Below are 50,094 nucleotides of genomic sequence, written 5' to 3'. Positions count from 1 at the left end.
GTGGATACTTCATATTACTATTTTTAGTAATGTGCTAAATTGGGCTGCAGCATGATCGGTTCCTATATTTCTGACTACGGAGAGTCAATATGTCTCTAGCTGGTTTTTTCGACTTTGACGTTATTGCTAAACGATTTCCAACAGCTTCAATTAAGGAATATGGCCTCAGCGAAATAGATGCCTTAATTGAGTGCAAGCCTAACGATATTTCGCAAATGGGAATGTCCGTCTGGCATCAGATCGTAACTAGGAGTTTATATAAGGTTGATCCACAAGAGATGGGGAGCCATATGGGGGATCCGCTGCTCTATAAAATGATTGAAAAAAAACTCAAACAGCCAATTCTGAAAGACATACTCGCTGTGTTGATAGATGTGAGCGATGAGAGTCTCGATGATACTGCCTGTGCACAGGTTATTGTCGCTTGGACGTATCCAAATGATTTAATTTTGCTTGATGTGAATTTTCAGGATCCGCACCAAGTTATACCTAAAAACAAGCGGAAGTATCAGCATCAAACACACAAAGGCTTGGGCCTAATTGATAGCTTTATGACTGCTTTGGAAGTTAAGGCGAAGGAACTTAATTGTGATCATATTCTTTTGGTTGCCGCCGATAAAGATCTAGTTCCTTTGTTTAAGCGGTACGGATTTGATTTGGATGGATCGCAAGCGTCGAAGATTGCTTATCAAATGGGGTTTAGCATTCCTATGTCAAAGTCTATTTAAGTGCGGCATCATTTTTGATAGCAAGTCATTCATTTGCCTATCTAGGGCAGTGCTGTATTGATTTGGCAGTTCTGGCTGCGGCAAGCGCTTCAAATTCGTCAGTACAGGCACTACTGCCGTTCAGGCGCATCCGACCTATTTACAGCTCTGCGGCGTCGGCGGACATGATGTGCAGGTACGGGGTGCGCTGGGCGCGGGTGATTAGCCAGGCGGAAACCGCCGGGCGCGCAAGCAGCTTGGCGACCAAGCGCCAAACAGGTTGACCACTGGGAGTCCTTGCCGGGCCATGCCCGGGCGATGGAGTGGGGAGAGATCAGCAACAGTTCAGCAATCAGCCAAACGGAGGTGGTGATGGACAATTACGTTTGTGTTATCTGTGGCGGGAAGGGCAAGGAAAGGTATTCGACGGGGGAGTTCAGAGATGTCGAGTGCTCCGACTGCGGCAAGTACCTGATCTCGCTAACGGTGCTGGACGACATGAGGAAGAGAGAACGCCGCTTCAACATCCCTGCCACCAGGGCTTGCATAAATGGCTTCATTGCCGCAGGTCTGCCTGCCGTAATTTCCAAAGCTGAAATCGCCTACCACCAGCTGTTTTCTACTTGACGTCTAATTGTTGCAGAAGGCGCATGCCGATCCAGCGAACCACGGTGACGGCCTTGCTGTTGCCGATCGCCTTGTAACGGGGCCCGTCCGGGCATTCGCTGGCTGGCTTGCCGCGCCATGGGATCAGGGTGTAGTCGTCTGCCATGCCCTGTAGGCGTTCGCACTCAACGGGAGTTGAGCGCCGTACTCTGGAGTCTGAGAGGATGTGTGGGGTGCCGCCCGGGTCTGGTGCGTGATCGCCCGCTTGGAGGGTGTGAGTGAGTTCACCAGTCAGCGAGCCGTTGCGAACATCGACGCCGTGTACGAAGAACGTCTCGCTTTCAATATCAAGTCGGCTGTTCTTGGCGGTGAGGGTGGCGGCCGACTCGATCGAGCCGGCCAGGCTGTGCCCGCCGAATGCCGGTATGCCACCGAACATATCGACCGCAGGCCCCTCGTCACCTTCGCAATCCGGACAGCCGTAAGGCCCTAAGGATTCAGCGAAGACGTGTCCGCATCCACACTGGAGCGCAGGACCGAAAGGAGCTGTTCCGGTAACGTCTTGCCCCTGGCCTCGGCGCGGCGCAGTATCCCGGCGCACGCCTTCGCGCTCAAAAAGTACCTCGGCGGGATCGAACTCGTCTCGAGCACTTGCGACAACGAACACACGACGGCGTCGTTGGGCCAGGCCGAAATATTGGGCGTCCAGGACCCGCCACGCGATTGTTCTTTTGGGTCCATACACACAACCAGCGTCCTGCCATTTCTTCCCTGGAGGCTGCAGCTCGCAGTCTTCCCCAGCAAGCGCGCCAAGAAAGCATCCGAAGGCGTTCCCTTTGTCGCTGAGGACGCCGGGGACGTTTTCCCAGACGATAACGCTGGCGGGCTTTCGCTGGCCGGCGCGAACATAGTCAACTGCATCTGCAAGCTCCACGTATTTGATGGTGAGGGCGCCGCGAGGGTCGGTGAGGCCTTCGCGCATACCGGCGACAGAGAAGGCCTGGCACGGGGTGCCGCCGACCAGCACATCCGGTGCCGGGATCTTGCCGGCCAGCACCAGGGCGGCCAGCTTCGTCATGTCGCCGTGGTTCGTCACGTCCGGGTAGTGGTGGGCCAGGACCGCCGAGGGGAACGGCTCGATCTCGGCGAACCAGGCGGCGCGCATGCCCAGCGGATGCCAGGCCTGGGTCGCAGCTTCGATGCCACTGCATACGCTTCCGTATGAGATCATGGGCAGACTCCTCGGTTAATGGATTAAAAAAATGGAAATTCTTTCTTCTGCCGCCAAGTACTACCCGGCCCTTACCTGCGTTTTTGCTTTTCTGTCCGCAATTGCGTGGACGAGGTCGGCCACAGTTCGGGTTCCCTTCAGCATGAGAAACTCGAAGGGGGAGCCCAGACACGACTTAGATATTGGCGAAGACAAAAAAGGCCGATTTCACCTACAAGAAACGCTGCACAAGCAGGCCTATTGGAATCGTGCGGCAGCAGGACTCGGCGCCGCAGCTGCTATGTTTCAGGCGATCCAAGTATTTGGTGTCTGAGCGTCGAGGTTGGCAGGGGCAATCTTTTTGGGGTATTACGGGTGACCGGCATGGAGCCAATTCAAGGAGCGAAGATGTTTGCGAAAATAGTTGTGGGGATACTGATCGGTTTTGTCGCAGGTTTCGTTGATTCTAAAGGACCATTTTGGGCAAAGAGAGCTGAGACTATTTTGCAGGTCCTGATTTTCCTAATTGGTCTAGCCTTCCTCGCTTACTCCTTTGCGGGTGGCGTGATGTACGGCGTGATGGCTATTGCCGAGATCGGTCTCGGCTTCTGCGCATACTGAATAGTATTTAGACCGACAAGTGTGTACTCCTAAGCCCTCTCAGGCAGGCGCCTCCCTCCGTTACCGGATGCAGCGAGTGGGGTGGTTCGTGGTGTGCATGCTGATCGCTTGCGGGCTGTGGTTCTTAGCCACGCTCACCGTGTGGCCCAGGCCCATCTCCAGGCCTGTACCGGCGCCGCCGCCATCACAGAAGAAGTCGACAACGATTTGATCGTCCTGAGGGTTGAAGCCGAGTTCGTATTGGGTTTTGAAATCGAAGGCGTGTTTCTTCTGTTGTGCGGACATAGGGGGTCCTCGCCGGCTGGCGTGATTCGTTGATATGGGGTATTACGGATATCCGACATGGACCGGATAGGGGAAAAAAATGGCCGTGGATTTCAATAGCGCTGTGGATAGGGCAGCAGCAAGCTTTGCAAAAATGAGCGATCAAGAAATCGATTCATGGAATGACATGAATGATGAAGAGCACTTAGCGCAGCACCAAAAGTTCATTGAGGGCTATCAAGTAGAGCACTGTTATCTTTGCAGCAAGGACTTCAAAACTATAAGCAAGGAAGAGCCGTGCGTTCATTGGCTGCTAAGGCGCGGCAAATTTAAAAATAAAGACATTGTTTTAATTGCTAACAAATTTGGTTATCGCAATATTTGTTCTTATCTTCGATGGTGTGCTAACGCCGAGCGTATGGCGGCAAACATTAACGATCTAAAAGATGAGGCGCCTGACGGAAAGGTTTTAAGCTCAACTATCAAATGGAAAAATATTGAGTGGTCTTTCGACTGCTCCCCCAATGATTTGGCAGGGCATGGTGGTTCCCATTCAAATTTTCCACACTACCACTTTCAAATGCGAATAGATGGCAGGCAGTTTATTAACTTCAACGACTACCACTTGCCATTCAGTGATACTGATCTTTTTGCGATGAGGCTCTCTGAAAGGCCCGGAATAAACTATGGTTATGGGGCTCGCGGTCTGGGCATGCAGGACGCGATGAGTATCGACCCTAATGAAATTATTAATCATACTTCGCCGACAGACAGTGAAGGAGAGGCGGTTTTCAATATTCAAACTATGATCGCTTCCCCCAATAAGCCAATGAAGGGGGAAGATATTTATGCAGCCTTTGAAGAGAGTAAGCGCACAGGTCGAACTATGGCCTCGATATTTAGGGAGAAATTTGAAGGGGATGACGTTTACATAGAAACTATTGTCAGCCCCTCTGAGACGGTCCCTAAAATAACACCGAGAACTGAGCAGAAGCCCCGTTGAGAAATTGCGGGGAAATATGGCTTCGGCAGACCGTCAGCCCCTAGCTAAGGGGCAGCGGTACCTTGTCCCCGCCGCCTTCAGACAGCGGCGCGCTTGAGCTGATCGGTGAGTTGGGTTGGCAGGTTGTGCAGGGTCAGCGTGCCGCCGGCCTCGTCGAACTCGATCTTATCGCCCAGCAGGTGCGCTTCGAAGCTGATCGACATGCCCTCGGCTCGGCCAGTGAAGCGCCGGAATTTGTTGAGGGTCTTCTTGTCCGGCGGGAGGCTTTCGGAAATCCCGTAGTCCTTCGCCTTGATGAAGTCGTAGAAGTTCTTCGGTCGGTCTTCGTCGATCAGACCCGACAGTTCGTCAAGGGTGATCGGCTCGCCCAGCTTAGCCTGTGCCATTGAGTAGTTGACCAGCGTGTGTGTCTTCTCACGCGCCGACTCTTCTGGCAGATCCTCACTTTCGACAAAGTCGCTGAACGCCTTCAGTAGCGTGCGCGTTTCGCTAGGCGCGTCGATCCCTTCCTGACAGCCGATGAAATCGCGGAAATAGTCGTTGAGTTTGCGGCCCTGCTTACCCTTCAGGTACGAGATGTACTGCTTCGACTGGCGGTTGGTCTGCCATTCGCTGATGTTGATGCGCGCGGCCAGGCGGATGTGATCCAGGTCCAGGCGCTTAACTGTCATCAGGGCCAGTTCTTCGGTCATGGTCACCGCTTCGGTTTCCTGCACCAAGGCGATCACCAGGTAATCGGTCATGCCTTGCTGATAGTGGCAGAAGAGGGCGTGCCCACCCGTGGTGAGGTTCGACTCTTCCATCAGCTTGGTCAGGTGCTCGACGGCGGTGGTGCTGAAGGCCAGGAAGTCGGTTACGCCGGCCAGGTACTTGCCGAGCCAGCCGCTGAATGGGTAAGCGCCTGACTCTTGATGGAAGAACCCCCAGCCCTTACCGGCAGTTGCGTTGTAGCTTTCGTTGAGCTGGCTCATCAGGTCGTCTCGGGCCTGGCTTTCCACCTGCTCGGAGGCGCCGAGGAACAGAACGGCCGGGCTGCCGTCGGGCTTCTTGTCGATCTTGTGGATGACGCTATGGCGTACAGGCATTTCGTTTGCTCCGGATAAGCGCCGCCCTCCGGTTACCGGATGCAGCGAGTAGGGTGGGAATTGTGGAAATTTGGGGTGGAATGGGTTTTGATGCTGTCATCAAAAAAGGAGCGTCAAATGGCAGTAGTTCCCGTGTGGGTATCTTTGATTACCGCAGTTCTGGGCGGAGGCATCGTTTCTGGAAGCATCACCTTCATGCTTGAGTCAAAACGCACAGAAAGAAACCTGCTCAGGTCGAAATTGGAAGAGCTACATACAGCCTTCGACAGAACCTCACGGAACTTGACGACGATCCATGAGCTGTTGAGCCAGTACGCGAAAGGCCAATCCGACCTTCAAAGCTTTCTCGATCAATCAATCACCTATGTTGATAAGCTTTCGGAGCCCACGGCGGAGCGGGTTTCATCTCTGTGTGCCATTTACTTTCCAGAGTTGGTAATCTGCTATAGATCGTTCGTTAGGGCGCGGGAGCGCTTTACTGAATTGATGACTGAGCAAAACAGGTTGGCTCTTCGACCTGAGGGCTTTGATTTGGCGGTAGCAGAATCTTATGCGTTCCTCAAAGAGATGGACGCAGCGATGCGTAAAGCGATTTACCGATCTGCGGCGAACATAAATCAGGCGTGGACATCTCGCCTCATTAAGAAAATTCGCTTTTTGGGTAAATGAACTCATCTCCAGGATCTTTTTGAAGATCTCGCATGCTCTGATCATGAAAGTCCCGCGCCACGATTTCGCTAATCACGATTTCGTGGCGCGGATACCGCAAGAACTCGATCAGATCGCCGTCGGCCATCAAGTCCATCTTCATGATGGCGATCTGCAGGACTTCGCTGATAATAGGGACCTGGCCGCGCAGCCGGATGCGTTCCATTGCCTGCTCGATACCCGGCCTGACCTTGTGGCGCAATTCCTTCTCGGCGACCGCCAGCCGCTTCTGCGCAGCCTTGGCCGACCGTTCCTGTACTGATTTGGCCATGGCCTACCTCTTATATTCCGCTGGCCGGCAGTGCGAGCCAGGTTGGCCGGCGTCTCGCGCTGACCTGTTTGTGGATTCGCCTCATGGGTGGCACACCTCCATCAGGTGAGTGCGCGCACCGGTATATGGCTTGGCCTGCAAGAACTGCCTGGGTAGTGAGTAAACTGCCCAGGGTTGCTTGCTGCATGCGGCCATCATCGCGGCGTATTTGATGACGCTGAGTGCGTCAGTCGATTCGCGGGCGTGCATGTCAGGCGCCGTTGAGATGGTGGTGAGGTGCGAACGGGATGTCGTCGTCGAAATCGTCCGGCGGGGCGCCTTGCTGACTCTGTTGCGGCGCTGCCTGCTGCGGCCGAGGCTGCTGGCGCGCTGCACTTGCCTGCGGGTGAGGGCGCTGCTGAGTTGAATCTGCGGGCTTCCCGCCGAGTAGCTGCATCGTGCCTTGCATGTCCACGACGATCTCGGTGGTGTAGCGCTTGATGCCGTCTTTCTCCCATTCGCGGGTCTGCAGCTTGCCCTCAATGTAGACCTGGGAGCCTTTGCGCAGGTATTCACCCGCGATTTCTGCGACCTTGCCGAATAGCGAGACTCGGTGCCATTCGGTCTTTTCAACCTTCTGGCCTGACTGCTTATCGGTCCATTGCTCGCTGGTGGCCAGGCTCAGGTTGGTTACCGCATTGCCATTTGGCAAATAGCGGACTTCTGGATCTTGGCCACAAGTGCCGACCAGGATGACTTTGTTTACGCCGCGTGCCATTTATGCCGCCTCCGTCAATTCAGCTTTTCGTTTGTCCTTGGCGGCATTGAGGCGAGCCAGGGGTTCAGGCATTTGTTCGGCAATGCGATACGCTGCCGAGTAAATGCTCTGCAGCTCCTGCATGGTTTCGGCGACGGGGATCTTTGAGATGGCCTCGTTTACAGCTTCGGCACCATGCTCATCCTGTTTCTTGCCGTCATTGAGCCAGGCGATCAGCCTGCGCCCGGTGTCTGCGCTGATGACCTCGGGCTGGTCGAAGATGCGCGTGCGGTCCTTGGTCGCGATTGCGACGTTCCCGTCATGCACAAGGTCCAGCACCACTGTGAACTCGTAGTCAGATCCTTCGCGCTGTTCTGACTTCATACCGAGCTTGATGATTTTCTTGCCTTCGCCCTGGACCGTCTCGGTCTTGCTGCGCATGGTGCAAATGATGTGCAGTGGGCTGGTGAGGATTCGGTCTACAAGCTTTCGGTGTCGCGGCGTCGTTTCGTTCCAGGCCGACCAGGTGTTGCCCTTGTACTTCTGCTTGGCGATTGCGTCGTTGATTTCCAGGCACCCGCCGGCGCCGATCCACTCATGCGAGTAGCTGTCGATTATGAGTACTGAATACCCCCCGGCCTCGGCCGATGAGATGGCATCGATATAGCGCTCGGGCGAGTAGGGCGCGCCCAGGCTCATCACATCAAAATCTGCGTATTCGGCATAAAGCGATGCGCTTTCATGCTCGGTATCGATTACCGCGATTTTTCCGCCGAGCCCGGTTGCGAGCAGAAGGGCGGAAAGGGTTTTCCCTGATCCAGAAGGGCCAGCAAGAGCGAGCCGTAGCCTCGCCTGCTTGCGTTCGGCTTTCTTGAACATTTGAGCTTCCTCAGCTTGGTTGGTTGTCCCACTGCCGCTGGATGCGGCGGGCTTCGTCTTCATACTCTTTGCGCTGCTCACCAGTGAATCGCTCCGGCGCGAAAGCGCCTACCTTCATCCAGTCAAGCTGGGCGGCAAGGCGTGGGTTCGTAATCATGAGAACCTCAAAAGTTGATCGTGATGTTCGGGACTTCGCCGCGGTAGATCTTCATGACCAGTGCTTTGGCCAGTTCCTCGGTCACGTTCATCGACATGATCGCCACCTTGGCCTCGCCCATGATTTTCGATTTGTGCGCGGTGTCTGCTGCCCGGGCTTCCTGCTGGCGAACGATCTCGGCTGCCGCAGCGTCGGCACGCTTCTGCTCTGCAATGCGAGCTTCCTCGACTGCTTTTTCCTGGCGCTCGGCCGCTTCTTTGCGCTCACGCTCGGCACGCTGATCAGATTCGATCTTCTCGCGCTTTGCCTGTTCGGCCTTTCGCTCCGACTCGGCTGCGGCCAACCGTAGGTCGTTCTCGCGCTTATCTGCTGCGACCTTCTCGTCAGCGACGCGCTTTGCCTCCGCGTCTCGCTCGCGCTGCGCTTTCTGCTCTGTTTCGATACGAGCCTTATCAGCGGCTTCCTGGGCGATACGTGTTTCGCGGTTTTTCTGCTCTTGTGCCTCTTTCTCAGCACGCAGCTTGATCAGCTCGGCCTGTTCCGCCTCAAACTTCTCCTGGTCTTGCATGGCCTGGCGCAGGATGACCAGTGATGCAGCTTTGGCCCGGTGCGCGTCAGCCTCGAACTCTTCCAGTTCCTGGTTGATCTCGCAGCTATCAAGGTCTTGGATCTTGGCGCCGATCAAGGCCGCGCTCATGCCGGCGGTGTCAGTGTTCTCGATGTGCTTGATGACTGCTTGATGCTGCGCCACCCGGGCATCCTCTGCGGCCTGCCATTCGTTGAGTGGCCGGCGGACCTCTTCTTGAAGCGCCTCCAGGGATTCACGCATCCGCTTGCGCTCGGCGTCGATCAGCTTCGGCGCTTCCTTTAGTTCGGCGACCAGCTTCTTACCGGCGTCATCGAGTGCCGTACGCGACTTAGCGACCTTGAAGGCTATCGATGCGATGGCTGCCCGACCTTTAGCGGTGCTGGTGTCAGGAACGAATGCCCGAACTTCGTCGCGAATTTTTTGCAGCCATGGCTCAAGGCCCTTTTCAGCGGAGAAGACTGCAAGAGCTGTCTCCTTAGGCGGCACGGCAGCAAGTTCAGTTTTTGTAAACATGACGATCCCTCGCCGCACACCAGTGCAGCCTTTGGTTTCAAATTAACAAGCGACGCTTCGATGGCTCAGGCCCATAAGCTGGGCTGCCTGGGCCATGGTCTGCGGTTGGATCACGCCGAGGTTGCTGGCTACTCGCTTGAGCACCACCAGGTCATCCAGCGTCCGCGCTTTGTCGATGTAGCCGGCCAGCGTGACCAGCTTCGACTGGCTGGCCGTCAATGCCATGCCGAGGTGCACAATGCTGAGTTGACGAATGTCGCGGCCCACTGCGGTGCTGACCGACTCGAAAACCTGCTCCAGCTTCTTCTTGGCGTAGTTCGCCTCGACCTGAGCGCGCTTGCGGTCATCGATGGCGGCGGCGAGTCGGGCTTCCAGGTCAAGCACCAACTCAGCCGACCCGCCAAGGCTGTCGATGCGTTCGCGTTCTGCCTGGCGGTGGGCAGCATCAAGCTCTTCGCGCTCGATCTTGGCAGTGGGCGCGGCGTGGGCAATCGTCCGCAGATCGGCAGCCGATAGAAGTGATTCACTTTCTTGAGACATAGAGCCTCCATCACAGCCACATGATGGCCGCGTTACTGGGCGTTGTTTGGGGGATGTCAGGCCAGAAGGCTGAGGACGAGCATTACCAAGATGGTGATCGTGAGTACCGGGAATGAGCCACGCCAAATTGCTAGGCGACGAGCACGCCGATAGGTACTCATGACACCCTCGCAATCAGCATGCCGCGCTGTGTTTGCTCGAGTCGGATTGGCTTTGGCAGATCGTTGACCAGAAGAAATCCCTGAGCGATCAGAGCATTGGCGATTGCTGGACGGTTGGTGGCGATGACCGCCGTAGGCGAGTTCTTCATGATGCTCTCCGAAGTTGCGTATCGCGGCGGCTGGTGTCGGCATCCTTGGCTTTGCGGTTGAGCCGAATGGACTGTATGCGGCTTATCATCAGGTCGAACTCTTGGCGGCGGATATCCCCGTTGCTCAACGCGTAGAGCGCCATTCCTTCGGCTCGCGCCATGTCCGTTTCTGCGTGATGGTTGCATGCTGGAGCCCAGTTTTTGGCAGACTCAAGCTCAATATCAAACATGTCTTTTGCTCCCTTATCGAACATGGCGATCTCCAGGGTGGCGTTATCGGTGGGCCCGATTAATTTCGGAGGCGCGCTGGCTGTCGCTCAACTGCGCCCAGCGGTCATGCTGGTGGTTGTGGTCGTCCAGCGCCGCCTGATTACTGGTGCAGCAGGCCTCGCAGTAGCCTTCGTGCAGTGCCTTTGTTTGGAAGCCACATTGCGGGCAGTCGAACTGTTTATCGCTCATGGCGACCTCCAGTGTTTGGGGTTAGGCGGAACGGGCGGCGAGCATGGCGTCGGCCAGTTCATAGGCTGCTTCGGCGGCATACTGCACGTCGCGGGTGCTCATCCCGGGGAATGCCGGGGCGAGCGCTCTGGCGGCGAAGTAGTCGCGCAGGCTCATCCCAGACAGATCACGCTTCGTTTCGGCGACTGTCTTCGGCTCAAAAACCATGTGGTCGTAATCCGCGACCGGGAAGGCTGGGCCTCCGTCTTGAATGCTCATGACTCTCTCCATTCGTTGGTTCACCTGTATTCGTCAACACTCATGCCTCCCGCTGGTTGCCGATGGGCGCGGGGGAGGAGTGCTGACGGGTAGAGGCGCGGAAGGGGAATGCCTGTTTTGGAAGGGGCAGGCTCCCTGTTTCCTCACTTTCCAAATTCGAGGGAAACTCATAAGCTTCCACTTCCACGATCGAGATAAGGAATATCGTTATGGCGTTGTATTTGGTGCGTGTTGAACTGTTTAACGCGAATGGAGATGACTACAACGAACTGCACGATCAGTTGGAAGCGCGGGGCCTATACAGGAAAATTCGCGCTGATGGTGGAGGTGTATACGACATGCCATCGGGAACCTATTTCGGTGAAAGTGAGCTCAGCACCATTAGCCTTCAAGAGTGGGTGAGTGGCGTTGCTGATCCGCACTCTCATCCTAAAGCTGCATCTGTTTTCGTTGCTCAAGTAGGGGATTGGCAGTCCTTTCTACATAGGAGCTGAGATAAGCTGTTGCAGGATTTCTTCCTGTGGATGGGAAATCTTTCGGCGCTAACTTCATTCAGTGCAGTTCTGAGCGGAGTCGCGGGGAGTGTGACAACTCGTCGACATGATGCCGTGTCGCTGGGTTTTTAATCTTATTCGGCAGCTTCGATCATCTTTGCTATGTCGGCGGCGGCCGGCTTCTTCCAATTCGTGATCTGGCCTGTCTCCAGGTCGATATTCAGGATCAGGTAGTCGCCGTAATGCTGACCGGGGAAGAAGTCCGGCACGTAGCCTTCATAGCTGCCGACTTCCTCGCCCTGGGCGTCTTTCAGGCCAGCGGCAAACCCGTCGCGGACCTTGATGCAGAGGTGTAGGTCAGTCACGTCGACCTGCACCGTTTTCTGCTGATTGATTTGCATGCTGCTGTGCCCTCGGTGATTTTCCCAATGCACCCGTCGTCAGGTGCATCAGTGAAAAGTCCCGTCATGCTTGCAGCGCATTCAGCTTCTGGCGGCAGTCGCGAACCTCCACCATGCAGCGAGCGGCTTCCGCCTTATCCCCGCCGCGCAGCGCTTGCTTGGCCCAATGCGTCCAGTCATCAATGAATCCCTGCAGGTCGGCGACCATTGCCGTGTTGGTGCTGACGAACTGACCTTTTTCGTTACGAATAGCCATGGTGAATTCCTTTTGGTTGTCATCCCAAGCAGCCCTCGCGAGAAGGCTGCTCAGTGATGCTTTCCGCCGTGACCCGCTACTGGCGTCGGTCACCGGCTTGAATCAAATGTCACTCCAGCCGCGGGCCTTTCGGCTTGTTCTCCCGCTGGATAACTGTTCTTGGCGCTTTACGCTGCACGCCCGGGTCAGTTGCCAACCCTCTGAACCGTTTAGGCCGGTTCATCGCTGCCTTTGAATCTGGGCCGGTGGTGATCCGGCAAGGGGTAAAACCAAAGAGCGGTGGGCGGAGGCCCTTCGCAGTGGCTGTGTGTCGCTGCGATGGATGAACAACAAGCTAATGCCTAATCATCTGTAAATAGGTAATGCCTAATTATTTTAAGAAAGTGCTCCCGGTCCTTTATTCCAATTTTGGAGATGACATTCGCGAAGGCGCTGATATAAGCTTTGCCTAAGCTGTATGGATATACAGCATTAACCTGGGAGGGGATGTCATGGCGAAGAAGCAGGCGGCACCGGCAGCACGACAGGAAATGAGCGGTATGGCTCGCCTGGGATTGCGCGTCTCATCGATGATCAATCACCCCGTGGCGCAGGCGCAGCGCTGGGTGACGATTCATCGCCTGGACACGGATGGGGATCGGGAGTGGGAAGAGGTTCTGAGCGTGATCGCTGATACCGACGAGCTCGAGCTGACGCTCAATGACGATGGCAGTGTGACGGCTAGGTGGGAGCAGCAGGAGGTTGAGGTAGCGGGGAGGGGAGAGGTTGAGTTGGACCTGGAAGAAGAGGCGTCGCCTTTCTGACATTCATGAAAAAGCCCGCGCACGGCGGGCTCTGGATTCAGGTCGGAGAGGGTGGCCTAGGCTTTATGCGTTGCAGTACAGGGTGTTCGCTTGCCGGTCACAACATAAAGCACGTCCACGCCAGCCTTGGCGATGTTTGCCAGGTAGATCGCATTCGGTACTCGAGCCCCTCGCTCGTAAATGCTCTGGGCGTTCACCTTAACTCCGCCAATGATCGCAAGCTCTTCCTGAGTGAGGCCGAGGCGCTTACGCTCTTCACGTAGACGCTGGGTAATCTCTTTCATTGGGCCCCTCCCGTAATTGAGCCCGCACTTTACCATTCGTGGCGTACAGCCACCATTGGGCGGTAATAAGGGATCATTCCGAACGCCTCGCCTCATGACTTGATCCATACTCCTCGATCTCACCATTAGGGGCCCTAAATGAGAGAGGCGCAGCGAAGATTGGCCATGACAGCCTGGCGCGACCTATTTGCAGTGGCTGACAATAAAATGGACGCAGAGGATAAGTACTTTGGGTTGTTGAGACGGGCTGACGCAATGGAGCTTGCCGAACTCATTACGAGCGACGAATGGGTTCTGCTTGTAAAGGAGGCGGGAACATTGCTTGCCAGCACCGCCGAGTGCATGGGCGGGAAAGGGTAGGGGAAGATGCAAGTAGCCCGGCTCTGGGCCGGGCTTTTGATTAGGAGCAGGTCCCGCCCTTATGGTGCGATCCTGTTCCACCTGTTGGGTGAGTGCCTTTTGGGCACGCCGAGGCGGAAAAGGAAGCAATCGAAAGCAGAGCCACCAGGCCAATTACAGCAAATTTCTTCATAAAGCCTCCATGCACTGCGGAATGCAGTATCAGGGCATCGGCGTGCCGAGATATTGCTTGAGTGAAGAAATCCGGTGAATTCAGAAGGACGATGCAATCGCCTGGGCCAGTTGCATGTCGCTCATCAAAGGCGAGCTGTAGGTCGCTCTGTAGTACCTGGAAGCCTGCTCAAACTCAGCGCCGCGAATCTCGCCATCTGAACCAACGAAAGCCAGGGCGTCGGTCTTGGCTGACTTGAAAATCTCAGGCGGCTCGGTCGTGAGAGACGTGGTAGCCCCAATTAAAAGGGTCGGCGCGCAAATTGTGAGAAATATCGCGGCGGCAATAGGGTTGGCCCCATCACCTGATACAGCCTGAGTACTGACTGACAACAGTAGGGCGGCCGCCATGGTCTTCCATGAGTCCATTCTTCGTTGCTTCCATTGCGTCCAGGGAGCGCCACAATAGCAGAGCAGGGCGCTTGCCAGAAACAAGAAGCCCGGCGCTGGGCCGGGCTCGATGATGGCTGCTTATGCTGCTACCGCCAGGGTAATAGCTCTCACAAGCACCAGGATCTTCACATGGCGGCCTTCAGAAGGACTTTGCATTCGGCGTCGTATTTTTCACGCAGCTTGGCAGTGCTAGCTGGCGTCATCCGCCCTGGTGTCTCTTTGTGCAATTCCACCATTTTTTGCGCAACTTCTTCCTGAGCCTCCGGGGTATAGCCAGCATGCACCAATAGTAGATAGGAGGCTCTTGAGGACTGACTGCGGCTTATATCTGGCTGGTCACCAGCTACTGAAAGCACTTCGTAGTAGGCCGCGCAGTGGAGATCTCTCTCTTTTGGGGTTTCTGCTTGGGCGGCGAAGGAAATGCAGGTGAAGATGGCGCAGAAGGCCAGTGGCATCGAGGATAGGCGCATGAAAACGAGTCCGTTCGAGAGGGTCGCAGATTTTATCAGCTCAGGGCATAGATACAAGAAGCCCGGCGCTGGGCCGGGCTTCTGCATCTAAAAACCTGATCAGGCGGCCTGTAGCGCTGCGTAGAGCTTCTCGCTATTTCCCTCGAAGACCACAATCGATGCGGTTTCGGCTAAAGCAACCATGGCTTGCTGAGTGGACTCATCTTCGCCACGCTCCAGGATAACGGTGCGCTTGGTATTGTCGCCAGAATTTTTCAGATCGCCCATCTTGCCGACGGCTCCATAGATACTTGCCCAGTTTGGTTTTCCAGCAGATCCGGCGGAGATAGTTTGGATGACCATCTGATTTGCGGTTCCTGGGTTTAGCACAAAAGGAAAGGAAAGCTGATGTCCGCTAGCCCCTGCCAAAATAAAATCTCGTCGTAAGCGGTCTTTATAAATGCGCGACAAGATGGATCCGACCTTCCGCTGGAATTTGGGCGTTTGAATTACGAGCAAATCGCTGCAGGCGTCACCGATTTTGGAGGCGGCCTCAATGAATCTAGCTATCTGAAAACCTGCCTCGCCCTCAGGGCAGACAGTGTGAAGCTCGCCATTATCAGATAAGGACATTCCACTCAGCTTGGCGATATCTCCGAATTTCTTGGAGCGCCTCTGGTCTGGGGCTATCCCATGAGTCATAGCAGTGAACAAAATGTCGGAATTATCACTTATCCGAACTAGTCCGCGCCCAATATCCTGAACGAACGCGCCTATAGCCATGCCGTCGAAGGAAAGCTTAAGAGGGGATTGAATGTAGGCCAGTCCATCGTTGATATGACGGCAACGAAAGCCAAGCTGCCTGCTGATGTCTGCACAGTTCATAGTAAGTCCATTTGCCCGCTTTCTGATTGCGGCTGTCGCGGCGGCAACGTAAAAGGTGGCGCCCCTGAAATATTGGCACGCTCTAGGAAGATACGCCATAACGCCTGAATGTCGGTCCGATCGATGGGCTCTGCGTATCCTGAAGATCCTTCAGGGACTGGCACGTGCACATGAGGATGGTCCGCATTTTTTCCATAATGCGGCATGCCCTTTCCGACAGTGTTGACGTGTTCGCTTGGACCATTTTCGTCAAGGGCCAGCAACCTGGCGCCACCAGCAACAAAGGTCATTGATACCTTATCCGGCACTCCGTCGAAGTCACTGTACTTATGGAAAATATCTAGGAAGTAGCCCTCTTGGACGACATCTTTAATCGATATAGGGATGCGACACTTGTGGGACGCTGGAAACCCTTTCCCGCCCTGGGACTTCCAGATAATGGTCTTGGCTCCAGCCCAGGATTTTGGGACGGAAATTGCCGCCATGGCATCTGTGTACGGAATCTTGCCGGCTTGCGCCATTCCCTGCTCCTATAATTCACGAGCCTCAAATGAGCGCGCTTCCTTTTTTTGGTTCAGTTGAAACCACTATGTCACCCGGCGGAGCGCACGAAGCCTACCTGGGCGTCGATCGCACAGTCCTTCCCGCCTGCACCTCATCCATGCACACCATAGAAGTGATTCAGCGCTACCAGCTCAACCACAGCCACGATGGCGCAGAGCACAACGAAGCCAGGGCTGAAGACTCGCTTGCGATTAGATGAACCATCACCCAGCCAGAACGCGCCGGTGCAGGCGATAAAAACGGCCATGAACGCCACCCAGGCCCAGACCCAGTACTTGCTCCAGAAGCTCTGCTCTCGCCATGCAGTCATTTGCGATCTTCCGTGTCCCGCTTGGTGCGCCAGTCTTCGCCCGTTTCGTGCTGACCGGGTGGCGATGCCTGCTGCTCGAGGAGTAGCCGTTCGGATTCCTCGTATTCCCGCTCCGTCATTGGCATATTGCCTTGGGGGAGGAGAGTGGGCGGTTGCTTATGGCTACTACACCCTGCAAGCGAGACCAGGGCAAAAAACGTAATTATGGTTTTCATTACCTATCCTTGGTGTCGAAATGGGCGCTCCCTCGCATCTGTTTCCGCCTGTCTACTCAGACTTAGCCCGCACAATCCTTCCCACCTTCACCTCGTCCGCATACCCGGCCAGTTTGTCCTCGGCCTCCTGAAACGAGAAGGCGATCTTCATCAGATCGTTGGCGCCTTGCTCATCGCCAGCGGCCAGCATTCGCTTCGCCACGCCGAACAAATCAACGCCGGCCCACTTGAGGGTTGCCGCAGCCTCTTTCAGGTCGCGGCGCAGTTGCTGGTTGGGTTTGGTCAGTGCCACATCTATTTCTCCAGCGCTTCTCTTAGGTGGGCAATAGCGCGTCTCAGCTGTTCCGCTTGCTCGAAAGTCGATACTGCCAAGGCTTCCAAGCCGCCCTCTCTAAATTTATCGGCCTGATCACAGAGGGTCTGCGCCACTTGCTCGAGCTGTTTAACATACAGATCGATTTGATAATCAGCGGAATGGCCCATTACAACCCTCCTTGAAACCCAGCATTTAGCTCCATATCAAAAAGTCGCGCTGCTTCCGATTGGGTTTGGTAAGGGCTGCGGTGTTACACCGGCTGCCCGTTCCACACGTAAAGTACCCGAGCCAGGATATGGGTGTCGTCCACACGGATGTCCTCGGGATCGTGGTGCTTGTTGTCCGAAATCATCTTGAAGCGATCCTTGCCTTTCTTCTGCAAGCGCTTCACGTACAGCATGTCGTCGTGGGAGAAGAGGTATATGCCATCCCCGGTGAACTCACGAACCGTGATGTCCACGAGCAGCGGGTCGCGATCTTTAATCGTCGGCGCCATCGACTGCCCCCACCCAGTGATCATCTTGAGATGGAAGTGCTCTTTGAAGGTGACGCCCAGGTCACGCAGGTGCTTAGGGCTGACCCTTATGTCCTGGAGCATTTCCGGGTATTCGTGCGGGATCTGACCGCCGCCCATCGCTGCTCGTACGTCGTAGTGCGCAATCCACACCTCGTCACCGACCTGGCCTGGGCGGGAGAAGTCGACGTGGATGACGTTTCCTGAATCGCTTTGTTCTGCGGCGGCCAGCAACCTGGCGCGAGCATCATCTGAAAGGCTTTTTCCTTTCGTCGCCAACATCTGTCGAACCATGTCAGCGGCAGACGACGTCAACGAGCGCCCATCATTGCTGCCTTGAATGGCAGATTCTTCGCTAGTTTCTTCGAGGTTTTCGTAGGAGAAGCCTGGGCGTAAGCCCCAGTGCTCAGGCCCAACGACATCAGAGAAGTAGGCGATCACGTCCATCAGCTTTGATTTGTCGATCCTGCCATTTTTCACCCAGCCCTGTATCGACGGAGGCTTCACGGAGAAGTCGTCTGCGAGGTTCTTTTTCGATACGCCCTTGGCGATCCGCGCGGCCTCGATGGCGGCGCCTAATTCTGGTCCGGTAAGCATTGCCTAATTAAGCCTATTGCGCTGACGGTTAGGCAATGACTTGCCCGTGATAAGGTAATGCCTTATATTCGACACAAATCTCCAGGAGAGAACTCATGAAATCAGCAGAAGCGGCCAAAGAAGCATCTCGCTTGCTGGGTAGTCAGGTGGAAATGGCGCGCCTGCTGCAGGTCACTGCACCCACAGTTAATCAGTGGTGCTCCGGCGAGCGCCCAGTACCAGCAAAGCGCGCAGTTCAAATCGAAGCGTTGACCGGTGGCGTCGTAAACCGCACCGACCTTTGCCCATCGTTTCCGTGGGGGCAGATCGCTCCGGCATCTGTTGAGGCTTCGCAGCAGTCCGCCGCCTGACATCCCTGTCCGCCGTTCCATTGAGTAAATGATCGCCTCTGCACCTGCAGGGCGCCACGTAAAGAATTTCGAGGTGTTACATGCAGGAATTGATGAAGGCGATCTATGACGTGGTTGACGACCACGGGGCAGGGCGGATTGCAGAGGGCGCCAGCTTCTCTTCGAAGACGCTGCTTTCTCAGAAGGCGAACCCGGACTACGACAGCCACAAGCTGAACGTCCAGGAGCTGCACCGGATTATGAAGTTCACCCTGGACTTCCGCCCGCTGAAAGCGTGGGCCGAGGCGTTTGGCTTCGACCTGGTGCCGAAGGAAAAGCCCGAGGGCATCAACCTTAACTCCGCGCTGCTGCGCTTGCACGCTGACCTGGCTGACGTTACGCGCCTTGCCTTCGACGCCCAGGCCGATGGCCGCGTATGCACCCGCGAGAAGTCGGAACTGCTCAAGGAGGCTGAAGAAGTGATCGTCAGCCTGGAAGTGTTCAAGCAGTCGGTGAAGGCAGCCTGAATTTCAGACACAAAAAAGCCGGGGCGCAATCCCGGCTTTTTCAACAGCAACACAACATGTGGAGCGAATCATGCACCAAGCCAACCAAACGATCAATAGTCCAAACCTTCCCGCGCCACGTTTTTCGCAATCGGAAAACGTGGCGCGGATTAAACCAGTGACACCTTTCGACTTCCACGGCTTTCCCGTCCGCGTAATTGACGACGGTCACGGGGAGCCATGGTTCATCGCCAAGGACATCGCCGAAGCCCTGGGGTACTCCAACACGTCGAAGGCGATCAATGTCCACTGCAAAGCGGTCAGTACCTGCCATACCGAAATGGGAGGTCAGGTCCGCGCAGTGCAAATCATCCCTGAACGCGATCTCTACCGGCTGGTGATGAAGTCCAAGCTTCCGGCTGCTGAGCAGTTCGAAGAGTGGGTGGTTGGCCAGGTCCTGCCGACCATTCGAAAGACCGGCTCTTACACCGGCCAGGAGACGAACAACTCCAAGGTCATCGGCGAACTCGCCATTCTGGAATGCTTCGATCGCCTGCTGAAGCCGGCGCCCTCCAGCAAAATGATGATGCTTGCGCAGATCGCCGCCAACAACGGCCTGGATGCCAAATTCCTCCCAGGCTATGCCGTTGACGCCGCCCCTGATGCCACTGGCGGCTCTTCGATGCCTACCAAGGCAATCACCGCCCTGATCAAAGATCACGCCATCGCCAGCACCGCCCGCGCTTTCAACCTTGCACTCAAGACTCACGGCTTCCTGACGCTGCTCCAGCGCAAAAACTCCAAGCAGGAAATGGTCGATTTCTGGTCCGTGACCGAGAAAGGCCTGGCCTACGGCAAGAACCTCACCAGCCCTCAATGCCCCCGCGAGACGCAGCCTCACTGGTACGTGGATCGCTTCCTTGAATTGGCCGGCCTTGTCGGCAAAGGAGCCAAGTAATGGCCGGAGATTGGATAAAAATGCGAATCGACCTTCAAACTCATCCGAAAGTTTTCCGCATGGTGTCCGCATTGAAGGCGGACAGGTTGCGGATCATCGGCGGACTGCACATCGCTTGGAGCATCTTCGACACCCATTGTGATGATGGTGTGCTGGTTGGCTACACCGTCGACGCGATGGATGCGGTGGTGGGGTGGCCAGGCTTTACCCAGGCCATGATTGACGTGGAATGGGCGGGCATTCAAGACGATGGAAGCCTCGTAATGCCTCGCTTTGAAGAGCATAACGGGGCCAGCGCCAAGCGCCGCGCCAACGATAATGAGCGCAAGCGCAACGATAGAAAGGCGAAGAATGTCCGCAATGTGTCCGCTAGTGATGCGGACAGTTTGCGGACCAGAGAAGAGAAGAGAAGAGAAGATAAAGAACAAAAGCCTTATGGCGATGATGAGGTCGATCACGCTGAGTTGTTCGCGCAGTTCTGGGGCCTGTATCCACGCAAGGTGGGAAAGGAGGCTGCACGCAAGGCGTGGGACAAGATCAAGCTGACCAACGAGCTTTTCGATTCTTTGGTTCAGGCCCTGGGCGCGCAGTGCCTCACGACAGACTGGCTCAAGGACGACGGCCGGTTCATCCCGCACCCATCGACGTGGATCAACGGCAAACGCTGGGAAGACGAAGTGCCTGATCCGTCGCCGGCCGGTAGCAACGTCCACCAGTTCACGCCGCGCCCTCAGTCCGGCGAGCCAGACTTTAACAGCAACGCGTGGGCCGATGGCCTTGTGGCTCGCCCATGAAGCCAGTCAACCAACTGATGGCGACCATGGACAACCTGCCCGCTGAAAGCCATGTCCAGCCGCTCGACATCACGCCGCAGACGGTCGAGGTGGTTAACGACTTGTTCCGCCGGCTGCGTGGGATCTTCCCTGCATGGCGCCAGGCTTGGCCGTCCACCGAAGCGCTCGATGCTGCCAAGGCCGAATGGATCAAGGAGTTCGCCGACGCGGGCATCCGCACCCTGGAGCAGATTGAGTTCGGTATCCAGAAGTGTCGCAAGCTCAAGAAGCCTTTCGCGCCGAGCGTCGGTGAGTTCATCGCCATGTGCGCGCCAGGCCCTGAAGACTTCGGCATGCCGGCTGTTGGTGACGCCTGGATCGAGGCGCTGATGACCACGTACAGCCACGAAGCGGTGAAGCTGGCCGCTGAGGCTACCGGGTTGTTTGACCTTCGCGGGGCCAAGCAGGAAGACAAGGGGCTTCGGGCCAGGTTCGACCGCAACTACGAAATCATCCTTCGCCGCGCCCAGGCCGGGCATCCGCTCGACGGCCGGATCGCAACCGGCATCGGCCACGACAGCCAGAAGACCGAGTTCGACCTCGCCAACGAACTGGCCGACCAGCAGACCCAAGCGCGAATCCTTCAGCAGGGTATCCCGGCCGACGGCAAATCAGCGCGTGCGCTGCTGCTGGCAAAAATGAATATCAAGCGCGAGCCGGTGTGCGGCGCGGAGAAACGGACATGACCGTAACCAGCATTCGATACAGCACCGCCCAGACAAAACCAAAACCGCAGGCCGGTGATGAGCGCTTCCTGAAAGGTCGTGGCGTCCAGCAAATCCGCCAGCAGCAGTACAGCAAGATGTACCGGGCCTACATGGTCAGCAACGGCCGCCCGGTGTGGGAGTGGGTCGACAAGGGCAGCGCTGAAGATCGCACGTCAGAAGCCTGGAGTGAGGCGCGCAAGTCGGAGCGCATGCCATTGATCGCAGAAGCAGCGGAGCAACGGACATGAGCAACCACACCAAAGAGCAATGGCTCGTAGACCGCCAGGACTATTGCGTCTGCGTCATGCGAGATGGAGAGCCGCTTGAGATCGCCACCATCGGTGCCATTGACCACAACGGCATCAAGTTCGTGATCGGCGACGAAAGCTGGGCGAATGCTTACCTCATGCGCACCGCTCCAGAACTGCTGAAGACCCTCGAAGCCATGATGGCCAAGGCCTACAAGCAGAACTGGAACGATAAGTACCCTGAGTTGCTGGAACAGGCCGAGAAGGTCATTGCGCTGGCGAAGGCTGGATCTGCGCCGGGTGATGGCGGTGAGTCACTGGAGGCTGACCTATGACCATCGACAAAGCGAAGTTGAAGGCGCTGGCAAATGCTGCGACTCCGGGGCGCGTTCATGATCGGCTCGACAGCTGCGGAGGTGGACTGAAATACGAGTGTTTTGGTGATGATGGCTCGTTGGTTCTCAAGGTCGACCACAAGAACGATGAGTGGGGTTTCGTCGGTGATAACGGCGCTGCCGACGAGGAATTCTTCCTTGCTTGCACGCCTGCCGTAGTCCTGGCCCTGATCGCCGATAACGAGAGGCTGTCGACCGCATGCACAAGGGCTGAGCAGGTTATCAACGCCGAGAGCAAAGCCGCAGCAATCGCAACTGGGCGGGCAAACCTTCTGCAAGCCGAGCGTGACCAGCTCAAGGCCGAGAACGAGGCGCTGCGCAAGGAGCGCGATGCCCGCCCCCCATTCAAGCCATTTCATGATCCCGCAATCGGCTTCACCGGCTGCGTGATTTGCGGCAAGTACACGAATCACTTCGGCCTGCCATGCCCGAAGACGCGAGCAACTGCTGACGCCGCTATGGGCAAAGGGGAGCAGTCATGAGCGATGTGATAGGGATCGCCTTTATCGTTTTGTGCCTATTGCTAATGTTCCAGGGGGGCCAGTCATGACTGACAAGATCAGCGTCAACTGCCGCTCCATGCTCACCGAGGCTATCACCCGCATGTCCAAGATGTTCGAGGACAAGCACTTCGTTGTGGTGAGCCTTCGCCCAGGCAAGGACCGCACGCTCGACCAGAACCGCCTCTGGTTCGCCATGTACAAACGCATCGCCGAGATGACCCAGATCGGTGACGCCGCCGACGCCCGCCAGTACTGCAAGTTGCACATCGGCGTGCAGATCCTGCTGAACGAGGATGCTGGCTTTCAGGCCGAGTGGTACCGGGTGATGCGCCACCTGCCGTACGAAACGAAGCTGGCCATGATGGGGGAGTGCAAGCTCTTCGGTCCTGACGGCTTCCCGGTGACCAGCCTATTCAATCGCGCCCAGGGCATCGCCTACACCGATCGCATCGTCGCGCGCTTTGCTCCGCAGGGCGTGTACTTCTCTGACCTGCTTAGCCAGGAGGCCGCATGAGCCATAACTTCAAGCCGGGCGACCTGGCGCTGATTGTTGGGACGCGAAAATATCCTGGGAATATTGGCAAGACGTGTGAGCTCGTCGAACTACTGAAGCCATCACAAATTAGCGCATGGCTGGACCCCGAGGATGGCCGCCCAGTTAGCAATGCGTCTGGGTTTGAGTGCTGGCTTGTGATCGGCGATGGATTGATATCTGGAATTCAAAATACGCGCGGAGCCTGCCTCGCACTCCCTTCTCACTTAATGCCACTTCGCCGCGACTTCTCTCCTGTACAGCAGAAAGCCAAGGAGGCTGTATGACCATCGAACGGAAGCCGGCCAAGCCGAAGAAATGCCGCGTTTCTACGTGCAGGGCCTCATTCGTCCCTTCGCGGATGGGGCAGGCGGTGTGCAGCCCGGCGTGCGCAATGATCGATGCGCCACGGAACGAGCCGAAGGCCCGCAAGGCGCTGGCCGAGATCGAGCGCAAGGACATCAAGGTCCGCAAGGAGAAGCTGAAGACCCGTGCTGACCACCTGCGCGAAGCCCAGGCCGCGGTGAACGAGTACGTGCGCCTGCGTGACGCTCACCTGCCATGCATCAGCTGCGACTCGACGCCGAACGACAACGACCTCATGACCGGTAGCCGGTGGGACGCTGGGCATTACCGATCCGTCGGGGCCTGCCCAGAACTGCGCTTCGAGCCGCTGAACATCCACCGCCAGTGCGTGAAGTGCAACCGCAACCTTTCCGGCAACGCCGTGGAGTACCGCATCCGCCTGGTGCAGCGCATCGGCGAAGAGAAGGTGTCCTGGCTTGAGGGGCTGCACGCGCCATGCAAGTACACCGTGGAAGAGATCAAGGCCATCAAGGCCAAGTACCGTGCAATGACCAGAGAACTCAAGAGGGCTGCAGCATGAACTACCAAAACGTCATTTCTGCAGTCGTCCGCGCTCTGGCAGCGGAAACCATCAACAGCGCCGGGGGTTGCAACGTCGAGCCGCGAGTGCAGACCAGTAAGCTGAAGGGAGAGATCACCGGCAAGGATGCGGCACTGCTCGCCGACTGCATCGTGCACAAGCTGCTGCACGCCCAGCTCAGTCCGCGTCACTGGAACGCGCTGGTGGCGAAGTACAGCACCCACCGCGGGCGCAAGATCGATTCCATTGGGCGGCTTGTAGCGGTTGTGCCTTCGCCTGCGCCACTGCGCTTCACTCAGCAGGCGGTTCTGGTCTGGGCTGTACCGCAACAGTCGAAAGGCGTCCAGCGCGCCGTGGTCGAGGTCAAATCTCCAAAGCATCGGGAAAACAAGGATGAGGGCCAGTGGGATTGGCGCAACAAAGCGGCCGACGCCGATGCTGCCCGCGCCAACAAGCACGCCAGGTCAGTGGCTGAAACGAAGCCGGGTGAGATGATCGTCCTCGCCGAGTCGAACTACGACATGACGAACTGGGATTCACAAGGCCTGACGGAGCGCACCTATCAGCGCTGGAATAAGACTATCAAGGGGGCGCTTGAGTCGATGGTGGACGAGGCTTTGGTCGATGCACAGCACATGCTTGAGGTCGTGGGAGTGCTGGAGTGCGAAGCGGCGTGAAATAGTCCCTCAAAAGGGCTTGCAATATCATGTCGCCATGTCGCATTATTCACCCATCCTGTCATTCCTGCGTGTGTAGGACTGACTAAATAGAACCCGGCCACCGCGCCGGGTTTTTTATTGCCCAAAGAAACCCACCGAAAGGAATGCCGAATGATGAAGCGAATGTCCGCTTACCTGGGCTTGGCGCTTGCCGCCTGCCTGTCCTGTTTCTCCCTGTCGGCATTCGCCGAGCCTGTTGCCTATGCTTATCGCTCCGTGGTGATGCTGGCCGAACTGCCAAGCGTCGGCGTGAAGCGCCTGGAGGTGACCCTGGCCATGTGGCGAACGGGTAGCCAGGCCACTGATGAAACGTTGGCTTCCAACCTGCGCGCATCCAGCAACCACTTCGTGATGGCCTCGGCCAAGCCTGATCCCGATGGTGCCGGCCTGACCCCCTGCTGAATACGCCTGGAAGCAATAGAAAAAGCCCGGACATATGCGCCGGGCTTTTTTGTACCTCCGAGGAAAGCCGCTACCAAGTGGATGCTTTCCCAGATGTACCCAGTTTTACCTGTAGCCAGGACAGCCCTCGGGAGGCCTGGACGTCGATAGCCGGTAGTGCGACGTACGGAATCAACACCGGCAGCCCGTGCATCCTGACCTCACTGTGCTTCCAGGGTGGCGCGAGACAAGACCGGCGAGATCGATGCATTGGGGCGTCGACGCTGGGACTGTCTTTGGCGGACAGCGCGGAAAGACGCGCACTTAGCTCAGCTCATCCCACGTCACATCCGCTAACCCTGATTTTTCTGCATGCGCACGTAACGCTTTATTGTCCGCTTGCGAGTTATGTGTCCCGTATAAAAGGTCCACGCGGGCATGTAGGCACGAGTAGTACCAAGCATCAGCATCAGTCATGTGGAAGTCCGACTGGACAAACACCTGCCGAATATCTTTGAACAGGTAACTTATTGAAAAATCTCGGGACCGAAGCATCGTTATCTCCATATGATGCCGATACGACACTAGTGGCCTAGTGCCAGTTCATTTTTTGTTATTCATAGCTTGGCGTTTCGTTTTTGGTCCCACCAAACCCACTGCTCCGTGCTGTGAGTTCTGGGAGCGTCGTTTCAACTGTACCGGCCGAATCAGGCCATTTTCTTTGTGGAGCAACGATGGATCCTACTGACCTCGGCCCAGGCACAGCTACTTGGCTGGGCGGTAGCGCCACCGTTGTACTGGGCGGCCTGCTTTGGCTGCGCCGGTTCCTTTCCAAGGATGCGACTGACCGGGCAATGGACAGCGCCGACATCGGCACGCTGAAGCGACTGAACGAGCTGCTGAACCAGGAGCGCGCCGCCCGCAAAGAAGCCGAGGCCCGCGCTGATCAGTTCGCCAAAGAGCGGAATGACTTGGCCGCCGCCGTAGGGCGCATGGAAGGGAAGATTGAAGCGCTTACCAGTCAAGTCGCTCAACTCACTGACCGCGTGACGCAGCAGAGCGACGAGATCACTCGCCTGCGCACCAAGCTGGGAGGTATCGCCTGATGGATAGATGCGCATTGGAATTTATCGCCCGCCGCTGGTGGCGCCGGACTGAGGTTTGGGCCATTGCTGTCGTGCTGGTGGGTGGTGGGTTGGTGCTGGGGTATCAGGCCGCCTACTGGTCACTCGCCGAAAAGCAGAGCAACCAGGTGCAGGAAATCCGCAAGGCCTACGACGCCGCGATGACCGAACGCGACCGGCTGCTGGAAGAACTGACCCGCAAAACAGGCACCGCCGCTGACAAGGCCAGCAAGGCAGCAACTACCGCCGCCCAGGCTGCCGACAAGGCGGATGAAGCGCTCAATCGGGCAACGCAGTAATCCGCGCCACGTTTTCGAATGCGCCAAATCGTGGCGCACAATCATGAGGAATCACCCATGGATAACCAGCACAAGAAAATCACTGGCTACCGCGACCTGCCCCAGTCCGAGATCGACGGCATGAACTCCATCAAGTCGTTGGAAGCCGACGCAGGCGAGCTGTTCAAGCAGATCGGCCAGATTGAAAGCGTGGATCAACGCACCTTGGCCCTTGCCAAGACCAACCTGCAGCAGGGCTTCATGTGGTTCGTTCGCTCGATCGCAAAGCCGGCCGACCCATTCAGCTAAGGGAGCCAGCCTTAGGAAAAGCTGCAGGCTTCATGCTGTGTCAGACAGTGTCTTCGCAAGCAGCGCTTAAAGATATTTCATCATGTAGAGCAAACCAAACCAGTTTGGCCGATTATCGCCCCCATGGTCATGGTTGCCGTTATCGCTTGTACTGAGGGTACTGATATAGCAGGCGTCACCTTTGCCTTGATAGCCTTGCGGCGACGGCTGCGGGGATCGTTTTTGAATAGTGTAAGAATGATTGTGGTCGCCGCTAGGCTTCAATAGGTTAGCGCCACCTGATTTGCCATACGACTGCGGGGACGCGGTCCCCATTGGAAAACGATCGTCAATCAGGTTTGGCGCGTGACGGTTAAAGAAGGGGGAGTTCTTGTCTGTGATCTCCTGCCCGGCGCACAAGCACCATCCAATAGGTAGTTCTATTTTGTGAGGGAAGTACACAGGCAATATCGTGCCAACGGGCCATTCATCTGCCCCTAATGTATTGAATTTCTGTGGGTTCAGTACTGCTTCTGGCACGTCCTTCTCGATGTCTAGCGTATTCATACGGCGTATCCCCGGTTAAATACATATTTTTGGCGTCTACCAAATTAGCGCGCCGTCATTTGCTGCTGCAGTTCAAGCGTAGCGGAAATATGGTGTCGTAAAGCCATGATGCGTTGAATCTTTAAAAACATTTGTGAGTCTCCATGACTACTAAGCAGCCTAACTGGGAGGCGATCAATGATTCGTCCCATGCCTCCAGCTACGTTGTTTGAATTGTCAGAGGTATCCGACCGCGGAATACGCCTGATACCCGCACCCGAAGTGTGGGAATGGCTACAAGCCGAGATCCTTGCCGACACCGGCAGCATTCACAACGAAGACCATGCCCACCTACTGGATGCAGACATCCGGATCATGTGGGCGTCGTCGAGCTTCGAGAAGCAGGGAAGGGCAGTCCTGGGCCAGGCCGAGCAGGTAGCGTTCCGCGCCGGCGGTTGGCAGAAGGCCCGAATGGAACAGCAGATGCGTGACTGGTTCGGCGATGTGCCGAGCTTCATCATCACCCTGGCGGCTGACTATTGCGCCCAGTGTAGCGACCTTGAGTTCTGCGCGCTGATCGAACATGAGCTGTACCACCTGGCTCACGCGACCGACAAGTACGGTCAACCAGCATTCACCCAAGACGGCGCGCCGAAGATCAAGCTGCAGGGCCACGACGTGGAAGAGTTCGTCGGTGTGGTCCGTCGCTATGGTGCAAGCCATGACGTTCAAGCGTTGGTGGATGCTGCAAACAGTCCTGCTGAGGTGGGGAAATTGTACATTGCGAGGGCCTGCGGAACCTGTCTGCTCAAGTCGGCCTGATTTTGGACAGGTTTGGACGGATGAACGCCTATGGCAGCTCTAAGCAGTGAGGTGAAGACCTTTGTAGTACAGGCTCTCGCTTGCTTCGATACGCCTTCTCAGGTGGTTGAGGCGGTCCAGAAAGAATTCAGTTTGAGCATCACTCGTCAGCAGGTCGAATCCCACGACCCGACGAAGGTTTCAGGTAAGAAACTCGCAGACAGATGGAAGACTCTTTTCGAGCAGACCAGAAAGCGTTTCCGCGAAGAGACAGAAGACATACCCATTGCCAACCGCGCCTTCCGCCTCCGCGCCATGAACCGCTTTGTGGAGAAGGCCGAGACGATGAAGAACATCGGTTTAGCCATGCAGATCCTCGAACAGGCCGCGAAAGAAACCGGTGACATCTACGTCAACCGGGCCAGGAAGGAAGAGGCGGGCGATGAACCTGTGATCCCGACCCGCATCCAGGTCGACGTGGTGGATGCGAGGAAGCCGAATGCCGAGCCTTAACGTTCCGCAGGCTCAGTTCCTCACACTGCCCCACAAGTTTCGTGCATTCGTTGCTGGGTTCGGGTCGGGCAAGACCTGGGTGGGATGCTCGGCACTGAGCAAGCACTTCATGGAGTGGCCCGGCGTCAACGCTGGCTACTTCGCGCCAACTTACCCGCAGATCCGGGACATCTTCTATCCGACCATGGATGAGGTGGCCTATGACTGGGGGCTTAAAACCAAGATCAACCAGGCGAACCATGAGGTTCACATCTACAGCGGCCGGCAGTATCGCGGCACTGTTATTTGCCGGTCGATGGAGAAGCCGCAGACCATCGTGGGCTTCAAGATCGGCCAGGCCCTGGTCGATGAGCTGGACGTAATGAGCTTACTGAAGGCTCAACAGGCCTGGCGCAAGATCATTGCCCGGATGCGTTACAACCTGCCAGGGCTGAAGAACGGCGTGGACGTAACTACAACCCCCGAGGGCTTCAAGTTCGTCTACCAGCAGTTCGTGAAGCAGCTCCGTGACAAGCCGGCGCTGAACGACATGTACGGCCTTGTTCAGGCCAGCACGTTCGACAACGAGCTGAACCTGCCGGATGACTACATCTCATCCCTGATGGAGTCGTACCCGCCGCAATTGATTCAGGCCTATCTCCGTGGGCAGTTCGTTAACCTGACGTCGGGCACTATCTACACGGCCTACGACCGCAAGCTCAACGGATGTTTTGACACCGTCAAGCCAGGTGAGCCGCTCTTCATCGGCATGGACTTCAACGTCGGCAAGATGGCGGCCATCACCCACGTCAAGCGAGATCAGGGGTTGCCCAGGGCCGTGGATGAGCTGATCGACGGCTACGACACGCCCGACATGATCCGCCGCATCAAGGAGCGCTACTGGCAGCACGACGGCAACGACTTCAAGAAGACCTGCGAAATCAGGATCTACCCGGACGCCTCGGGCGATTCGCGCAAGTCTGTGAACGCCAGCATCACTGACCTTGCCATGCTTCGACAGGCCGGGTTCGCGGTCATCGCTCCAGCGGCAAACCCGCCGGTGAAGGATCGAATCAACGCAATGAACGCCGTCTTCTGCAATGCGCAGGGCGAGCGCCGCTACCTGGTCAACCCATTCACCTGCCCAACCTATGCCGATGGCCTGGAGCAGCAGGTGTGGGGCGCAAACGGGGAGCCAGACAAGACCGCCGGCATCGATCACGCGAACGACGCCGGCGGCTACTTCATCCACCGCGATTACCCGATCATCAAACCGGTCACCGCTATCAAAATGGGATACGCCCGATGAGTAACGACGTCTCCTTCAAGCGGGCGGAATACACGGCAGTGCTTGACCGGTGGGCTACCGTTCGCGACGTTTGCGCGGGCCAGCACCGGATAGTCGATCGGCTGCCGTATATCAACGCGCACGACAAGTCGCCGGAGAACGAAGATCGGAACCGGGCTTACCGCGAGCGGGCGGTGTTCAAGAATGCCACCGGGCACACCCGAAACGGGCTGCTGGGCTTGGCCTTCCACAAAGATCCGACGCTGACGGTCCCGAAGAAGTTGGAATACCTGCAAGACAACGCTAACGGCTCCGGGGTGAGCATTTACCAGCACTCCCAAGGGACGCTGGAGAAGGTGCTTGAAGCTGGGCGCCACGGGCTGTACGTTGACTTTCACCAGGACGACGGCATCGGCGGTCACTCGGTGATCCTGTCCTACTGCGCGGAAGACATCATCAATTGGCGCACGGGCATGGTTAACGGCCACAGCGTGCTGACGCTGGTGGTGCTGCGCGAGTCTCCGGAGATTCCTGAAGGCTTCGGCTACAAGACGGCTGAGCAGTACCGGGAACTGGCGCTTGAGGAGGATGGTTTCGTTTGTCGTGTTTGGCGCCGATCCGGCCCGAAAGGTGGCGGGCCACTGGCAGTCATCGAAGAGTTCAGACCGGAGGGCGTCACGGGGCGTCTCAAGGAGATCCCGTTCACCTTCGTTGGCGCGCAGAACAACGACCCAAGCATTGATGAGTCGCCGCTCTACGACATTGCCATGATTAACCTGGGCCATTACCGGAACAGTGCCGACTACGAAGATAGCGTCTTCTGGTGTGGCCAGGCTCAGCCGTGGATCAGTGGTTTAGATGAGCAGTGGCGCGACTGGATGGAGAAAAACGGCGTTTATGTCGGCTCCAGGGCGCCAATGATGCTGCCGGCCGGCGGCCAGTTCGGGTACGCGCAGCCATTGCCGAACACGCTGGTCAAGGAGGCAATGAACGACAAGAACCAGATGATGATCGAGCTCGGGGCGCGGATGGTCGTGGCGTCTCTGTCGTCCAAGACGGCGACCGAGGCCCGCGGCGACCAATCGGCTTCCACTTCGGTGCTGGCCGGCTGCGTGGCGAACGTCAGCGAGGCATACACCCGGGCAATCATGTGGTGCTGCGCCTACATGGGTATCGCTGACAAGAAGGTCGCCTATCAGGTGAATCAGGAGTTCGTCGAGCTGACGGCTGATCCGCAAATGATCACGGCCTTGGTTGGCTTGTGGCAGAACGGCGGGTTCGCCAAGGCCGACCTGCGGGCCTACTTGCGCAAGCTGGGGCTGATCGCGCCAGAGCGTACCGACCTGCAGATCGATGGCGAATTGCAAGAGCAGGACGACGGCCTAGGCCTGGACGACGAGGACAAACCAAATGGCGGTAAATCCGGCAGTACTTGATGCCACGATCCGGCACGCGGTCTTCCTCGAAAAGCTGAAGGCAGGGGAGGTCGGCAAATTTGCTCCTTTCCTTAAGGAGATTGACCGGTCTATACGGGATCGGCTGACCCAGTCGGACCTGACCGAGTACAACGTCAAGCGTTTGGAAGCGCTGCTGAAGGAGGTGGATGGCCTGCTGCTGGGCATCTTCGACCGCTACAGCGCGCAACTGAGCCTGGACCTGGTGGATATCGCCAACTACGAGGCTGAGTTCGAGGCGACCAGCATTGCCAGGTCGGCACCGGTTGGTGTGTCGCTGGATGTGGTCGCGCCGACGGCCGCAGCAATTCGCACCGCAGTGCTGACGAATCCGCTCAGTGTGCGCGGCACAGGCGGCGGGAAGCTGCTCAAGGCCTTCATCAAGAACTGGACAGGTGCAGAGCGTGAGCGCGTCACCGGCACGATCCGGCAGGGCTTCTTCGAAGGGCTGACGAACTTCCAGATCATTCGCAACATTCGCGGCACCAAGGCGGCAGGGTACAAAGACGGCATCCTGGCCACCACCAACCGAAATGTCAGCACGGTCGTGCACACCGCTATTCAGCATGTGTCGTCCCAGGCGCGAATGGAGGTGGCCAAGGCCAACACGGACATCGTGCAAGAGATCCAGATGGTGGCCACGCTGGATAGCAAGACCAGCCAGCAATGCCGGTCGATGGATAAGCGCAGGTTTCCGGTGGATTCCGGGCCAAGGCCGCCATTTCACCCAAACTGCCGCACCACGTTCATCCTGCTGACCAAGCTCAGCGAGATGTTTGCCAAGGGCGCGACGCGGGCCTCTGTTGGGGCTGATGGCGGAAAACAGGTGAGTGCCGACTTTGATTACTACCACTGGCTGCAGCAGCAGCCAGCAGCTTTCCAGGACGTCGCCATCGGCCCCTTACGTGCCAAGTTGTTCCGCGAGGGCGGATTGACCGTGGAGCGCTTCGCCGAACTGCAGCTTGATCGCAACTTCGCGCCGTTGACCTTAGCCCAGATGAAAGTGCTGGAACCGCTGGCATTTGAAAGGGCTGGATTGGCTTGAAAATGTAATTAGTGCCGTTATGGTATGCGTGACATAGACGGGGAGTCATGTATGCACCTTAGCGAACCATCCATTCCATATCTAACCAACGACATCATCGGCACAGATGAAGGTTGTGGAATTTTTATTCCTGCTAACCGAATGCTTTATCAGTTCGTGAGAGATAACCCGAGCAATACTGACAAGGCGCAGATTGCTTCTAAGGCATTGATTATCGGGCGAAGCCTTTCTGCATCCGCGGAGCGACGGACACCGAGCGAAGCCGAGCCTGTGAGTGGTACAGCAAATTTTTATGACCTGCTGGGACAGACCGTTGCAGACTCGATGGTAGGTGAGCTGCTCGATATGCTTGATGAGCACCAAGACCTCACGCCCATGTTGATTGGCGATGTAGTAAAGGTTCACTCCTTTTTGTGCGGCGCGGTCACCAAAGTCACCCAAAAAGATTGCAGCAGCTTCTCGTCAAAGTATCTCCATTTTCATCGTCCGAAGCTGTTTCCGATGATGGACTCAAGAGCTCGAACGGCTCTGAAATGGGTCGCTGACGAGCAGGACTGGGTTTTCGCTTACACAACTGCGGGTCAATCAAAGAACTACAGGGTTTACGTGGATCACTTCCTAAGAGCTCGACAGCTGTTCGAGGATCACCTAAAGCGACCGGTAAGCTTGAGGCAGATGGACAACATACTTTTGAACCGATTCGACTTATACATCTGAATCGAACCCGCCTCGGCGGGTTTTTTTATGCCTGCAAAGCGGGCTAGACATACCCAAGGGGTGCATCAACGTGGCAGAAGAAAACGAAATCGACCTGGAAAACCCGGCAATCAAGGCCGCTATCGCGACTGCCGTTGAAGCATCCGTTTCCGGTTTGAAGACCAAGAACACAGAGTTGCTGGGCAAGCTCAAAGACACCACCGGCAAGCTGACCCAGTTCGAAACCCAGTTTGAAGGCATCGACATCGACGCCGTCAAAGGTCTGCTCAGTCGTGCGGGCCAGGACGAAGAAACCAAGCTGCTGACCGAGGGCAAGGTGGATGAAGTCTTCAACCGCCGCACCGAGCGCCTGCGTGGCGACTACGACAAGCAGCTGAAGACCATCAGCGAGCGCGCAGAGAAAGCTGAATCCTTCGCTGCCAAGTTCCAGGGCAAAGTCCTGGGCGACTCGGTACGCGGCGCAGCGCTGAAAGCCGGCGCTCTGCCAGAAGCAACAGACGACATCATCCTGCGCGCCAAAGGCGTGTTCACCCTTAACGAAGATGGCGATGCTGTCGCCGTTGATGAATCCGGCCAGGTCATCCTCGGTAAAGACGGCAAGACCCCTCTGACTCCGCTTGAATGGGCGGAATCTCTGCGCGAAAGCGCACCCCACCTGTGGCCAAGGGCTTCAGGGACATTTGCCCCGGGCGGGGGTGGCGGCAAGGCTGCATTCAAGCGCTCCGAAATGACGTCCGAGCAGAAGCGCGATTTCCAGCGCAAGCACGGCCAAACCGCATACCTCGCATTGCCCAAGTAAGGGGAAAGACCCATGGCTACAACCGTTAACAGCGACCTGATCATCTACAACGATGAGGCGCAAACTGCATACCTGGAGCGTGTCCAGGACAACCTGGATGTGTTCAACGCGTCGTCCAACGGCGCGATGGTGCTGGATAACGAGCTGATCGAAGGCGACTTCCGTAAGCGTGCGCTCTACAAGCTGAACGGCTCGCTGGAACATCGCGACGTCAACTCTGAAGGCAAGGTGACTGCCAAGAAGATCAGCGCCGGCGAAGCTGTCGGCGTCAAGGCTCCGTGGAAGTACGGTCCATACCAGACCACTGAAGAGGCGTTCAAGCGCCGCGGTCGTCCGGTCGAGGAGTTCTCCCAGATCGTCGGTGCTGACGTTGCTGACGCTACCCTGGAAGGCTTCATCCAGTACGCAACTGCTGGCCTGCGTGCCGCCATCGGCTCCAACGCTGACATGGTGGTTTCGGCCAACATCGAAACCGATGGCAAGAAGACGCTGACTCGCGGTATGCGCAAGTTCGGCGACAAGTTCGGCCGTATTGCTCTGTGGGTCATGCACTCCAGCGCCTACTTCGACATCGTCGATGAAGCCATCACCAACAAGATCTACGAAGAAGCTGGCGTCGTGATCTACGGCGGCCTGCCGGGCACCCTGGGCAAGCCGGTACTGGTGACCGATACCGCGCCGGCGGACGTGATCTTCGGCCTGCTGCCAAACGCCGTGACCATTACCGAGTCGCAGGCCCCAGGCTTCCGTTCCTACGAAGTGAACGACGAAGAGAACCTGAGCATTGGCTACCGCGCTGAAGGCACCGTGAACATCGACGTGCTGGGTTACAGCTGGAAAGCCACCACTGGCGGTTCTAACCCAACCCTGGCTGCGGTCGGTTCCGCTGCCAACTGGGTCAAGCATGCGGGCAGCAACAAGGTTACCGCCGGCGTGATGATCACGCTCACTGCAACGCCTCCTGTTACTGGCGGTTAAGCCTAAAACTCAACGCGCGGTCAGCAATGGCCGCCTTGGAGAAACACATGGAACTGACTTACAGCAACCAACTGAGCGGCTTCGACCCGGAGAAGCGTTACCGAAACCCGGAACACTTCGATAAGCCCGAAGCCGGCGTGACTAGCGTGCTGGTGATTGGCGATTGGCCGAGCGTGGTCAATGCTTACGAAGCAGCCGGTATTGACGTGTCGGTGAAGGAAGCCAAGCGGGCGCAGATTGTTGGTGCGGGCAACCAGGCCGAACTGGAAAAGGTGATCGCGGCTTTGCGTGCTGAGCATGGGTCGATCCAGATCCTTGTTGACGGCCTTGAAGCTCGCGAAATCCACCGTCCAGAGTCTGGTGAACTGGCGCTGCGCTTGTTTGAAGCGCTCGGCACCATCCATGCTTCGGTTGGTGAGCTGACCACTGAGCGTGACGGCCTGTTGCTGAGTGTCGATACACTGCGTCAAGAGGTCGAAGCGCTGAAGCAGGCTGCTATTCCTTCGGTTACTGATGAGGCTGGCGAAATCGCAGTGTTGAAAGCGAAGCTGGACGAAGCCAAAGTGCCTTACCGCGCCAACGCCTCGAAAGAATCCCTGGAAAAGCTCGCCGCTGAGCTGACCAAGGAGTAATACTGCTGGCTGTCGGTGTTTCGATAGCCAATCTTCAAACCATTCCCGCGGAATAACTCATGGCCCTGATCATCGAGGACGGCACCGGCAAGCTTGACGCCGAAAGCTACGCGAGCGCCGAGGACCTGGCACGGTATGCCGTGAAGTTCGGCACGGTCATCCCCGCTGGCGTTCCCGAGCAGGAAGCGTTGCTGCGCCGGGCCGCCCTGGCGATGGATGGCATGACCTGGAAGGGGCGCAAGACCAGCAGCGAGCAGGGACTGTCCTGGCCGCGCCGAGAAGTGTTGCTTGATCACGAGATCAAGCCGAACAACTACCTTCCGGCGCGCATCCAGTACGGACAGATGGCTCTGGCCGCTGAGATTCATCAGGACGACATCGACCCGGTGGAGAAGCGCAAAGGTGCCGTAACACTGGAGCGTGTCGAAGGCGCAGTAACTCGCGAGTACGCAACAATCCCCAACACCAGCGGCCGACTGTTGCCTGCGGCGCCGGACCGGCCCAGCGCAACCCAATTTGCTGATTACCTACAGAAACGCGGTCTGTTTGCCGTGCGGGCCTGATTCAACAATTCACCATTTGCCTAGCTTTACAATGGACGAAAACATTAGATAAGTCCTCATCCGTTGCTACGGATACAAGACCAGCCAAAATGCTGAAGTCGTTTGCGTCAAACGAGCCGTAGTGGCGAGCATATTGGGCTATCAGTTCGTCCGTAAACTCTTCTGCGAGTGTCCCAGCAAATACATCACGAATGGCCTCTCTGAGCGCCTGTCTAGCCGGGAGTTTGTCCACGCTCGTAAAGTCAGTGGACGCTTTGACGAGGCGGCTTGCGGCCTCGACCAGCAGCAGCTCTCTTTCGTTGTTAGTCATAAAAAGTCCATATCAGGTAAACAAATGACATTCTACGAAGAAATGGCAGTGATGGCTCTGGAGATGATCACAGAGTTTGGCCAGCCAGTGACCATCAGCAAGACGGAGCCGGGCGAATACGACCCTGATACGGGCGGCGAAGCGCCAGGCGCCACTGTCGAGCAAATCGCCCAAGGCATCCTGCTCGACTTCACCGGCCAAGAATTTCAAAACAACAGCCTCATCAGGCAGGGCGACAAGAAGCTCAAGATCGCTGCCCAGGGTTTGGCCTGGGTGCCGGGCTTGCTGGATAAGGTGGTTGCCCAGGGCCGCGCTTGGTCAATTGTTCCTCCACTGAAAGAGGTCAACCCAGCCGGGACGCCCATCTTGTATGAGCTGCAGGTGCGGTCATGACGAACAAGTACGCGAGCATGAACGGTAGCTTCGCCGAGAACATTCGCGACTTCGCTGAGCGCGCGAAGGGTGGTATCGATGCGACCATCCGCGAGATCGTCATCGAGATCGGAAGCAGCGTCATTCGCATGTCTCCGGTAGGCAATCCTGAAATCTGGGCCGCGAACGTAGCTCACCGCCAGACCAACACCCGCGCAGCCGACGACTACGACTTCAAGGTCGCGGTCCGCAACACGATCATCAACCTCAACGAGTCGAATTTCACGAAGGCCGGCAAGCTGCGGCGCGGCGTGAAATATGCCAAACCCCTGACAAAGACAGAGCGCGACCAGAACTTCAATGTGAATGGCTTGGTAGCTGGCAAGGATTACGTCGGCGGGAGGTTCCGCGGGAATTGGCAGTTTTCCATCGGCACACCCGCAGAAGGCATGCTTGATCAGGTCGACCCGGCCGGCGGTGTAACGCTGGCCAAGCTGCGACTACAGGTCCAGGCGCTGACGGCTGGTGAGACGGCCTACATCGTGAACAATCTTCCGTACGGCATCCCGCTGGAGTATGGGCATTCGACCCAGGCACCCGGCGGCATGGTCCGAATCACTCTGGCCCGTTTCCAGCAGATCGTCGACGAAGCCACAAGGAACAACCAGGTATGAGCCACGCCATTATCGCGTCGATCTACGAGGCCAAATTACTTGCCTGGAGCAAGGCGCGGGCAGAGCCGATCAAGGTTGTGTTCGAGAACGTCCAGTACGATCCGGCCGACGGCGAGACCTATCTGCGGGTGTTCATGCTCCCAGGTGACACCGCGAGCAGCACGCTCGCTGGCGACCACCGCGCTTTCATCGGCGTCTACCAAGTCAGCATTGTGGCTCCGGCGAACACCGGGAAGACAAAGACGAACCCACTGGTAGCCGAGCTGACCGCGCTGTTTCCGCTGTACGCGAGAGACACGAAGGCAGGCCTCACCGTCGTTACGATGTCTCCAGTTGACCCTGGCCCAGGCATCCCTGATCCACCCACATTTACCGTGCCGGTGTCGTTCGAATACCGAGCAGACATCGCCACCTGAATAAGCCCGTTGGGCAAACCCCGAAACCCGCCTCTGTGCGGGTTTTGTCATTTATGAAAAGAGGAAACACCCATGGCCGGCATCCAAATGCCCAACGGCGCCACCCTTGAGATTGCATCGACTTACGGCGTTGAAATCCCGTTCACTGCGCTGACCAATGCCAATCCGGCAATCGCAACTGCTGCGGCCCATGGCCTGGCCGAGGGCGATGTGATCGCCGTCAATTCCGGCTGGACTCGCCTCGACGGTCGCGGCGTCCGTGTGGGGGCAATTGCCAGCGGTACGTTCGCCCTGGCAGGCGTCAACACCGCCAACACTCAGCAGTATCCAGCGGGCTCCGGTATCGGCTTTGTCCGCGAGGTGACTGCCTTCACCGAGATCTCGCAGGTCACCGAAATGAACTCGGCCGGTGGTGATCAACAGTTCCTGACCTTTGGCTTCGTGGCCGACGACAACGACCGCCAGATGCCGACCACCAAGAACCCGATCACGCTGACTTACACCGTCGCTGACGATCCGTCCAAGCCCTATGTGGCTGTCTGCGAGGCAGCGGACGACGACAAGCAGCCTCGTTTGCTCCGCCTTAACCTACCGGGTGGTAGCAGCATCATCTACAACGGATACGTGTCGATCACCGCGACGCCGACCATGTCGCGCAACAACCTGATGACCCGTGTTATCAGCGTTGCCCTGACTGGCCTACCAACTCGCTACGCGGCCACGGTGTAACCCATGGCCAAGTTCAAACTGATCCAGAAGCCAACGTTCAAAGCGACGGTCTTGATCCAGCGGGCCGGCTACAACGCCGAGAAGGTGGAGTTCGAGTTCAAGTACCTGGACCGTACCGCACTTGCTGAGCTGTACACCGGTTGGAACGAGCGCCACAACGAGCTGAGTACGCAAGTCGGTGACATGGACCTCAAGGCGTTCACTGCCGCTCAGATCGCCTTGCAAGCCGATCAGTTGATGGACGTGGTCGCCGGTTGGGACATCGAGGAAAAGTTCACGCCTGAAAACGTACGCATCCTCGTCAACTCGATCAGCTCGGCGCCCAAGGCGGTGCTGAGCGCGTACGCCGACGCCTTTAGCGAAGCCCGCCTGGGAAACTCCTAAGCGCCTCCCGCGCGCTGTATGAATCCGGGCCGTCAGATGCAGACCTGATGGCCTTCGGTTTATCGCGCCAGGACATCCCCGACAAGGAAGTCGGCATCTGGCCGGACAACTGGGAGGCCTTCAAAGTCTTCGAGGCCATGAGCACCCAGTGGCGCACAGGCGCGTGCGGCGCGACAGGCATGGACTACAGCGTTCTTTCCGGCGTGATTCGGATGTGCGGTGTGCCGATCAGTCAGCGACAAACCATTTTCAGCGACTTCCGGCGGATGGAGGCTGAAGCCCTGCAGGTGATGGCGGAACAGAGAGAGAACAAATGAGCACCAACTTCGCTTCCCTGGGCATTGCGGTTGAGTCGTCGCAGGCCGCAAAGGCTGCTGACGACCTGGATAAGCTGGTCCACTCGGCAGAAGGTGCTCAGAAGGCCATTGATGACCTTGGAAAAACCGGTGAGGGCTTGGCCAACACCGGCAAGAAGGTTTCCCAGGCTGAAGCGGATGTTGCGCAAAGCATCGACAAATCCACTGCCGCCAGGGATCGGCAGGCCGGGGCAAGCCGCAAGGCAACCGACAGCGCAGTAGCGGAAATCAGCGTCATCTGCCAGCTCGATAAGGCGATGACGGGCAGCATCGACAGCATGGAATCGCTGATCCAGGCTGAGGGCCTGCTGGAGCGAGCCCGCAAGGGTGGCTTGGTTACCATCGAGGAGCAGGCGAAGTACCAGGACCAACTGGCAAAAGCCTACGACAAAATCGAGAAGGCCGAAGCCAAGGAGCTGGCGCAGAAGCAAAAACTGATCGAAGCGGAAAACCGTCAGATCGAGGCACTTAAGCGCACCGTCAATGGGATTGACCCTGTTACCGCCAAGCTGGCGAAGCTGGAGGCCCAGGAAAAGGCGCTTAACGACCTGCACAAGGCAGGTCAGATCGACGCCGAACGCTATAACGAGGCTCTGGCAAAAATCGGGAAGGACCGGACCGGTCTTACTGAGGCCGCCGGCGCCTTCGACAAGCTGAAGCTGGGCACCCGCCAGGCGCAAGAAAACGTGATGCAGCTCGCCAACGCCATCCAGGCGGGCGATCTGGGTAGCGGGGCCAGGGCCATTGCTCAACTGGGGGCTGGTGCAGGCGAGTCTGCCAAAAGCCTTGCTGGGATGCTGATTCCTGCCGGGCTGTTGGTGGCTGTGATCGGCTCTCTGGGCTATGCCTACTTCGATGCCATGAAGCAGGCCCGCGAGTTCAACGCTGCAATCAACGGCGGCACGAACGGAGCCGGACAGACCATTGCCAGTCTGAAGGACATGGCTGATGGCGCAGGTCGCATCACAGGCAACATGACCGGCGCGCGGGAGGCGGTTGTCTCTCTGGCGTCTGGCGCGGCCACCAGCGGCACGCAGATGCGTAACTTGGCTGAAGCTGCCGCTGCTGTCAGTGAGGTGACCGGACAGGGCGCGGGAGAACTCGCCAAGTCCTTCGTAACTGCCGGCGAAACGGCAACCGAAGCCGCAGGCAAGATCAGTAGCCAATACGGTCTGCTGACCCTTGAGCAGTACCAGGTGATTAAGGGGTTGGATGACCAGGGCGACAGTCAGCGCGCCCTGGATGTTCTCAGCGAGGACCTGAATCAAGCCGCACTGACGCGGCTGAAGACCTATCGCGAGTCGCTTTCCGATGTCGAGCGCGATTGGGACAACATCAAGACCGCTATCAAGGGCGCATACGCTGAAGTTCGGTCGGAGATCTTTCCCGACCTGGCCAAGCAGATCGAGATCACTCAGCGGGTGTTGGATACTCGTAAAGGGGGCGGGATCTCCGGCGCTATTTCGAATGGCCTGAGCTCGCTGAACACTGCGCTTGGCCTGGGCACTGGCGAGCATGACGACTCGACCGAGGCGCTGGAGAGGAAGCTTGCCGACCTGAAAGCGAGGCAGACGGCCAGCTCCAATCTGGCAATCGCCACCGGTGAAAATACCGACGCGAACCAGAAGGCAATTGAGGCTCAGCGGGCGCTGGATGCGCAGCTCGATAACGTCAACCCTCTGGCCAAGCGTCAGGCTGGCCTGAAGAAACTCAACGATCAGTTCCGCGCCCTCTACGAAAACGCCGAGAAAACCGGGCAGAAATCACCATTGCTTGATGGTGTCAGTTTCGACGGTGCCAAGTTCTCTGGTGGTGCGTACGACACGCTGCTGAAAGGGCTTGAGACCAAGAACAAAGACCCAAAGGCGGCAGGCACACAGGTCGACCTGACCGCTTTCAACGACGCCAAGAACGAATTGGCCGCGATCACCGACACCTACAAAAACTACCAGAAGGAACTGGATGCGGCGCAGAAGGCCGGCCTGCTGTCCGAGGCTGATTACCTGCTGCGGCGCCAGGCGCTGATCGGCAACCAGCTCGACCAGACCACGGCAGCGTATGAGGCCGAGATTGCGGCGTTGGAAGCCGTCAAGGGCAAGAAGTCCACGTCTGCCGCGCAGAGCATCCAACTCGACCAGAAGATCGCCGACGCGCGCGCAGGGATGGTCAAGGCGCAGAAGGATGCGGATAGCCAGCTTGAGGTGTTGGCGACCAATGAGGCCGGGCGACTCGCCAAGCAGGAGCGGGCGATCAGTTCGTACGTGCAGGCGCTGGGGCAGCAACAGCGGGCCCTGGAGCTAGCCGGGCAACGCGCCGTGCTGGGCGTTGGGCAAGGAGATCGACAGAACGCGCTCAATGGGGAGCTGAACAGCCAGCAAGATCGGTTTGCTCAGCAGGCGTTGGAGTTGGAAAACCAGCGTTCCGACCCGTCGCGCAACATGTCGGAGGAAGAGTTCACCCGCAAATCGCAGGCACTCGCCGATGCAAACAAGAAAGCTACCGACCAGATCCGGCAGAACTACACGGATGTGGAGGCCGCCCAAGGCGACTGGACGAAGGGCGCTACGGCGGCCTGGGAAAACTACCTGGACTCGGCGCAGAACATCGCCGGACAGACCAAAAGTCTGTTCGGTAATGCGTTCAGCTCCATGGAAGACTCGCTGGTCAACTTCGCCATAACAGGCAAGGCATCGTTTGCTGACTTCACCAAGTCGATCTTGGCGGACATGGCACGCATCGCTACACGCCAGGCCAGTTCGGCATTGCTGGGTAGTTTGGTGGGGGCGGCAGCGAGCTACTTCGGTGGCAGTGCGGCCGGCGGCGGCAATGGTCTTGCTGCAGGTTCTGCGGGAGCGAACTCGTCGAATCTCGGCGCGTCGGCGGCCGGCTACTCCAACACCTACTTTCCTCAGGCGCTGGGTGGTGCCTGGGCCAACGGCGTGCAGATGTTCGCCGATGGCGGTGCGTTCACCAACTCTGTCGTCAGCAAACCCACGGCGTTCGGTATGGCCAGCGGCAAGACCGGGATCATGGGTGAGGCGGGCGAAGAGGCGATCATGCCGCTCACGCGCACCTCCAGCGGCAAGCTTGGCGTTATGGCTATGGGCGGTGGCAGCGCCGGCGGCACGCAGATCAATGTCGAGGTGCACATCGACGGCGACGGCAACGCGTCGTCCTCATCCGATGATCCCGGCTACGACCTGTTCGGCAAAGAGCTGGCGACGTTCGTCGAGCAGAAGTATCAGGAGCTGCGGACCAAGGACATGCGCCAGGGCGGCGTCATCAACAAAGCAATCAAGGGGCGCTGATGGCCATCGAACGATTCATCTGGGAAACGGAGAAGGGCGCGGAGGGTGATATCACCCAGCGCGTACGCTCCAAGCAGTTTGGCGATGGCTACGAGCAGTCGGTCGAGGACGGCCTCAACAATCGGTCGCAATCCTGGCCCGTGACCTTCACCGGTTTGAAGGGGCGCATCAAGGACATCATGGCGTTCCTCGACCGACACAAAGGGGCGAAGGGCTTCCTTTGGGAGCCGCCCCTGGGTGAGCTTGGCCTTTACAAGTGCAACGGCTACAAGCCAGTGCACCGCGGCGGCCAGGTCTACGCCATCACCGCGACCTTCCAGCAAACCTTTCATCCCTGAGATAACCCCCCATGGCACTGATCACGGACATCCAGAAACTGGAGCCCGGCGGCGAGATTCGCCTGTTCGAAATCGACGGGACCGAGTACGGCGCGGATTACCTGCGCTTTCACGGTCACGCCATCCCGCACACGCCAGAGGAATTGCTGGCCTATGAGGGCTCGGAAGAGGACCTGCCCGCCAAGTCGATTATCTGGCAAGGCGAGGAGTACGCGGCCTGGCCGGTGCAGATTGAGGGTATTTCCTCGAGCAGCGACGGCACAGCCTCTCGGCCGACATTTGCCGCCGGCAACGTCAACGGGCGTGTTACCGCGCTGTGCCTGGCCTTCGAGGATATGCTCAAGTTCAAGCTGACGGTCCGCGAGACGCTGGCTCAGTACCTGGACGCGGCGAACTTCCCCGAAGGCAATCCAACTGCCGATCCGACTCAGGAAGCGCTGGAGATCTGGTACATCGACCAGAAAACCAGCGAGGACGGTGAGGCGGTGGTCTGGGAGCTGTCTTCGCCAGGCGAGATCGACAACCACGGGCTGCCCGGTCGGCAGATGACGACTTTCTGCCACTGGGCCATGACGAATGGATATCGTGGTCCGGATTGCGGCTACACCGGTGCGGCCATGTTCGACGACGAGGACAAACCAACGGACGACCCCGCGCTTGACCAGTGCAAGGGATGTTTGTCGTCCTGCAAGCTGCGTTTTGGCGAGAACGAAGAATTGGGATTTGGGGGATTTCCGGCTGTGAATTTGATCAGTAGGAGCTGATACAATGCGGTGTGCAGCTAGGGTCGCCCCCGAAAAGCCAATACCTAACTGGCCTGCTGCGCTCCTCATGTTAGGTTTCATACTGTAGGGGTGTGAATTGAAAGCCAAGTTTCCATTAAACCTTGTCGGTTGCCGATTCGGTCGCTTAACAGTCGTAAGCAAAGAGATAAATGACCGACCATACAGAACCACTATCTGGGGATGCCTGTGTGATTGTGGGGCGAGCAGGAAGATACTTCGCAGTTCGCTCATAAGTGGCGCAACCGTTTCTTGCGGTTGCTACAACAAGCAGCGGGTGGTGGAGGCGCTCACCACCCACGGCCTGCACAAGCACTCGGCCTATGGAACATGGAAGGCGATGATTGACCGCTGCTATAACCCGGACTCCAAGGACTTCAAAGATTACGGAGGTCGAGGCATTCAGGTGTGTGATGAGTGGCGAGACATTGCAGGATTTGTCGCCGGGATGGGAGCGAAGGAGAAAGGCCAGAGCATCGATCGGCTTGATGAGAATGGCGATTACGAGCCAGGAAACTGTCGCTGGACTGATGCGCTCGGCCAGGGCGAGCATAAGCGGAACAACGCCATTGTCACGCGCCTTGGCAGTAAGAGGCATATCGCCAGTGTTTGGCGTGAGGCTGGCATAAAAGAATCTACGTTCTACAACCGCCTCGATGCTGGGATGACTCCTGATGAAGCTGCGTCCCTGCCTGTTCGTAAGCACAACGCAACAGCGGTGATCGATGGGGAGGAGCGGACACTTGTAGAGTGGGCAAAAATTGCTGGAGTCGACTCTGCCACCGTACGCAACAGAGTAAAGGCCGGGATTGTAGGTAGGGCGTTACTTGCGCCACCGCGATCCAGGAAAATATCTGCTTAACCAAGGGCGCTACGGCGCCCTTTTTAGTGGGCGCAAATAATGCGAAAACACATCATCGCGGCCATCCAGGCTCACGCGGCGGCGGAATATCCACGCGAGTGCTGTGGCCTGCTGTTGGCCATCGGGCGGGCGCAGAAGTACTTCCCGTGCCGGAACATCGCCACGGAGCCCAACGAAGAGTTCCGGCTCGATCCCGAGGACTACGCCGCGGCGGAGGACTTGGGCGAAGTGATCGGTATCGTTCACTCGCACCCTGACGCCACCAGCAGGCCGTCACCGCACGACCTGGCCATGTGCGAGGCAACGGCTTTGCCCTGGCACATCCTGAGTTGGCCCGAGGGCGACCTCAGGTCGATCACACCCACGGGCAGCACGCCGCTGCTGAAGCGCCCGTTCGTGCATGGCGCCTGGGACTGCTGGCAGGTCTGCGCTGACTGGTACAAGCGTGAGTGGGGGCTGGAGTTCGAAGCCTTCCAGCGCGCCGACGGCTGGTGGGAGAGCGCGGACAACGCTAGCCTGTACGAGCAGCATTACGAGGCCGCCGGCTTTGTGCGTGTCGACCGACCGCAACGCGGCGACCTGATCGTCATGCATGTCGGGCGGACGGTTCACCCGAACCATGCCGGGATATACATCGGCACGGACCCGGCGCTACCAGGTGAAGAGGCAGGCGCATTCGGGCCTGGGCCGTTCCTGCTACACCACCTGTACGGCAGGCCGTCCGAGATCATCGTCTACGGCGGGCCCTGGCATGACAGAACGCGCCTGATCCTCAGGCACAAAGATGCTCAGTCAAAACCGCCCAGCGAATAGATCGAAAATCCGTCTTTTGTTAGATGAATGACCTCTGTCGTCCCGCCTATGTAAACGCGATCACCGGACTTTTCATCCTCCTGTCGCGACTGGGCACGCATGATGTCAGGCGCACACGCAGGGAACGAGTTCCAATTTATTCCCGATTTGTCCATAAGCTCTGGCTTTACGCCAAGCCCATAATCCAAACGCTCGGATTTGAAGTCCGACCCAGAACGGTATGCGAATCCATGGACCTTTCCCGAGTCGTCGGAAATCCCGAAGTGATAGATCGTTGCAGTTTGGTCTTGGAGGGCGGGAACATGGCGATTCAGTTCGCTCCAGAGGGCCTGAAGCTCCTGGGCGGCATGTGCATCGACCGCATCTACATTGAGGGCAAAACCTTGGTTATTCACAAGGCCGATCCATCGATTGAAAAGCAGGGCCGATCCCGTGCCGGCAATGATCATACGGATGTGCGGGATCGAGATGGCTTTGCTGGCCAACCCTGGGGGCGTGTCGACGGAATAATGTAAAAGCGTGTCAGTGGCTACAATTGCTTCGTTTTCATCCGTGTAGAACAAGAGCGAGGACATAGGGCCTCCTGGCCGACTTTGAGTTGGCGGAGGCTACTATCGCTTCCGGATCAGATGCCACTGGCATTCCATCCACGCTGGATGCCTGGCCAGGTCGATAGCATGTTGCGCGTCCGCTTTCGACCCTAAGCTGTCGTTCGCGAAAGGCAGCAATCGGCCATTAGCGGACGTTGAACTACGTCCGCTGAACCCCAAACCTGAATATCGGCTTGACTCAGATTCAAATTCAGATTCAGCAAATCCGCTTCTCACCCAACCGCTCTACCAACCTGATGAGATAACCGTCGGGATCCTGGACGATGAATTCGCGCTGGCCCACTCCAAGATGGGTTAGATGCACCAACTATACTTCGGTGCCACGAGGGGATCGTGGCGAGCATCATGATGCAAGGGAATTATAGTGACGCGTTGATGGCTGCTATTGGTCGAAGAGATTCATGCACGCAGCTCACCTTTAGGCCGGTGGGCATCGATCAGACACGCTCGGGTGAGCTGCGATCGAAGCGCGCCAGGTCATAAAACATTTTTGGGGTGAACCTGCCAGCGGTTCGAATACGCATATACTGTGCGTATTGCGAATGGTAGCAGTTTGATATTGCCGGCTAAAGGTTGTGTAACTTCGATGAACAAGACTGATCTGCTTGAGTATTTGAAAGAGACCAGTTCGGAAATGACCCGAGACAATATAGATGAAGCTGTTCTGCTGCATTTTGATTTGGTCATGGAAAGCTATCGAGAAAAGCCTTCATTTTATAAAAATTTGTTGAAATATGACCGATTCATGGTTGCCCTGTCTTTGTTGAGCTTCAGCTACAAAGACGAGAAAGTTCCTTTATCCAGAGTAAAGGCATTCTGCTACGAACGTGGCTATATGTCTCGAAATAGCCTGGATTCTTATTGTTCATTTTTGTCCATTTCCGGATATCTGGATGTTCGGTTACATGTGCAGGACGGGCGTCAACGTAGTTTCCGACCTACGGAAAAAGCGCTAAGCAATACCGTGCAGCTAATCAAATCTTATTTGCTGCCTTCGCAGATGATCTCTCCATACGACAGTGGGTTATCGGTTGTGGGGAAGAATGTTGATCTATTGCGCGTATTTTTTCGAGGGTTTGCCAAGATACTTGAAGGGGACTTCCTGCTCGACAAGCTGTTGCCTGAAGCGAAATGGATTCTCAATCGGGACGGCGGTCATCTGCCGATGCTCGCACTCTATGCCGATGCCCTGCGCACCGGCTCGTTAGAGACCGGCTACAACGTATCCTCTTACGTGGAGCTTTCATCGCGTCTGGGCGTGTCCAAAACACACATGCAGCGCATGATCAAAGAAGGCCAGTTACAGGGCTATTTCAAATGCGACAAACGTTTGGTGGGGTTGAGTCCGGCCTTTCTCGAATTGATGCGGCGGGCCATGTCAATCTACTTTGCAATTGCCCGTGTCAGCATGGAGTTGGGAGTTGAGGAGAGCGAAGTAGGAAACGAGCCTGGCGGTATTCGCTGTGTGTGTGAGCGTTAGCGCGAGTTCGCTTGTTATTTTGGGGCGCGATTTAATCACTAAGCAATGTCCTTTTTGTTGTAATTTTTATGCCGGAGTTCAGCGTGTTTAATCGCCAGTTGAAGAATGCTCTTTTTACCTGCCAAGAGCAATTGTGCCTGGCGCTCGGGACAGTCGCCGACGTCGAAGCGGTGTTTCTTTCAGTACGTGTCGATGGAGCTGGCCGGATTATCTCGGCCAACCAGCGGTTTGCGCAAATGCTGGGATACTCGCTGGAACAGCTTTCAAAAATGGTAATGAGTAACCTCAACGCGCAACCGCAGAATGATTTTGCACCCAACCTGTGCGCCATCGAACCGCAACGCTATCGTGCCTCCGACGGCCGTGCTGTGACACTCAATATAGGCTGGATCGCTGCAGCGAACCGGACGTTTCAAGGCTACGGCATGGTTGCACCTCCGCTGGCGCGGGACGAACAGGAGGTTATCGAAATGTTCAGCGCACTGAACCGCTCGATGGCGATGATCCAGTTCAGTCTCGCGGGTGAGGTCGTCTACGCCAACGAATCGTTCGTCCAGGCGATGGGTTACAGCCTTGCGGAGATACAGGGCAAGCATCACCGTCTGTTCTGCCTAGCGGAGGACGTGGCGTCGGCGCATTACGATGAATTCTGGAAGAGTCTGAACAAGGGCGTGTTTAACGCTGGTCGCTTTCGCCGGGTAGATAAAAGCGGAAAAGTGGTTTGGCTGGAGGCCACTTACAATCCCATCAGAGACGCTTCCGGTCGGGTTTATAAAATTGCCAAATTCGCCAGCGTAGTGACCGAGCAAGTTGAAAAAGCCGACGGAATCAAACAAGCAGCGACCATGGCTTACGACGTGTCGCTAGATACCGATGTGAAAGCTAACCGAGGGATGGAACTGGTCGCCGACTCCGTGCTCGGCACACAGAATATTTCCCAACAGATGGCCTTGGTGACCGACAGCATGACCGCGCTTGAATCGCAGTCGCAGTTGATCGCTTCCATCGTCGACACGATCGGCGCCATTGCCACCCAGACCAATCTCTTGGCGCTTAACGCCGCTATCGAAGCTGCACGCGCTGGAGTGCATGGACGAGGATTCGCTGTCGTGGCGGATGAAGTGCGCAAGCTCGCCGGCCGTACCAGTGCGGCCACCCAGGAGATTAACGGTGTGGTCAGGCAAAATCGAGAATTGGCCGGCGAAGCCGCGTTGCATGTCCAGTGCAGCAGAGACCAAGCCAACGTTTTATTGGAACTGTCCGAACAGGCAGGTATGGCGATGGCAGCTATCCAGTCAGGCGCAAAGCAAGTAGTGAAAGCCATTGGTAGAGTCACCAGCGATCTGCATTGAACGCTTTATCTACGTCGCGGTAACGCCTCCGCCTTTGGTGAAAGCAATATGGAAGTTTTTGCGTACGGTTTTTCCGATTGATAACAGGAATTTGGATGCCAAAGCACACTTAATTCATTGATTAGGTATTGCCCAGACGTTGACATCACATTCAGGCCGTTTCGGAAAAGGAGTTTAGGGATGCCGGCGACTTTCAAAATCAGACCAAGAATGCGAACACTGCTATCACCAGCGGTAACCAAGATTGAAATGGCGGGAATTGTTTCCTGGCTTTGTGTGTTGCTGATTGAGCCTGCGACAACGTTAAATCTGTTAAATATGTTGGTTACAGCATCGTTGTTGGTTATTTGGTACGTTCATCGCGTAGTTGCTGATTTTCGCATATGGAGAATGCTCGGCGGCGTGTATATATTGATTCTGTCACTCGGCTTTGCGCATGTGATTGACACCAATGTGCAGCTGCGCGTCTTTACGCTCCCCCTAGCTGTGATCATCGTGGTAAGCAGTGCTATCTTATTCGTCACGGTTCAGGACTATCTTCTCTCTACATTACTGGTCTGGATACTGATGTGGCCCAATTTGGACGTTGGCTTTTACCGGGAACTGGAAGTTTATCTGGTCATTTTTTGCGTTGCTTCCATGTCCATAGGGTTTACTCTCAGCTTTACCTATCTAAGAAACATGCGCTCAGTGTTGTTGGTCGAAAGTGAATTCAGGACATTGGCGGAGACAGATTTTCTCACCTCCTTACTTAATCGACGGGCCTTTATGGGGCTCTTCCAAAATGCATTGGCAGAAGGCCACAGCGGCTACTTTATAATGTTGGATATTGACGAATTTAAATTAAAAAACGATCAGTACGGTCACGATGTCGGTGACAAGATTTTGTGTGCCATGGCCGCGTGCCTGAAATCCACCCCTGGCAGCCACAGTGTCGGGCGGATTGGAGGTGAGGAATTCGGTGTCTTGTTGTTGGGCGAAGATGATGCGGTTGCTCATGAGTACGCATTGCGCCTGCTGGGCAACATCCGTTGCAGTGTATTGCCTCCGCATCAGTTCACTTGCAGCGCGGGCGTCGCGCAGTTCCGAGCGACATCGGACATGTCCGCAGTGCTCAAATGCGCCGACAGCAATATGTATAAAGCGAAGCATGATGGTAAGGATCGGGTGTTTCAGGATGGAAGGCAGGTCAAACCGCTACGTCCTGTAACTACGTAATTAAGGTTTGACTGGAGGACGTCTGTGAAAATCGTTTTCGAAGAAATCGAATCTCCCCCTTGCTGCTTGCTTACTCTGGGCACCTTCACTTTAATGTTCCAGAACCGCTCAGAGGCTGAA

The 50,094-nt window shown here is 56.9% G+C and carries 76 protein-coding genes and 3 pseudogenes; 50 read left to right on the top strand and 29 right to left on the bottom strand.

The annotated features are described in order from the left end of the window. Positions 1 to 89: 89 nt before the first annotated feature. On the top strand, positions 90 to 728 hold the full coding sequence (locus tag HX823_RS00685) for a hypothetical protein (protein WP_177073898.1): 639 nt from the start codon (positions 90 to 92) through the stop codon (positions 726 to 728). Between the two features lie 351 nt (positions 729 to 1,079). Then, positions 1,080 to 1,334: a hypothetical protein gene (locus tag HX823_RS00680; RefSeq protein ID WP_177073897.1), complete on the top strand. Its 255-nt coding sequence runs from the start codon at positions 1,080 to 1,082 to the stop codon at positions 1,332 to 1,334. Here the strand turns inward: HX823_RS00680 and HX823_RS00675 are convergent. Continuing rightward, a complete protein-coding gene (locus HX823_RS00675) occupies positions 1,327 to 2,544 on the bottom strand; it encodes a DNA cytosine methyltransferase (protein ID WP_177073896.1) in 1,218 nt (405 codons plus the stop codon). The genes HX823_RS00680 and HX823_RS00675 overlap by 8 nt on opposite strands. Before the next feature lie 31 nt (positions 2,545 to 2,575). Here HX823_RS00675 and HX823_RS00670 point away from each other — a divergent pair, with 31 nt between their 5' ends. After that, a complete protein-coding gene (locus HX823_RS00670; protein ID WP_099489925.1) occupies positions 2,576 to 2,857 on the top strand; it encodes a hypothetical protein in 282 nt (93 codons plus the stop codon). A 50-nt stretch (positions 2,858 to 2,907) separates the two neighbouring features. After that, positions 2,908 to 3,144 (top strand): hypothetical protein, encoded by a 237-nt coding sequence (locus tag HX823_RS00665; RefSeq protein ID WP_256349937.1) that lies wholly within the window; start codon positions 2,908 to 2,910, stop codon positions 3,142 to 3,144. Between the two features lie 78 nt (positions 3,145 to 3,222). Here the strand turns inward: HX823_RS00665 and HX823_RS00660 are convergent. Then, positions 3,223 to 3,429, bottom strand: a pseudogene (locus tag HX823_RS00660) (DNA cytosine methyltransferase); the annotation flags it as partial. Positions 3,430 to 3,508: 79 nt separating this feature from the next. Between HX823_RS00660 and HX823_RS00655 the strand changes: the two are divergent. Then, on the top strand, positions 3,509 to 4,411 hold the full coding sequence (locus tag HX823_RS00655; protein WP_256349936.1) for a hypothetical protein: 903 nt from the start codon (positions 3,509 to 3,511) through the stop codon (positions 4,409 to 4,411). Positions 4,412 to 4,488: 77 nt separating this feature from the next. On the opposite strand, the gene yejK is transcribed toward HX823_RS00655, so the two are convergent. Beyond that, positions 4,489 to 5,496 (bottom strand): nucleoid-associated protein YejK, encoded by a 1,008-nt coding sequence (yejK, locus tag HX823_RS00650; RefSeq protein ID WP_177073895.1) that lies wholly within the window; start codon positions 5,494 to 5,496, stop codon positions 4,489 to 4,491. A 117-nt stretch (positions 5,497 to 5,613) separates the two neighbouring features. On the opposite strand from yejK, the gene HX823_RS00645 reads away from it, so the two are divergent. Further along, complete coding sequence (locus HX823_RS00645) at positions 5,614 to 6,165, top strand: hypothetical protein (protein WP_177073894.1); 552 nt, start codon at positions 5,614 to 5,616, stop codon at positions 6,163 to 6,165. On the opposite strand, the gene HX823_RS00640 is transcribed toward HX823_RS00645, so the two are convergent. The 10 genes from HX823_RS00640 to HX823_RS00595 form a co-directional block, all read right to left on the bottom strand. Further along, positions 6,137 to 6,475, bottom strand: coding sequence for a hypothetical protein (locus HX823_RS00640; protein ID WP_177073893.1), 339 nt, complete (start codon positions 6,473 to 6,475; stop codon positions 6,137 to 6,139). The genes HX823_RS00645 and HX823_RS00640 overlap by 29 nt on opposite strands. 250 nt (positions 6,476 to 6,725) lie before the next feature. Continuing rightward, positions 6,726 to 7,232, bottom strand: coding sequence for a single-stranded DNA-binding protein (locus tag HX823_RS00635; protein ID WP_177073892.1), 507 nt, complete (start codon positions 7,230 to 7,232; stop codon positions 6,726 to 6,728). Further along, a complete protein-coding gene (locus tag HX823_RS00630) occupies positions 7,233 to 8,090 on the bottom strand; it encodes an ATP-binding protein (RefSeq protein ID WP_177073891.1) in 858 nt (285 codons plus the stop codon). Between the two features lie 10 nt (positions 8,091 to 8,100). Next, a complete protein-coding gene (locus HX823_RS00625) occupies positions 8,101 to 8,247 on the bottom strand; it encodes a hypothetical protein (RefSeq protein ID WP_177073890.1) in 147 nt (48 codons plus the stop codon). Positions 8,248 to 8,254: 7 nt separating this feature from the next. Then, the gene (locus HX823_RS00620; protein ID WP_177073889.1) at positions 8,255 to 9,349 is read right to left on the bottom strand and encodes a hypothetical protein; all 1,095 of its coding nucleotides are present in this window, start codon (positions 9,347 to 9,349) and stop codon (positions 8,255 to 8,257) included. 42 nt (positions 9,350 to 9,391) lie between these two features. Further along, on the bottom strand, positions 9,392 to 9,889 hold the full coding sequence (locus HX823_RS00615) for a hypothetical protein (protein WP_177073888.1): 498 nt from the start codon (positions 9,887 to 9,889) through the stop codon (positions 9,392 to 9,394). Positions 9,890 to 10,046: 157 nt separating this feature from the next. Further along, positions 10,047 to 10,199: a hypothetical protein gene (locus tag HX823_RS00610; protein WP_177073887.1), complete on the bottom strand. Its 153-nt coding sequence runs from the start codon at positions 10,197 to 10,199 to the stop codon at positions 10,047 to 10,049. Next, positions 10,196 to 10,453, bottom strand: a complete 258-nt coding sequence (locus HX823_RS00605; protein WP_177073886.1) for a hypothetical protein — start codon at positions 10,451 to 10,453, stop codon at positions 10,196 to 10,198. The genes HX823_RS00610 and HX823_RS00605 overlap by 4 nt, the downstream gene beginning before the upstream one ends. A 19-nt stretch (positions 10,454 to 10,472) precedes the next feature. Beyond that, on the bottom strand, positions 10,473 to 10,658 hold the full coding sequence (locus HX823_RS00600; protein ID WP_177073885.1) for a hypothetical protein: 186 nt from the start codon (positions 10,656 to 10,658) through the stop codon (positions 10,473 to 10,475). A gap of 21 nt (positions 10,659 to 10,679) precedes the next feature. Beyond that, on the bottom strand, positions 10,680 to 10,916 hold the full coding sequence (locus HX823_RS00595; protein ID WP_177073884.1) for a hypothetical protein: 237 nt from the start codon (positions 10,914 to 10,916) through the stop codon (positions 10,680 to 10,682). 209 nt (positions 10,917 to 11,125) lie between these two features. Here HX823_RS00595 and HX823_RS00590 point away from each other — a divergent pair, with 209 nt between their 5' ends. Continuing rightward, complete coding sequence (locus tag HX823_RS00590) at positions 11,126 to 11,410, top strand: hypothetical protein (RefSeq protein ID WP_177073883.1); 285 nt, start codon at positions 11,126 to 11,128, stop codon at positions 11,408 to 11,410. Positions 11,411 to 11,544: 134 nt separating this feature from the next. Here HX823_RS00590 and HX823_RS00585 read toward each other — a convergent pair whose 3' ends face one another. Further along, positions 11,545 to 11,811 carry a hypothetical protein gene (locus HX823_RS00585; RefSeq protein ID WP_177073882.1) on the bottom strand — a complete coding sequence of 89 codons (267 nt, stop codon included), beginning with the start codon at positions 11,809 to 11,811 and terminating at the stop codon, positions 11,545 to 11,547. Between the two features lie 64 nt (positions 11,812 to 11,875). Beyond that, positions 11,876 to 12,067, bottom strand: a complete 192-nt coding sequence (locus HX823_RS00580; RefSeq protein WP_177073881.1) for a hypothetical protein — start codon at positions 12,065 to 12,067, stop codon at positions 11,876 to 11,878. A gap of 491 nt (positions 12,068 to 12,558) precedes the next feature. Between HX823_RS00580 and HX823_RS00575 the strand changes: the two genes are divergently transcribed. After that, the gene (locus HX823_RS00575) at positions 12,559 to 12,870 is read left to right on the top strand and encodes a DUF1654 domain-containing protein (RefSeq protein WP_177073880.1); all 312 of its coding nucleotides are present in this window, start codon (positions 12,559 to 12,561) and stop codon (positions 12,868 to 12,870) included. Positions 12,871 to 12,926: 56 nt separating this feature from the next. Here HX823_RS00575 and HX823_RS00570 read toward each other — a convergent pair whose 3' ends face one another. Further along, positions 12,927 to 13,154, bottom strand: coding sequence for a helix-turn-helix transcriptional regulator (locus HX823_RS00570; protein WP_177073879.1), 228 nt, complete (start codon positions 13,152 to 13,154; stop codon positions 12,927 to 12,929). A gap of 165 nt (positions 13,155 to 13,319) precedes the next feature. Between HX823_RS00570 and HX823_RS00565 the strand changes: the two genes are divergently transcribed. After that, positions 13,320 to 13,514: a hypothetical protein gene (locus HX823_RS00565; RefSeq protein WP_177073878.1), complete on the top strand. Its 195-nt coding sequence runs from the start codon at positions 13,320 to 13,322 to the stop codon at positions 13,512 to 13,514. A 252-nt stretch (positions 13,515 to 13,766) separates the two neighbouring features. Here HX823_RS00565 and HX823_RS00560 read toward each other — a convergent pair whose 3' ends face one another. The 9 genes from HX823_RS00560 to HX823_RS00520 all read right to left on the bottom strand — a co-directional run bounded on the left by HX823_RS00560 (position 13,767) and on the right by HX823_RS00520 (position 17,967). Then, entirely contained in the window at positions 13,767 to 14,093 is a 327-nt protein-coding gene (locus tag HX823_RS00560) for a DUF2388 domain-containing protein (protein ID WP_177073877.1), read from the bottom strand. 149 nt (positions 14,094 to 14,242) lie between these two features. Beyond that, the gene (locus HX823_RS00555) at positions 14,243 to 14,587 is read right to left on the bottom strand and encodes a hypothetical protein (protein WP_177073876.1); all 345 of its coding nucleotides are present in this window, start codon (positions 14,585 to 14,587) and stop codon (positions 14,243 to 14,245) included. 99 nt (positions 14,588 to 14,686) lie between these two features. Continuing rightward, on the bottom strand, positions 14,687 to 15,451 hold the full coding sequence (locus HX823_RS00550; RefSeq protein WP_177073875.1) for a DUF1828 domain-containing protein: 765 nt from the start codon (positions 15,449 to 15,451) through the stop codon (positions 14,687 to 14,689). Next, complete coding sequence (locus tag HX823_RS00545; protein ID WP_177073874.1) at positions 15,448 to 15,972, bottom strand: hypothetical protein; 525 nt, start codon at positions 15,970 to 15,972, stop codon at positions 15,448 to 15,450. The genes HX823_RS00550 and HX823_RS00545 overlap by 4 nt, the downstream gene beginning before the upstream one ends. A 134-nt stretch (positions 15,973 to 16,106) precedes the next feature. Next, complete coding sequence (locus HX823_RS00540) at positions 16,107 to 16,325, bottom strand: hypothetical protein (protein WP_177073873.1); 219 nt, start codon at positions 16,323 to 16,325, stop codon at positions 16,107 to 16,109. Beyond that, positions 16,322 to 16,540, bottom strand: a complete 219-nt coding sequence (locus HX823_RS00535) for a hypothetical protein (RefSeq protein ID WP_177073872.1) — start codon at positions 16,538 to 16,540, stop codon at positions 16,322 to 16,324. The genes HX823_RS00540 and HX823_RS00535 overlap by 4 nt, the downstream gene beginning before the upstream one ends. A gap of 52 nt (positions 16,541 to 16,592) precedes the next feature. Next, positions 16,593 to 16,832, bottom strand: coding sequence for a hypothetical protein (locus tag HX823_RS00530; protein ID WP_177073871.1), 240 nt, complete (start codon positions 16,830 to 16,832; stop codon positions 16,593 to 16,595). A 2-nt stretch (positions 16,833 to 16,834) separates the two neighbouring features. Beyond that, a complete protein-coding gene (locus HX823_RS00525; protein WP_177073870.1) occupies positions 16,835 to 17,023 on the bottom strand; it encodes a hypothetical protein in 189 nt (62 codons plus the stop codon). A gap of 83 nt (positions 17,024 to 17,106) precedes the next feature. Then, the gene (locus HX823_RS00520) at positions 17,107 to 17,967 is read right to left on the bottom strand and encodes a S24 family peptidase (RefSeq protein ID WP_177073869.1); all 861 of its coding nucleotides are present in this window, start codon (positions 17,965 to 17,967) and stop codon (positions 17,107 to 17,109) included. Between the two features lie 95 nt (positions 17,968 to 18,062). Here HX823_RS00520 and HX823_RS00515 point away from each other — a divergent pair, with 95 nt between their 5' ends. From HX823_RS00515 to HX823_RS00455, 13 genes are all read left to right on the top strand, one after another. Next, positions 18,063 to 18,317, top strand: coding sequence for a Cro/CI family transcriptional regulator (locus tag HX823_RS00515; RefSeq protein WP_064451097.1), 255 nt, complete (start codon positions 18,063 to 18,065; stop codon positions 18,315 to 18,317). A gap of 80 nt (positions 18,318 to 18,397) precedes the next feature. Next, positions 18,398 to 18,823, top strand: coding sequence for a phage regulatory CII family protein (locus HX823_RS00510; protein ID WP_177073868.1), 426 nt, complete (start codon positions 18,398 to 18,400; stop codon positions 18,821 to 18,823). 70 nt (positions 18,824 to 18,893) lie between these two features. Continuing rightward, on the top strand, positions 18,894 to 19,760 hold the full coding sequence (locus HX823_RS00505; RefSeq protein ID WP_177073867.1) for a Bro-N domain-containing protein: 867 nt from the start codon (positions 18,894 to 18,896) through the stop codon (positions 19,758 to 19,760). Next, on the top strand, positions 19,760 to 20,554 hold the full coding sequence (locus HX823_RS00500; RefSeq protein ID WP_177073866.1) for a Pyocin large subunit-like protein: 795 nt from the start codon (positions 19,760 to 19,762) through the stop codon (positions 20,552 to 20,554). The genes HX823_RS00505 and HX823_RS00500 overlap by 1 nt, the downstream gene beginning before the upstream one ends. Then, a complete protein-coding gene (locus HX823_RS00495) occupies positions 20,551 to 21,279 on the top strand; it encodes a replication protein P (protein WP_177073865.1) in 729 nt (242 codons plus the stop codon). The genes HX823_RS00500 and HX823_RS00495 overlap by 4 nt, the downstream gene beginning before the upstream one ends. Continuing rightward, entirely contained in the window at positions 21,276 to 21,548 is a 273-nt protein-coding gene (locus HX823_RS00490) for a hypothetical protein (RefSeq protein ID WP_177073864.1), read from the top strand. The genes HX823_RS00495 and HX823_RS00490 overlap by 4 nt, the downstream gene beginning before the upstream one ends. Next, positions 21,545 to 21,883, top strand: coding sequence for a hypothetical protein (locus HX823_RS00485; RefSeq protein ID WP_177073863.1), 339 nt, complete (start codon positions 21,545 to 21,547; stop codon positions 21,881 to 21,883). Before HX823_RS00490 ends, HX823_RS00485 begins: the two co-directional genes overlap by 4 nt. After that, positions 21,880 to 22,425: a hypothetical protein gene (locus HX823_RS00480; RefSeq protein WP_177073862.1), complete on the top strand. Its 546-nt coding sequence runs from the start codon at positions 21,880 to 21,882 to the stop codon at positions 22,423 to 22,425. The genes HX823_RS00485 and HX823_RS00480 overlap by 4 nt, the downstream gene beginning before the upstream one ends. A 64-nt stretch (positions 22,426 to 22,489) precedes the next feature. Continuing rightward, complete coding sequence (locus tag HX823_RS00475) at positions 22,490 to 22,960, top strand: hypothetical protein (RefSeq protein WP_025856078.1); 471 nt, start codon at positions 22,490 to 22,492, stop codon at positions 22,958 to 22,960. Next, positions 22,957 to 23,265, top strand: coding sequence for a hypothetical protein (locus HX823_RS00470; protein ID WP_177073861.1), 309 nt, complete (start codon positions 22,957 to 22,959; stop codon positions 23,263 to 23,265). Before HX823_RS00475 ends, HX823_RS00470 begins: the two co-directional genes overlap by 4 nt. Continuing rightward, positions 23,262 to 23,864, top strand: a complete 603-nt coding sequence (locus tag HX823_RS00465; RefSeq protein WP_177073860.1) for a recombination protein NinG — start codon at positions 23,262 to 23,264, stop codon at positions 23,862 to 23,864. The genes HX823_RS00470 and HX823_RS00465 overlap by 4 nt, the downstream gene beginning before the upstream one ends. Next, positions 23,861 to 24,541 carry a hypothetical protein gene (locus tag HX823_RS00460; RefSeq protein WP_177073859.1) on the top strand — a complete coding sequence of 227 codons (681 nt, stop codon included), beginning with the start codon at positions 23,861 to 23,863 and terminating at the stop codon, positions 24,539 to 24,541. Before HX823_RS00465 ends, HX823_RS00460 begins: the two co-directional genes overlap by 4 nt. Positions 24,542 to 24,697: 156 nt before the next feature. Next, positions 24,698 to 24,985 carry a hypothetical protein gene (locus HX823_RS00455; RefSeq protein WP_177073858.1) on the top strand — a complete coding sequence of 96 codons (288 nt, stop codon included), beginning with the start codon at positions 24,698 to 24,700 and terminating at the stop codon, positions 24,983 to 24,985. Positions 24,986 to 25,288: 303 nt separating this feature from the next. Here HX823_RS00455 and HX823_RS32200 read toward each other — a convergent pair whose 3' ends face one another. Further along, a complete protein-coding gene (locus tag HX823_RS32200) occupies positions 25,289 to 25,519 on the bottom strand; it encodes a DUF6555 family protein (protein ID WP_371317935.1) in 231 nt (76 codons plus the stop codon). A 179-nt stretch (positions 25,520 to 25,698) separates the two neighbouring features. Between HX823_RS32200 and HX823_RS00450 the strand changes: the two genes are divergently transcribed. From HX823_RS00450 to HX823_RS00440, 3 genes are read left to right on the top strand one after another with little or no spacing between them, the layout of a single operon-like run. Then, positions 25,699 to 26,070 carry a chemotaxis protein gene (locus HX823_RS00450; RefSeq protein ID WP_025856073.1) on the top strand — a complete coding sequence of 124 codons (372 nt, stop codon included), beginning with the start codon at positions 25,699 to 25,701 and terminating at the stop codon, positions 26,068 to 26,070. Next, positions 26,070 to 26,387 (top strand): hypothetical protein, encoded by a 318-nt coding sequence (locus tag HX823_RS00445; protein ID WP_177073857.1) that lies wholly within the window; start codon positions 26,070 to 26,072, stop codon positions 26,385 to 26,387. Before HX823_RS00450 ends, HX823_RS00445 begins: the two co-directional genes overlap by 1 nt. 57 nt (positions 26,388 to 26,444) lie before the next feature. Further along, the gene (locus HX823_RS00440) at positions 26,445 to 26,675 is read left to right on the top strand and encodes a hypothetical protein (RefSeq protein WP_177073856.1); all 231 of its coding nucleotides are present in this window, start codon (positions 26,445 to 26,447) and stop codon (positions 26,673 to 26,675) included. Positions 26,676 to 26,741: 66 nt separating this feature from the next. On the opposite strand, the gene HX823_RS00435 is transcribed toward HX823_RS00440, so the two are convergent. Continuing rightward, positions 26,742 to 27,221 carry a hypothetical protein gene (locus HX823_RS00435; protein WP_177073855.1) on the bottom strand — a complete coding sequence of 160 codons (480 nt, stop codon included), beginning with the start codon at positions 27,219 to 27,221 and terminating at the stop codon, positions 26,742 to 26,744. A 177-nt stretch (positions 27,222 to 27,398) separates the two neighbouring features. On the opposite strand from HX823_RS00435, the gene HX823_RS00430 reads away from it, so the two are divergent. The 21 genes from HX823_RS00430 to HX823_RS00330 all read left to right on the top strand — a co-directional run bounded on the left by HX823_RS00430 (position 27,399) and on the right by HX823_RS00330 (position 45,313). Beyond that, complete coding sequence (locus HX823_RS00430; RefSeq protein WP_177073854.1) at positions 27,399 to 28,022, top strand: putative metallopeptidase; 624 nt, start codon at positions 27,399 to 27,401, stop codon at positions 28,020 to 28,022. 30 nt (positions 28,023 to 28,052) lie between these two features. Further along, entirely contained in the window at positions 28,053 to 28,514 is a 462-nt protein-coding gene (locus tag HX823_RS00425; RefSeq protein WP_177073853.1) for a DUF2280 domain-containing protein, read from the top strand. Next, positions 28,501 to 29,802 (top strand): terminase large subunit domain-containing protein, encoded by a 1,302-nt coding sequence (locus HX823_RS00420; RefSeq protein ID WP_177073852.1) that lies wholly within the window; start codon positions 28,501 to 28,503, stop codon positions 29,800 to 29,802. Before HX823_RS00425 ends, HX823_RS00420 begins: the two co-directional genes overlap by 14 nt. After that, the gene (locus HX823_RS00415; protein WP_177073851.1) at positions 29,799 to 31,217 is read left to right on the top strand and encodes a DUF4055 domain-containing protein; all 1,419 of its coding nucleotides are present in this window, start codon (positions 29,799 to 29,801) and stop codon (positions 31,215 to 31,217) included. The genes HX823_RS00420 and HX823_RS00415 overlap by 4 nt, the downstream gene beginning before the upstream one ends. Continuing rightward, on the top strand, positions 31,192 to 32,280 hold the full coding sequence (locus HX823_RS00410; RefSeq protein WP_177073850.1) for a minor capsid protein: 1,089 nt from the start codon (positions 31,192 to 31,194) through the stop codon (positions 32,278 to 32,280). The genes HX823_RS00415 and HX823_RS00410 overlap by 26 nt, the downstream gene beginning before the upstream one ends. A 51-nt stretch (positions 32,281 to 32,331) precedes the next feature. Further along, positions 32,332 to 32,997: a hypothetical protein gene (locus tag HX823_RS00405; protein WP_163002016.1), complete on the top strand. Its 666-nt coding sequence runs from the start codon at positions 32,332 to 32,334 to the stop codon at positions 32,995 to 32,997. A gap of 70 nt (positions 32,998 to 33,067) precedes the next feature. After that, the gene (locus HX823_RS00400) at positions 33,068 to 33,796 is read left to right on the top strand and encodes a hypothetical protein (RefSeq protein WP_122427692.1); all 729 of its coding nucleotides are present in this window, start codon (positions 33,068 to 33,070) and stop codon (positions 33,794 to 33,796) included. A gap of 12 nt (positions 33,797 to 33,808) precedes the next feature. Next, positions 33,809 to 34,774 (top strand): major capsid protein, encoded by a 966-nt coding sequence (locus HX823_RS00395; RefSeq protein ID WP_169903609.1) that lies wholly within the window; start codon positions 33,809 to 33,811, stop codon positions 34,772 to 34,774. A gap of 47 nt (positions 34,775 to 34,821) precedes the next feature. After that, positions 34,822 to 35,406 carry a hypothetical protein gene (locus tag HX823_RS00390; protein WP_163002017.1) on the top strand — a complete coding sequence of 195 codons (585 nt, stop codon included), beginning with the start codon at positions 34,822 to 34,824 and terminating at the stop codon, positions 35,404 to 35,406. 59 nt (positions 35,407 to 35,465) lie between these two features. After that, positions 35,466 to 35,969, top strand: a complete 504-nt coding sequence (locus HX823_RS00385; protein WP_122427695.1) for a DnaT-like ssDNA-binding protein — start codon at positions 35,466 to 35,468, stop codon at positions 35,967 to 35,969. 334 nt (positions 35,970 to 36,303) lie between these two features. Further along, the gene (locus HX823_RS00380; RefSeq protein WP_177073907.1) at positions 36,304 to 36,672 is read left to right on the top strand and encodes a hypothetical protein; all 369 of its coding nucleotides are present in this window, start codon (positions 36,304 to 36,306) and stop codon (positions 36,670 to 36,672) included. After that, a complete protein-coding gene (locus tag HX823_RS00375) occupies positions 36,669 to 37,325 on the top strand; it encodes a hypothetical protein (protein WP_177073849.1) in 657 nt (218 codons plus the stop codon). The genes HX823_RS00380 and HX823_RS00375 overlap by 4 nt, the downstream gene beginning before the upstream one ends. Continuing rightward, a complete protein-coding gene (locus HX823_RS00370) occupies positions 37,322 to 37,741 on the top strand; it encodes a phage tail terminator-like protein (RefSeq protein WP_177073848.1) in 420 nt (139 codons plus the stop codon). Before HX823_RS00375 ends, HX823_RS00370 begins: the two co-directional genes overlap by 4 nt. A gap of 72 nt (positions 37,742 to 37,813) precedes the next feature. Next, positions 37,814 to 38,470, top strand: a complete 657-nt coding sequence (locus tag HX823_RS00365) for a phage tail protein (RefSeq protein ID WP_177073847.1) — start codon at positions 37,814 to 37,816, stop codon at positions 38,468 to 38,470. Between the two features lie 3 nt (positions 38,471 to 38,473). Continuing rightward, positions 38,474 to 38,854, top strand: coding sequence for a phage tail assembly chaperone (locus HX823_RS00360; protein WP_177073846.1), 381 nt, complete (start codon positions 38,474 to 38,476; stop codon positions 38,852 to 38,854). Between the two features lie 47 nt (positions 38,855 to 38,901). Beyond that, positions 38,902 to 39,171: a DUF1799 domain-containing protein gene (locus HX823_RS00355; RefSeq protein ID WP_068936707.1), complete on the top strand. Its 270-nt coding sequence runs from the start codon at positions 38,902 to 38,904 to the stop codon at positions 39,169 to 39,171. Further along, on the top strand, positions 39,168 to 42,518 hold the full coding sequence (locus HX823_RS00350; RefSeq protein WP_177073845.1) for a phage tail tape measure protein: 3,351 nt from the start codon (positions 39,168 to 39,170) through the stop codon (positions 42,516 to 42,518). Before HX823_RS00355 ends, HX823_RS00350 begins: the two co-directional genes overlap by 4 nt. Beyond that, positions 42,518 to 42,856 carry a phage tail protein gene (locus tag HX823_RS00345; protein WP_177073844.1) on the top strand — a complete coding sequence of 113 codons (339 nt, stop codon included), beginning with the start codon at positions 42,518 to 42,520 and terminating at the stop codon, positions 42,854 to 42,856. The genes HX823_RS00350 and HX823_RS00345 overlap by 1 nt, the downstream gene beginning before the upstream one ends. 11 nt (positions 42,857 to 42,867) lie before the next feature. Beyond that, entirely contained in the window at positions 42,868 to 43,620 is a 753-nt protein-coding gene (locus HX823_RS00340) for a phage minor tail protein L (RefSeq protein WP_177073843.1), read from the top strand. 97 nt (positions 43,621 to 43,717) lie between these two features. Then, entirely contained in the window at positions 43,718 to 44,500 is a 783-nt protein-coding gene (locus tag HX823_RS00335; protein WP_177073842.1) for a hypothetical protein, read from the top strand. A gap of 39 nt (positions 44,501 to 44,539) precedes the next feature. After that, positions 44,540 to 45,313, top strand: coding sequence for a C40 family peptidase (locus tag HX823_RS00330; RefSeq protein WP_177073841.1), 774 nt, complete (start codon positions 44,540 to 44,542; stop codon positions 45,311 to 45,313). Here HX823_RS00330 and HX823_RS00325 read toward each other — a convergent pair. Continuing rightward, positions 45,289 to 45,888, bottom strand: a complete 600-nt coding sequence (locus HX823_RS00325; RefSeq protein ID WP_177073840.1) for a hypothetical protein — start codon at positions 45,886 to 45,888, stop codon at positions 45,289 to 45,291. The two genes, HX823_RS00330 and HX823_RS00325, sit on opposite strands and share 25 nt — an antisense overlap. Before the next feature lie 232 nt (positions 45,889 to 46,120). After that, positions 46,121 to 46,207, bottom strand: a pseudogene (locus HX823_RS31890) (VOC family protein); the annotation flags it as partial. 303 nt (positions 46,208 to 46,510) lie between these two features. On the opposite strand from HX823_RS31890, the gene HX823_RS00320 reads away from it, so the two are divergent. The 4 genes and pseudogenes from HX823_RS00320 to HX823_RS00310 all read left to right on the top strand — a co-directional run bounded on the left by HX823_RS00320 (position 46,511) and on the right by HX823_RS00310 (position 49,974). Further along, positions 46,511 to 47,404, top strand: coding sequence for a hypothetical protein (locus tag HX823_RS00320; protein WP_177073839.1), 894 nt, complete (start codon positions 46,511 to 46,513; stop codon positions 47,402 to 47,404). 68 nt (positions 47,405 to 47,472) lie between these two features. Continuing rightward, a pseudogene (locus tag HX823_RS32195) lies at positions 47,473 to 48,204 on the top strand (PAS domain-containing protein); the annotation flags it as partial. A gap of 45 nt (positions 48,205 to 48,249) precedes the next feature. After that, positions 48,250 to 48,756: a methyl-accepting chemotaxis protein gene (locus tag HX823_RS32190; RefSeq protein WP_370706276.1), complete on the top strand. Its 507-nt coding sequence runs from the start codon at positions 48,250 to 48,252 to the stop codon at positions 48,754 to 48,756. Positions 48,757 to 48,936: 180 nt separating this feature from the next. Beyond that, the gene (locus HX823_RS00310; protein WP_177073837.1) at positions 48,937 to 49,974 is read left to right on the top strand and encodes a GGDEF domain-containing protein; all 1,038 of its coding nucleotides are present in this window, start codon (positions 48,937 to 48,939) and stop codon (positions 49,972 to 49,974) included. Positions 49,975 to 50,094 lie beyond the last annotated feature (120 nt).

Origin of the sequence: Pseudomonas sp. P7759 (assembly GCF_013386445.1) — a bacterium.
GTDB classification, from domain to species: domain Bacteria; phylum Pseudomonadota; class Gammaproteobacteria; order Pseudomonadales; family Pseudomonadaceae; genus Aquipseudomonas; species Aquipseudomonas azotoformans_A.
Note: the sequence above shows the minus strand (reverse complement) of the source record. Positions and strands in the feature narration are given on the sequence as shown.

What these genes read in the sequence shown, in the direction of transcription:
- HX823_RS00685 (WP_177073898.1), top strand. Translation starts at nt 90, where the DNA reads ATGTCTCTAGCTGGTTTTTTCGACTTTGACGTTATTGCTAAACGATTT.
- HX823_RS00680 (WP_177073897.1), top strand. Translation starts at nt 1,080, where the DNA reads ATGGACAATTACGTTTGTGTTATCTGTGGCGGGAAGGGCAAGGAAAGG.
- HX823_RS00675 (WP_177073896.1), bottom strand. Translation starts at nt 2,544, where the DNA reads ATGATCTCATACGGAAGCGTATGCAGTGGCATCGAAGCTGCGACCCAG.
- HX823_RS00670 (WP_099489925.1), top strand. Translation starts at nt 2,576, where the DNA reads ATGGAAATTCTTTCTTCTGCCGCCAAGTACTACCCGGCCCTTACCTGC.
- HX823_RS00665 (WP_256349937.1), top strand. Translation starts at nt 2,908, where the DNA reads ATGGAGCCAATTCAAGGAGCGAAGATGTTTGCGAAAATAGTTGTGGGG.
- HX823_RS00655 (WP_256349936.1), top strand. Translation starts at nt 3,509, where the DNA reads ATGGCCGTGGATTTCAATAGCGCTGTGGATAGGGCAGCAGCAAGCTTT.
- yejK (WP_177073895.1), bottom strand. Translation starts at nt 5,496, where the DNA reads ATGCCTGTACGCCATAGCGTCATCCACAAGATCGACAAGAAGCCCGAC.
- HX823_RS00645 (WP_177073894.1), top strand. Translation starts at nt 5,614, where the DNA reads ATGGCAGTAGTTCCCGTGTGGGTATCTTTGATTACCGCAGTTCTGGGC.
- HX823_RS00640 (WP_177073893.1), bottom strand. Translation starts at nt 6,475, where the DNA reads ATGGCCAAATCAGTACAGGAACGGTCGGCCAAGGCTGCGCAGAAGCGG.
- HX823_RS00635 (WP_177073892.1), bottom strand. Translation starts at nt 7,232, where the DNA reads ATGGCACGCGGCGTAAACAAAGTCATCCTGGTCGGCACTTGTGGCCAA.
- HX823_RS00630 (WP_177073891.1), bottom strand. Translation starts at nt 8,090, where the DNA reads ATGTTCAAGAAAGCCGAACGCAAGCAGGCGAGGCTACGGCTCGCTCTT.
- HX823_RS00625 (WP_177073890.1), bottom strand. Translation starts at nt 8,247, where the DNA reads ATGATTACGAACCCACGCCTTGCCGCCCAGCTTGACTGGATGAAGGTA.
- HX823_RS00620 (WP_177073889.1), bottom strand. Translation starts at nt 9,349, where the DNA reads ATGTTTACAAAAACTGAACTTGCTGCCGTGCCGCCTAAGGAGACAGCT.
- HX823_RS00615 (WP_177073888.1), bottom strand. Translation starts at nt 9,889, where the DNA reads ATGTCTCAAGAAAGTGAATCACTTCTATCGGCTGCCGATCTGCGGACG.
- HX823_RS00610 (WP_177073887.1), bottom strand. Translation starts at nt 10,199, where the DNA reads ATGAAGAACTCGCCTACGGCGGTCATCGCCACCAACCGTCCAGCAATC.
- HX823_RS00605 (WP_177073886.1), bottom strand. Translation starts at nt 10,453, where the DNA reads ATGTTCGATAAGGGAGCAAAAGACATGTTTGATATTGAGCTTGAGTCT.
- HX823_RS00600 (WP_177073885.1), bottom strand. Translation starts at nt 10,658, where the DNA reads ATGAGCGATAAACAGTTCGACTGCCCGCAATGTGGCTTCCAAACAAAG.
- HX823_RS00595 (WP_177073884.1), bottom strand. Translation starts at nt 10,916, where the DNA reads ATGAGCATTCAAGACGGAGGCCCAGCCTTCCCGGTCGCGGATTACGAC.
- HX823_RS00590 (WP_177073883.1), top strand. Translation starts at nt 11,126, where the DNA reads ATGGCGTTGTATTTGGTGCGTGTTGAACTGTTTAACGCGAATGGAGAT.
- HX823_RS00585 (WP_177073882.1), bottom strand. Translation starts at nt 11,811, where the DNA reads ATGCAAATCAATCAGCAGAAAACGGTGCAGGTCGACGTGACTGACCTA.
- HX823_RS00580 (WP_177073881.1), bottom strand. Translation starts at nt 12,067, where the DNA reads ATGGCTATTCGTAACGAAAAAGGTCAGTTCGTCAGCACCAACACGGCA.
- HX823_RS00575 (WP_177073880.1), top strand. Translation starts at nt 12,559, where the DNA reads ATGGCGAAGAAGCAGGCGGCACCGGCAGCACGACAGGAAATGAGCGGT.
- HX823_RS00570 (WP_177073879.1), bottom strand. Translation starts at nt 13,154, where the DNA reads ATGAAAGAGATTACCCAGCGTCTACGTGAAGAGCGTAAGCGCCTCGGC.
- HX823_RS00565 (WP_177073878.1), top strand. Translation starts at nt 13,320, where the DNA reads ATGACAGCCTGGCGCGACCTATTTGCAGTGGCTGACAATAAAATGGAC.
- HX823_RS00560 (WP_177073877.1), bottom strand. Translation starts at nt 14,093, where the DNA reads ATGGACTCATGGAAGACCATGGCGGCCGCCCTACTGTTGTCAGTCAGT.
- HX823_RS00555 (WP_177073876.1), bottom strand. Translation starts at nt 14,587, where the DNA reads ATGCGCCTATCCTCGATGCCACTGGCCTTCTGCGCCATCTTCACCTGC.
- HX823_RS00550 (WP_177073875.1), bottom strand. Translation starts at nt 15,451, where the DNA reads ATGAACTGTGCAGACATCAGCAGGCAGCTTGGCTTTCGTTGCCGTCAT.
- HX823_RS00545 (WP_177073874.1), bottom strand. Translation starts at nt 15,972, where the DNA reads ATGGCGCAAGCCGGCAAGATTCCGTACACAGATGCCATGGCGGCAATT.
- HX823_RS00540 (WP_177073873.1), bottom strand. Translation starts at nt 16,325, where the DNA reads ATGACTGCATGGCGAGAGCAGAGCTTCTGGAGCAAGTACTGGGTCTGG.
- HX823_RS00535 (WP_177073872.1), bottom strand. Translation starts at nt 16,540, where the DNA reads ATGAAAACCATAATTACGTTTTTTGCCCTGGTCTCGCTTGCAGGGTGT.
- HX823_RS00525 (WP_177073870.1), bottom strand. Translation starts at nt 17,023, where the DNA reads ATGGGCCATTCCGCTGATTATCAAATCGATCTGTATGTTAAACAGCTC.
- HX823_RS00520 (WP_177073869.1), bottom strand. Translation starts at nt 17,967, where the DNA reads ATGCTTACCGGACCAGAATTAGGCGCCGCCATCGAGGCCGCGCGGATC.
- HX823_RS00515 (WP_064451097.1), top strand. Translation starts at nt 18,063, where the DNA reads ATGAAATCAGCAGAAGCGGCCAAAGAAGCATCTCGCTTGCTGGGTAGT.
- HX823_RS00510 (WP_177073868.1), top strand. Translation starts at nt 18,398, where the DNA reads ATGCAGGAATTGATGAAGGCGATCTATGACGTGGTTGACGACCACGGG.
- HX823_RS00505 (WP_177073867.1), top strand. Translation starts at nt 18,894, where the DNA reads ATGCACCAAGCCAACCAAACGATCAATAGTCCAAACCTTCCCGCGCCA.
- HX823_RS00500 (WP_177073866.1), top strand. Translation starts at nt 19,760, where the DNA reads ATGGCCGGAGATTGGATAAAAATGCGAATCGACCTTCAAACTCATCCG.
- HX823_RS00495 (WP_177073865.1), top strand. Translation starts at nt 20,551, where the DNA reads ATGAAGCCAGTCAACCAACTGATGGCGACCATGGACAACCTGCCCGCT.
- HX823_RS00490 (WP_177073864.1), top strand. Translation starts at nt 21,276, where the DNA reads ATGACCGTAACCAGCATTCGATACAGCACCGCCCAGACAAAACCAAAA.
- HX823_RS00485 (WP_177073863.1), top strand. Translation starts at nt 21,545, where the DNA reads ATGAGCAACCACACCAAAGAGCAATGGCTCGTAGACCGCCAGGACTAT.
- HX823_RS00480 (WP_177073862.1), top strand. Translation starts at nt 21,880, where the DNA reads ATGACCATCGACAAAGCGAAGTTGAAGGCGCTGGCAAATGCTGCGACT.
- HX823_RS00475 (WP_025856078.1), top strand. Translation starts at nt 22,490, where the DNA reads ATGACTGACAAGATCAGCGTCAACTGCCGCTCCATGCTCACCGAGGCT.
- HX823_RS00470 (WP_177073861.1), top strand. Translation starts at nt 22,957, where the DNA reads ATGAGCCATAACTTCAAGCCGGGCGACCTGGCGCTGATTGTTGGGACG.
- HX823_RS00465 (WP_177073860.1), top strand. Translation starts at nt 23,262, where the DNA reads ATGACCATCGAACGGAAGCCGGCCAAGCCGAAGAAATGCCGCGTTTCT.
- HX823_RS00460 (WP_177073859.1), top strand. Translation starts at nt 23,861, where the DNA reads ATGAACTACCAAAACGTCATTTCTGCAGTCGTCCGCGCTCTGGCAGCG.
- HX823_RS00455 (WP_177073858.1), top strand. Translation starts at nt 24,698, where the DNA reads ATGAAGCGAATGTCCGCTTACCTGGGCTTGGCGCTTGCCGCCTGCCTG.
- HX823_RS32200 (WP_371317935.1), bottom strand. Translation starts at nt 25,519, where the DNA reads ATGCTTCGGTCCCGAGATTTTTCAATAAGTTACCTGTTCAAAGATATT.
- HX823_RS00450 (WP_025856073.1), top strand. Translation starts at nt 25,699, where the DNA reads ATGGATCCTACTGACCTCGGCCCAGGCACAGCTACTTGGCTGGGCGGT.
- HX823_RS00445 (WP_177073857.1), top strand. Translation starts at nt 26,070, where the DNA reads ATGGATAGATGCGCATTGGAATTTATCGCCCGCCGCTGGTGGCGCCGG.
- HX823_RS00440 (WP_177073856.1), top strand. Translation starts at nt 26,445, where the DNA reads ATGGATAACCAGCACAAGAAAATCACTGGCTACCGCGACCTGCCCCAG.
- HX823_RS00435 (WP_177073855.1), bottom strand. Translation starts at nt 27,221, where the DNA reads ATGAATACGCTAGACATCGAGAAGGACGTGCCAGAAGCAGTACTGAAC.
- HX823_RS00430 (WP_177073854.1), top strand. Translation starts at nt 27,399, where the DNA reads ATGATTCGTCCCATGCCTCCAGCTACGTTGTTTGAATTGTCAGAGGTA.
- HX823_RS00425 (WP_177073853.1), top strand. Translation starts at nt 28,053, where the DNA reads ATGGCAGCTCTAAGCAGTGAGGTGAAGACCTTTGTAGTACAGGCTCTC.
- HX823_RS00420 (WP_177073852.1), top strand. Translation starts at nt 28,501, where the DNA reads ATGCCGAGCCTTAACGTTCCGCAGGCTCAGTTCCTCACACTGCCCCAC.
- HX823_RS00415 (WP_177073851.1), top strand. Translation starts at nt 29,799, where the DNA reads ATGAGTAACGACGTCTCCTTCAAGCGGGCGGAATACACGGCAGTGCTT.
- HX823_RS00410 (WP_177073850.1), top strand. Translation starts at nt 31,192, where the DNA reads ATGGCGGTAAATCCGGCAGTACTTGATGCCACGATCCGGCACGCGGTC.
- HX823_RS00405 (WP_163002016.1), top strand. Translation starts at nt 32,332, where the DNA reads ATGCACCTTAGCGAACCATCCATTCCATATCTAACCAACGACATCATC.
- HX823_RS00395 (WP_169903609.1), top strand. Translation starts at nt 33,809, where the DNA reads ATGGCTACAACCGTTAACAGCGACCTGATCATCTACAACGATGAGGCG.
- HX823_RS00390 (WP_163002017.1), top strand. Translation starts at nt 34,822, where the DNA reads ATGGAACTGACTTACAGCAACCAACTGAGCGGCTTCGACCCGGAGAAG.
- HX823_RS00385 (WP_122427695.1), top strand. Translation starts at nt 35,466, where the DNA reads ATGGCCCTGATCATCGAGGACGGCACCGGCAAGCTTGACGCCGAAAGC.
- HX823_RS00380 (WP_177073907.1), top strand. Translation starts at nt 36,304, where the DNA reads ATGACATTCTACGAAGAAATGGCAGTGATGGCTCTGGAGATGATCACA.
- HX823_RS00375 (WP_177073849.1), top strand. Translation starts at nt 36,669, where the DNA reads ATGACGAACAAGTACGCGAGCATGAACGGTAGCTTCGCCGAGAACATT.
- HX823_RS00370 (WP_177073848.1), top strand. Translation starts at nt 37,322, where the DNA reads ATGAGCCACGCCATTATCGCGTCGATCTACGAGGCCAAATTACTTGCC.
- HX823_RS00365 (WP_177073847.1), top strand. Translation starts at nt 37,814, where the DNA reads ATGGCCGGCATCCAAATGCCCAACGGCGCCACCCTTGAGATTGCATCG.
- HX823_RS00360 (WP_177073846.1), top strand. Translation starts at nt 38,474, where the DNA reads ATGGCCAAGTTCAAACTGATCCAGAAGCCAACGTTCAAAGCGACGGTC.
- HX823_RS00355 (WP_068936707.1), top strand. Translation starts at nt 38,902, where the DNA reads ATGGCCTTCGGTTTATCGCGCCAGGACATCCCCGACAAGGAAGTCGGC.
- HX823_RS00350 (WP_177073845.1), top strand. Translation starts at nt 39,168, where the DNA reads ATGAGCACCAACTTCGCTTCCCTGGGCATTGCGGTTGAGTCGTCGCAG.
- HX823_RS00345 (WP_177073844.1), top strand. Translation starts at nt 42,518, where the DNA reads ATGGCCATCGAACGATTCATCTGGGAAACGGAGAAGGGCGCGGAGGGT.
- HX823_RS00340 (WP_177073843.1), top strand. Translation starts at nt 42,868, where the DNA reads ATGGCACTGATCACGGACATCCAGAAACTGGAGCCCGGCGGCGAGATT.
- HX823_RS00330 (WP_177073841.1), top strand. Translation starts at nt 44,540, where the DNA reads ATGCGAAAACACATCATCGCGGCCATCCAGGCTCACGCGGCGGCGGAA.
- HX823_RS00325 (WP_177073840.1), bottom strand. Translation starts at nt 45,888, where the DNA reads ATGTCCTCGCTCTTGTTCTACACGGATGAAAACGAAGCAATTGTAGCC.
- HX823_RS00320 (WP_177073839.1), top strand. Translation starts at nt 46,511, where the DNA reads ATGAACAAGACTGATCTGCTTGAGTATTTGAAAGAGACCAGTTCGGAA.
- HX823_RS32190 (WP_370706276.1), top strand. Translation starts at nt 48,250, where the DNA reads ATGGCTTACGACGTGTCGCTAGATACCGATGTGAAAGCTAACCGAGGG.
- HX823_RS00310 (WP_177073837.1), top strand. Translation starts at nt 48,937, where the DNA reads ATGCCGGCGACTTTCAAAATCAGACCAAGAATGCGAACACTGCTATCA.